This is a genomic window from Herbaspirillum sp. SJZ106 (assembly GCF_006715495.1).
Classification (GTDB): domain Bacteria; phylum Pseudomonadota; class Gammaproteobacteria; order Burkholderiales; family Burkholderiaceae_D; genus Herbaspirillum.
In genome coordinates this window covers 1-54,758 of the sequence record NZ_VFNI01000010.1, presented here as the reverse complement: position 1 = coordinate 54,758, position 54,758 = coordinate 1, and the positions used below count along the sequence as shown (strand labels likewise).

47 protein-coding genes and 1 tRNA gene are annotated in these 54,758 nt (G+C 62.2%); 21 read left to right on the top strand and 27 right to left on the bottom strand.

Translation table 11 applies throughout. From position 1 onward, the window contains the following. Positions 1 to 51: 51 nt before the first annotated feature. The 4 genes from FB598_RS20520 to FB598_RS20505 all read right to left on the bottom strand — a co-directional run bounded on the left by FB598_RS20520 (position 52) and on the right by FB598_RS20505 (position 4,339). A complete protein-coding gene (locus FB598_RS20520) occupies positions 52 to 666 on the bottom strand; it encodes a hypothetical protein (RefSeq protein WP_141911284.1) in 615 nt (204 codons plus the stop codon). Between the two features lie 109 nt (positions 667 to 775). Beyond that, positions 776 to 2,548, bottom strand: coding sequence for an ATP-binding protein (locus FB598_RS20515; protein ID WP_141911282.1), 1,773 nt, complete (start codon positions 2,546 to 2,548; stop codon positions 776 to 778). Next, entirely contained in the window at positions 2,545 to 3,699 is a 1,155-nt protein-coding gene (locus FB598_RS20510) for a hypothetical protein (protein WP_141911279.1), read from the bottom strand. Before FB598_RS20510 ends, FB598_RS20515 begins: the two co-directional genes overlap by 4 nt. Positions 3,700 to 3,862: 163 nt before the next feature. Further along, complete coding sequence (locus FB598_RS20505; protein ID WP_141911277.1) at positions 3,863 to 4,339, bottom strand: 3'-5' exoribonuclease domain-containing protein; 477 nt, start codon at positions 4,337 to 4,339, stop codon at positions 3,863 to 3,865. Between the two features lie 449 nt (positions 4,340 to 4,788). Between FB598_RS20505 and FB598_RS20500 the strand changes: the two genes are divergently transcribed. Then, on the top strand, positions 4,789 to 5,679 hold the full coding sequence (locus FB598_RS20500) for a GNAT family N-acetyltransferase (RefSeq protein WP_255515820.1): 891 nt from the start codon (positions 4,789 to 4,791) through the stop codon (positions 5,677 to 5,679). A gap of 65 nt (positions 5,680 to 5,744) precedes the next feature. On the opposite strand, the gene FB598_RS20495 is transcribed toward FB598_RS20500, so the two are convergent. Together FB598_RS20495 and FB598_RS20490 are read right to left on the bottom strand one after the other, a co-directional pair. After that, a complete protein-coding gene (locus FB598_RS20495) occupies positions 5,745 to 6,779 on the bottom strand; it encodes an extracellular solute-binding protein (RefSeq protein WP_141911275.1) in 1,035 nt (344 codons plus the stop codon). A gap of 310 nt (positions 6,780 to 7,089) precedes the next feature. Next, a complete protein-coding gene (locus tag FB598_RS20490) occupies positions 7,090 to 8,547 on the bottom strand; it encodes a Ppx/GppA phosphatase family protein (RefSeq protein ID WP_141911272.1) in 1,458 nt (485 codons plus the stop codon). A 268-nt stretch (positions 8,548 to 8,815) separates the two neighbouring features. On the opposite strand from FB598_RS20490, the gene FB598_RS20485 reads away from it, so the two are divergent. Continuing rightward, positions 8,816 to 9,583 carry an SAM-dependent methyltransferase gene (locus FB598_RS20485; protein ID WP_141911270.1) on the top strand — a complete coding sequence of 256 codons (768 nt, stop codon included), beginning with the start codon at positions 8,816 to 8,818 and terminating at the stop codon, positions 9,581 to 9,583. Positions 9,584 to 9,675: 92 nt separating this feature from the next. Here the strand turns inward: FB598_RS20485 and FB598_RS20480 are convergent, their stop codons facing one another. The 4 genes from FB598_RS20480 to rluC all read right to left on the bottom strand — a co-directional run bounded on the left by FB598_RS20480 (position 9,676) and on the right by rluC (position 13,064). After that, complete coding sequence (locus FB598_RS20480; protein WP_141911268.1) at positions 9,676 to 10,716, bottom strand: S49 family peptidase; 1,041 nt, start codon at positions 10,714 to 10,716, stop codon at positions 9,676 to 9,678. Between the two features lie 56 nt (positions 10,717 to 10,772). Further along, positions 10,773 to 11,147: a Rieske (2Fe-2S) protein gene (locus FB598_RS20475; RefSeq protein WP_141911265.1), complete on the bottom strand. Its 375-nt coding sequence runs from the start codon at positions 11,145 to 11,147 to the stop codon at positions 10,773 to 10,775. 74 nt (positions 11,148 to 11,221) lie between these two features. Next, positions 11,222 to 11,881: an HAD-IA family hydrolase gene (locus FB598_RS20470; protein ID WP_141911263.1), complete on the bottom strand. Its 660-nt coding sequence runs from the start codon at positions 11,879 to 11,881 to the stop codon at positions 11,222 to 11,224. Positions 11,882 to 11,996: 115 nt separating this feature from the next. Continuing rightward, positions 11,997 to 13,064: a 23S rRNA pseudouridine(955/2504/2580) synthase RluC gene (rluC, locus tag FB598_RS20465; RefSeq protein ID WP_141911262.1), complete on the bottom strand. Its 1,068-nt coding sequence runs from the start codon at positions 13,062 to 13,064 to the stop codon at positions 11,997 to 11,999. Positions 13,065 to 13,882: 818 nt separating this feature from the next. Between rluC and FB598_RS20460 the strand changes: the two genes are divergently transcribed. The 4 genes from FB598_RS20460 to glp all read left to right on the top strand — a co-directional run bounded on the left by FB598_RS20460 (position 13,883) and on the right by glp (position 20,346). Continuing rightward, positions 13,883 to 17,008 (top strand): Rne/Rng family ribonuclease, encoded by a 3,126-nt coding sequence (locus FB598_RS20460; RefSeq protein ID WP_141911260.1) that lies wholly within the window; start codon positions 13,883 to 13,885, stop codon positions 17,006 to 17,008. A gap of 283 nt (positions 17,009 to 17,291) precedes the next feature. After that, positions 17,292 to 18,410: a GTP 3',8-cyclase MoaA gene (gene moaA / locus FB598_RS20455; protein ID WP_141911258.1), complete on the top strand. Its 1,119-nt coding sequence runs from the start codon at positions 17,292 to 17,294 to the stop codon at positions 18,408 to 18,410. 29 nt (positions 18,411 to 18,439) lie between these two features. Then, positions 18,440 to 19,054: a molybdenum cofactor guanylyltransferase MobA gene (gene mobA / locus FB598_RS20450; RefSeq protein ID WP_141911256.1), complete on the top strand. Its 615-nt coding sequence runs from the start codon at positions 18,440 to 18,442 to the stop codon at positions 19,052 to 19,054. Further along, positions 19,051 to 20,346 carry a gephyrin-like molybdotransferase Glp gene (glp, locus tag FB598_RS20445; RefSeq protein ID WP_141911254.1) on the top strand — a complete coding sequence of 432 codons (1,296 nt, stop codon included), beginning with the start codon at positions 19,051 to 19,053 and terminating at the stop codon, positions 20,344 to 20,346. The genes mobA and glp overlap by 4 nt, the downstream gene beginning before the upstream one ends. Before the next feature lie 468 nt (positions 20,347 to 20,814). Here glp and rmuC read toward each other — a convergent pair whose 3' ends face one another. The 5 genes from rmuC to FB598_RS20420 form a co-directional block, all read right to left on the bottom strand. After that, entirely contained in the window at positions 20,815 to 22,290 is a 1,476-nt protein-coding gene (gene rmuC / locus FB598_RS20440) for a DNA recombination protein RmuC (protein ID WP_183405737.1), read from the bottom strand. A gap of 101 nt (positions 22,291 to 22,391) precedes the next feature. After that, positions 22,392 to 22,793 carry a group II truncated hemoglobin gene (locus tag FB598_RS20435; protein WP_141911252.1) on the bottom strand — a complete coding sequence of 134 codons (402 nt, stop codon included), beginning with the start codon at positions 22,791 to 22,793 and terminating at the stop codon, positions 22,392 to 22,394. Positions 22,794 to 22,895: 102 nt separating this feature from the next. Beyond that, positions 22,896 to 25,394 carry an ABC transporter permease gene (locus FB598_RS20430; protein ID WP_141911250.1) on the bottom strand — a complete coding sequence of 833 codons (2,499 nt, stop codon included), beginning with the start codon at positions 25,392 to 25,394 and terminating at the stop codon, positions 22,896 to 22,898. Between the two features lie 106 nt (positions 25,395 to 25,500). Next, entirely contained in the window at positions 25,501 to 26,553 is a 1,053-nt protein-coding gene (locus FB598_RS20425; RefSeq protein ID WP_141911248.1) for an NAD(P)-dependent alcohol dehydrogenase, read from the bottom strand. Between the two features lie 217 nt (positions 26,554 to 26,770). After that, positions 26,771 to 27,124, bottom strand: coding sequence for a hypothetical protein (locus FB598_RS20420; protein WP_141911246.1), 354 nt, complete (start codon positions 27,122 to 27,124; stop codon positions 26,771 to 26,773). 251 nt (positions 27,125 to 27,375) lie between these two features. On the opposite strand from FB598_RS20420, the gene FB598_RS20415 reads away from it, so the two are divergent. Both FB598_RS20415 and FB598_RS20410 read left to right on the top strand, forming a co-directional pair. Next, the gene (locus FB598_RS20415; RefSeq protein ID WP_141911244.1) at positions 27,376 to 27,777 is read left to right on the top strand and encodes a lysozyme inhibitor LprI family protein; all 402 of its coding nucleotides are present in this window, start codon (positions 27,376 to 27,378) and stop codon (positions 27,775 to 27,777) included. A gap of 175 nt (positions 27,778 to 27,952) precedes the next feature. Further along, on the top strand, positions 27,953 to 28,246 hold the full coding sequence (locus FB598_RS20410) for a PsiF family protein (protein WP_141911242.1): 294 nt from the start codon (positions 27,953 to 27,955) through the stop codon (positions 28,244 to 28,246). Positions 28,247 to 28,392: 146 nt separating this feature from the next. Here the strand turns inward: FB598_RS20410 and FB598_RS20405 are convergent, their stop codons facing one another. Continuing rightward, positions 28,393 to 29,055 (bottom strand): LysE family transporter, encoded by a 663-nt coding sequence (locus FB598_RS20405; protein ID WP_141911240.1) that lies wholly within the window; start codon positions 29,053 to 29,055, stop codon positions 28,393 to 28,395. Positions 29,056 to 29,324: 269 nt separating this feature from the next. Here FB598_RS20405 and FB598_RS20830 point away from each other — a divergent pair, with 269 nt between their 5' ends. Next, positions 29,325 to 29,627, top strand: a complete 303-nt coding sequence (locus tag FB598_RS20830) for a hypothetical protein (protein ID WP_183405738.1) — start codon at positions 29,325 to 29,327, stop codon at positions 29,625 to 29,627. Positions 29,628 to 29,750: 123 nt separating this feature from the next. Continuing rightward, positions 29,751 to 30,014, top strand: coding sequence for a hypothetical protein (locus FB598_RS20395; protein WP_141911238.1), 264 nt, complete (start codon positions 29,751 to 29,753; stop codon positions 30,012 to 30,014). Between the two features lie 137 nt (positions 30,015 to 30,151). Here the strand turns inward: FB598_RS20395 and tilS are convergent, their stop codons facing one another. The 4 genes from tilS to cysS form a co-directional block, all read right to left on the bottom strand. Next, entirely contained in the window at positions 30,152 to 31,513 is a 1,362-nt protein-coding gene (tilS, locus tag FB598_RS20390) for a tRNA lysidine(34) synthetase TilS (RefSeq protein ID WP_183405739.1), read from the bottom strand. Between the two features lie 186 nt (positions 31,514 to 31,699). Beyond that, positions 31,700 to 32,680, bottom strand: a complete 981-nt coding sequence (locus FB598_RS20385) for an acetyl-CoA carboxylase carboxyltransferase subunit alpha (protein ID WP_141911236.1) — start codon at positions 32,678 to 32,680, stop codon at positions 31,700 to 31,702. 144 nt (positions 32,681 to 32,824) lie between these two features. Next, positions 32,825 to 33,484 (bottom strand): DNA-3-methyladenine glycosylase, encoded by a 660-nt coding sequence (locus tag FB598_RS20380; RefSeq protein WP_141911234.1) that lies wholly within the window; start codon positions 33,482 to 33,484, stop codon positions 32,825 to 32,827. Position 33,485: 1 nt separating this feature from the next. Then, on the bottom strand, positions 33,486 to 34,880 hold the full coding sequence (gene cysS / locus FB598_RS20375; RefSeq protein WP_141911231.1) for a cysteine--tRNA ligase: 1,395 nt from the start codon (positions 34,878 to 34,880) through the stop codon (positions 33,486 to 33,488). Positions 34,881 to 35,104: 224 nt separating this feature from the next. On the opposite strand from cysS, the gene FB598_RS20370 reads away from it, so the two are divergent. The 5 genes from FB598_RS20370 (at position 35,105) to FB598_RS20350 (ending at position 39,760) form a co-directional block, all read left to right on the top strand. Beyond that, complete coding sequence (locus FB598_RS20370) at positions 35,105 to 36,535, top strand: tetratricopeptide repeat protein (protein WP_141911229.1); 1,431 nt, start codon at positions 35,105 to 35,107, stop codon at positions 36,533 to 36,535. Between the two features lie 36 nt (positions 36,536 to 36,571). Continuing rightward, entirely contained in the window at positions 36,572 to 37,783 is a 1,212-nt protein-coding gene (locus FB598_RS20365; RefSeq protein ID WP_141911287.1) for a murein L,D-transpeptidase family protein, read from the top strand. Beyond that, positions 37,780 to 38,349, top strand: coding sequence for a peptidylprolyl isomerase (locus FB598_RS20360; protein WP_141911227.1), 570 nt, complete (start codon positions 37,780 to 37,782; stop codon positions 38,347 to 38,349). The genes FB598_RS20365 and FB598_RS20360 overlap by 4 nt, the downstream gene beginning before the upstream one ends. 108 nt (positions 38,350 to 38,457) lie before the next feature. Then, complete coding sequence (locus FB598_RS20355) at positions 38,458 to 38,946, top strand: peptidylprolyl isomerase (protein WP_141911224.1); 489 nt, start codon at positions 38,458 to 38,460, stop codon at positions 38,944 to 38,946. Positions 38,947 to 38,965: 19 nt separating this feature from the next. Continuing rightward, the gene (locus tag FB598_RS20350; protein WP_141911222.1) at positions 38,966 to 39,760 is read left to right on the top strand and encodes a UDP-2,3-diacylglucosamine diphosphatase; all 795 of its coding nucleotides are present in this window, start codon (positions 38,966 to 38,968) and stop codon (positions 39,758 to 39,760) included. Positions 39,761 to 39,891: 131 nt separating this feature from the next. On the opposite strand, the gene cysE is transcribed toward FB598_RS20350, so the two are convergent. The 3 genes from cysE to rnr form a co-directional block, all read right to left on the bottom strand. Further along, positions 39,892 to 40,644 carry a serine O-acetyltransferase gene (gene cysE / locus FB598_RS20345; protein WP_141911219.1) on the bottom strand — a complete coding sequence of 251 codons (753 nt, stop codon included), beginning with the start codon at positions 40,642 to 40,644 and terminating at the stop codon, positions 39,892 to 39,894. Between the two features lie 91 nt (positions 40,645 to 40,735). Then, complete coding sequence (gene rlmB, locus FB598_RS20340) at positions 40,736 to 41,470, bottom strand: 23S rRNA (guanosine(2251)-2'-O)-methyltransferase RlmB (RefSeq protein ID WP_141911217.1); 735 nt, start codon at positions 41,468 to 41,470, stop codon at positions 40,736 to 40,738. Between the two features lie 79 nt (positions 41,471 to 41,549). After that, positions 41,550 to 44,042 carry a ribonuclease R gene (rnr, locus tag FB598_RS20335; RefSeq protein ID WP_141911215.1) on the bottom strand — a complete coding sequence of 831 codons (2,493 nt, stop codon included), beginning with the start codon at positions 44,040 to 44,042 and terminating at the stop codon, positions 41,550 to 41,552. Positions 44,043 to 44,261: 219 nt separating this feature from the next. Between rnr and FB598_RS20330 the strand changes: the two genes are divergently transcribed. Next, positions 44,262 to 44,346, top strand: a tRNA-Leu gene (locus tag FB598_RS20330). A 149-nt stretch (positions 44,347 to 44,495) separates the two neighbouring features. Here FB598_RS20330 and FB598_RS20325 read toward each other — a convergent pair. The 3 genes from FB598_RS20325 to pmbA all read right to left on the bottom strand — a co-directional run bounded on the left by FB598_RS20325 (position 44,496) and on the right by pmbA (position 48,291). Then, positions 44,496 to 46,094: an MDR family MFS transporter gene (locus FB598_RS20325; protein ID WP_141911213.1), complete on the bottom strand. Its 1,599-nt coding sequence runs from the start codon at positions 46,092 to 46,094 to the stop codon at positions 44,496 to 44,498. 249 nt (positions 46,095 to 46,343) lie between these two features. Next, on the bottom strand, positions 46,344 to 46,835 hold the full coding sequence (locus FB598_RS20320) for a GNAT family N-acetyltransferase (protein ID WP_141911210.1): 492 nt from the start codon (positions 46,833 to 46,835) through the stop codon (positions 46,344 to 46,346). Positions 46,836 to 46,926: 91 nt separating this feature from the next. Further along, entirely contained in the window at positions 46,927 to 48,291 is a 1,365-nt protein-coding gene (pmbA, locus tag FB598_RS20315; RefSeq protein ID WP_141911207.1) for a metalloprotease PmbA, read from the bottom strand. Between the two features lie 75 nt (positions 48,292 to 48,366). On the opposite strand from pmbA, the gene yjgA reads away from it, so the two are divergent. Next, positions 48,367 to 48,972: a ribosome biogenesis factor YjgA gene (yjgA, locus tag FB598_RS20310; RefSeq protein WP_141911205.1), complete on the top strand. Its 606-nt coding sequence runs from the start codon at positions 48,367 to 48,369 to the stop codon at positions 48,970 to 48,972. Next, positions 48,962 to 49,573 carry a molybdopterin adenylyltransferase gene (gene mog / locus FB598_RS20305; RefSeq protein ID WP_370454975.1) on the top strand — a complete coding sequence of 204 codons (612 nt, stop codon included), beginning with the start codon at positions 48,962 to 48,964 and terminating at the stop codon, positions 49,571 to 49,573. Before yjgA ends, mog begins: the two co-directional genes overlap by 11 nt. A 54-nt stretch (positions 49,574 to 49,627) precedes the next feature. Here the strand turns inward: mog and FB598_RS20300 are convergent, their stop codons facing one another. After that, positions 49,628 to 50,293 carry a hypothetical protein gene (locus tag FB598_RS20300; RefSeq protein WP_141911200.1) on the bottom strand — a complete coding sequence of 222 codons (666 nt, stop codon included), beginning with the start codon at positions 50,291 to 50,293 and terminating at the stop codon, positions 49,628 to 49,630. Positions 50,294 to 50,462: 169 nt separating this feature from the next. Here FB598_RS20300 and FB598_RS20295 point away from each other — a divergent pair, with 169 nt between their 5' ends. The 3 genes from FB598_RS20295 to FB598_RS20285 all read left to right on the top strand — a co-directional run bounded on the left by FB598_RS20295 (position 50,463) and on the right by FB598_RS20285 (position 54,593). Further along, positions 50,463 to 51,131 (top strand): alpha/beta hydrolase, encoded by a 669-nt coding sequence (locus FB598_RS20295; protein WP_141911198.1) that lies wholly within the window; start codon positions 50,463 to 50,465, stop codon positions 51,129 to 51,131. A 356-nt stretch (positions 51,132 to 51,487) separates the two neighbouring features. Further along, entirely contained in the window at positions 51,488 to 53,581 is a 2,094-nt protein-coding gene (locus FB598_RS20290; RefSeq protein WP_141911196.1) for a TonB-dependent siderophore receptor, read from the top strand. Between the two features lie 97 nt (positions 53,582 to 53,678). Next, a complete protein-coding gene (locus tag FB598_RS20285) occupies positions 53,679 to 54,593 on the top strand; it encodes a ketopantoate reductase family protein (RefSeq protein WP_141911194.1) in 915 nt (304 codons plus the stop codon). The last annotated feature ends 165 nt before the right edge of the window (positions 54,594 to 54,758 follow it).

Below are 54,758 nucleotides of genomic sequence, written 5' to 3'. Positions count from 1 at the left end.
ACCGCAGGCTACGCTGCCGGCAACAACCCCAGCACCACTGCGGCTTGCCGCTTAGACTAACTTTAAGTCTGGACCAGTTGTTTCAGGCCGGTCAATGTCTTGTCGGGTGCTGAAAGACAGATCAACGCTGTACAGCTCCAGATATAGTTGGAGTGTCGCGGAATCCTCATTATCACTAAATGGAAGAAGTTTTTTTATCTCCGCGCGCGCTCGTTCAATATCGCCGAGTGCCAAAGAAACTGACAGTGCTTGGAAATATGTAATTTTCCGCTGCCATCTCTCATCCTCGATGTTGCCCCTTAACCGCTCTAATACGGTCGCAAAATCTTCCAGCATCGACGTCGCATTGTATGCCGCCATTAACCCGTCCACAAAGTCAGACATGGCTGCGAGATCGAGTTGCAGCAGCTTTTCACCTGCATCAGGATCACGTTGTATGAGTAGACGCGTATGCTGCCGATGCCAGATTGAATATCGGGTCAGCAGGGCTCGCTTCTTTGCCAGTAACTCTGCTGGGGACAACGAATCAACCCGCCTGCTATCAACATGGGCGATATTCTCCCTACAACACTTACCAAACTCGATTCCTGAACCGCAAAGACAGGAAGCTTCAGGGCGTGGAATTTGCCGCAGCAAGAATTCTTTAATGGACGATTTATCTATCACGATATCCTTTCCAATCAACTGTCTTTGCAGCCAGTAGTCTCTGACCACTGCTTACCAATTCCATTTTGGCATTTAGGCATCTCATGCATAGGTATGCCAGTTTGATGTGCTATTGGTCGTTTGCCCAAATTCGCTGAAGATCCACGTCTTCACTGTCCGGCTGGCGCTCGCGTTCAAGCATATTTATCTGCAATACCATAGGGATATCAAAGGCAGTACCCGTAACCACGCAAGCGCCTCTCCCCAATGTCGGTATCATGCCCTTGGAGACGTTGTCTAATGTGCTGATGGTGTTATTGATCAAGAATAGATCCCGATCATTTACCAGACGATGAATAAAAAAATTGTGGAGCTGAGAGATCACTGTGGGGGAAATATCTGCGGGGCGCTGGCTTGAAACAGTTAGAAAGACGCCGAACTTACGGCCTTCTTTAATTATTTCTTCAAATAGATCCAATCGATAATCACGCCAGCTCTCGTGCTCTCTCGCAGATTGCTGCGAGAGGATATTGTGAGCCTCATCGATTACCAAGTGGATAGTTCGTGTAGGGGGATTTTCCGCGTCACGCTTGTGTGCGTTATAGAAGTGTTTAGCTATAAGCAAAGGCAGAATTTTCTTTACATCACTGTGACATCGCCGCATAGAAATAACCGTGAGAAGTCGCTCTTCAGCGGGTGCGTTTTCTACAGTCAGTACTTTACGAAGATTTGTTAGCGACGCCTCAATACGCTTCAGCAGTGGCTGAATATATTCGAACTGAACGTATCCAGCAATAAGGTCTCGACAAAGCTGAAGATGGGCTCTCAAAATCAATTCATCGAAAGAATCCAACTGGCCGAGATCGATTGCGTTAACTAACGGCAGCAGATGCTCGTCATACGTTGCCCCATCAGCACCGAAGTAGGATCTTGGAGCAATGAAGAAACTCGCCGTCTGTCGATTATAGTTAACTGTTGAAAGCAAAGCTGCTAACGGTTGAGAGCCAATCAACGCTGCGATTCTTAGGGCTAGCTCCAATGTTTCTGCCTTTGGTGAAGCCGCGCTAAAGATCTTTCGAAAGATTGATTTAACGTAGTTGTGAAGGGAATTAGGACGATCCAAAAATCTCCTTCGTCCAGTAACCAGGCGCGAAAGAAAAGGTTTTTGCGTATTCGGCGTGGCTTGGAAAAGGATACTAAAAGTGTCGGCGTCCCAAAACTCCGAATCACTCAGCGGAAATTGATCAACTGGGTCATTCAAAGAGACTAAATTCATGATGGTCTTTTGCGCGGCATCAACAAATTGATTCCCTGTGTACTCACCATTGAAGTCGAGAAAAATAAACTTACTTTTTCCCACCATCACTGCGCTTTTCTTTTCGAAAAGGACAGTGAATATCTTCGTTAAGGTGTTCGACTTTCCACTTCCTGTGTTTCCAAAAATACCCATATGGCTATTAAATAGCTTATGCCAGGGAAGAGAAATGGGAATATCTTCTTTCAACATCTTCCCGATCACGAAATCGCTCTGCACCCCCCGAGAAAAAATAGCGACGATATCGCCTTCCGGCAGCAACGCAGCAGGATCTTTAATCATCGGTAAGAATTTGATTCCTTCAAAGAACTTGTTATTTTCGAAGTAACCAATCGGGCGCGCATCAACTTTCCGTATATAACTCACTTTCCCATCGACGGTATCGACGCGACTTTCATCGAGATATTCCCCTTCAACGATGCAAACAATATTTCTAAATCCGCGCTGAATAGATAGGAACTCTCGGATTGATACTCCTTTGTATTTCTCTCCATTAAAAAACATTGTCTCTCGACTGGAGTCCTCATCAATTCTTAGCGTTACTTTTATTCCAGAAACCGAAATGACTTCCCCAACTTTAATAGTCATGTCTCTGCTCCCATGGCATTTTCCGGTTGGACGTCACGCTCTGGCTGCAGAGTCAGTACTGTACGATTGAATGTCGTGAAGTCTAGGAAATGTCCATCGTCTAGAGCTACGCATTGGACATTTGGAAAGGTGCCGAAGAAACCATTCATCTTGTCTCGTTCTAACGCATCAAAGCAACAGACAAAAACCTGCAATGAGGAGTTGGCTAGCGAGCGTTGAATCAAGTTTCGAATATGCTCATCGGCGAACGAAAATCCAAAGGTAACTAGAACAGAATTTGGCTTCTCGAGCTCATAACTGAGCAGTCGGAGCATTTGGTAATAGTGTTCGTCGAATACTGTTTCGTGGAACTTCCATTTTGTCGGATTAACTATCGGCAGAGTATTGTAGTTTGACCAGAATTGCTGCATGCGCTCTGCGCTCAATGCGGGGTTCGGTAGGTCGGCAGTGATTTTCGCAGGATCATTTAAACACTCTGAAAATGGCGCGAGATATGCCATATCAGCCTCTTCTAATAGACCATCGCCACCACCCGTTCGATAGTCGATACGAATGCGGGAATTTTCTTTTCTCCAATAGACGGAGCCGTGTAGATGCACCACATTAATCTGGGGAATTCCGATCGTTTGACGCTCGAAAACTCCGGTTTGACATAAATAGCTATTGAAATTTTTTGCGTGTAAGTAGCGACGGTGAAACCCTCGCCCACCATCGTTGATAACAAAATCTAAATTTGCACTCCGAAGCATTTCGTCAGCAATGTGCACGATGCAACCGTCGTAGTTCGTAGTAAAGACATTGCAGCGCTTATCAAGCGGCCGACGCCTCGAAAGAAGTTGAAGAATCGTTTCCAGGAAGCTGCGATAGTTTGCGATCACAGGTTGTCGCTGTGGGTCATTCGACGCTGCAGCGAAATCAAAATCGATGACGGGTTTAATGCAGGACTGGTAGTAATGCATGAAAACCAAAGTTTGCATTACATCATCTTCCGAAAAATGCGTCGCCAACGTCTCAATTGAATGAGCCTCGCCGCCGGCAGCCTCCTTGATCTTCAGCGCTAGCGTGGGAAAGATCCCGTACGAAGCTCCCGATCCCAGCAGAAAATTAAGATTTTTATCGTAGATGTCTTCTGGCTTGACTATTGATGGCATTGTTAATTTCCCCCGAATCCGTCTTCATGGGCTTCACCTTGAGGCTTCGCCCGCCGCAATTCTTATTTCTTTCCGAGAGCACTTACCCCCTGGCTCCCAGAAAATTTCTGATCAGGCTTATCTTAATGTTGTTCGCTTGCGTACTTAAAAACGGTGCAATACCTCATGTAGTCACTGGTCGCCGCTCTCGAAAGGCGTAACGATTTGCTCTTGCATCGTAGAGCGCGTGATGCTCAGGTAACTTGCTTTCCTTATGAAATTTGTAGCGCAACAACTCATTGATATTTCGACTAACATGACGCGGGCGGCACCAAGACGGCGCGCGATTATCCAATGCGTTGGAAAACAGATCCCAGTCAGATTGATAGTCAAAACAGATTTCTATTTCTTCCTCGCCCGGTCGCACTATTTTCAGCCATGAAGTTATTCGGATGTATAGATCTTCAACCGAGCAATGTGCGCCCTCTATTTGGCCAAGCAGTGGAATCACAGTCTCACGCACAAAATCACTACAGCTAAGCTCGGGAAAAGATACCTCGGCATAGAATTCCTCCCCGGACTGAGCGACCATGCCGATGCTTATGAGGTGAATATCAACAAAGTCCGTAAATTCAGTGTCGATGAAAATTTTAAAAGGCATTTTTACCTTCCGCGTACACTACAGTCAGAGGTGAAAAGATATAAGTGTCGTCTCAATGATCTGACTCAAATCAAAAGAGATTTATGGCGGCCGAGCTGCTAAGGGATACGTTTCATCATTACACAACTCTAATTGTCCATGCATCAACCTTTTTATAAAGCAACATTCTTTTTGCCGTCGCTATTCACATTCTATTTTTCAGATTGCTGCCGACATTCAAATGCTAATGCAAATCCTAAACGGACAGCGCCTATCGACGCGTCCGTCCATGAATGCTAATTCGCTTCGTGCAAAGACGAATTCAAATTGCTCAGCACATATTTCATACCTTAGTCATGCATTTGCCTTCGGCCTGCAGAACTCCCAATCAACATGCTTTTTTTGACAAGCCAAATTTCCAAATTGACAATACTTGCACAAATAATCGGATTATTCGCTTGACCACATAAGTGTTCGACTGGGCCTGGGCCGAGGCCTACCAACGCCACGGCCTGGCGTACTACCCCAAGCTGCTGTCGGCCATTCCGTTCACGCCGGTACGCGGCAGCCGCCTGCTGGCATGCGACGAACCGGCGCGCTCGGCGCTGCTGACGGCGCTGCAAGCCTTGCAACAGGACGGGGCGCACTCCTCCACCCATATCCTCTATCCGCCGCCGGAGCAGGCCCAGGCGCTGGCCGATGCCGGCTTCCTGCTGCGCAGCGGCGTGCAGTTCCACTGGCATAACGAGGGCTACGCCAGCTTTGACGAATTCGCCGCCACGCTGGACCGCAAGAAACGCAAGAACATCCTGGCCGAACGGCGCAAGGTGGCCGAGCAAGGCGTGCGCTTTCTCACCCTGCGCGGCAAGGAAATCGAGGAAGCCCACTGGCGCTTCTTCCACCGCTGCTACCGCCATACCTACGCCGCGCATTACTCCACGCCCTATCTCAATCTCGATTTCTTCCTGCGCATCGGCCAGGCCATGCCGGACAACCTGCTCCTGACCGTGGCCCAGCGCGACGGCAAACCCATCGCCTCTTCGCTCACGGTGTACGACCGCAGCACGCTGTACGGCCGCTACTGGGGCGCGCTGGAGCATGTGCCCTGCCTGCATTTCGAAACGGCCTACTACCAGCCTCTGGAATTTTGCATCGCCGAGAAGATCGCCTGGTTCGAAGGCGGCGCCCAGGGCGAGCACAAGATGGCGCGCGGCTTCCTGCCGCAAAAAACCTGGTCGGCGCACTGGCTGGCGCACCCCGGCTTCTACGATGCGGTGGAGCACTTCCTGCAGCGCGAAAGCGGCGGCATCGACGACTACATGAGCGAACTCAACGAGCGCAATCCGTTTCGCACCGCGTAAGGTTCATCCCAAAAGAAGGCCGGCAAATGCCGGCCTTCTGTCATAACCTCAGACGTTGTCAGGAGTTACTTGTAACCGACCCGATCCAGCATCTGCAACACCTTCTGCTGGTTGGCGCCGACCGCGCCGACGTTGATCACTTCGGCCTTGAACGGCCCCATCTTCAGCAATGCCGGGTTATCGGTCTTGACGCTCTTGACCGCCGGCCATTCGTTGTTGCCTTCGGCGAAATAGCGCTGCGCATTGTCGCTGGCCAGGTATTCCAGGAACTGCACCGCCTCGGCCTTGTGCGGCGCATGCTTGGCCACGCCGGCGCCGGCGATGTTCACGTGGGCGCCATAGCTTTTCTGGTTGGGCCAGACGATGCCGACCTTCTCCATCAGCGCCACGTCTTCAGGCTTGGTCGAGCGCAGCAGGCGCGCCACGTAATAGGAGTTGGAAATGGCCACGCCGCACTCGCCCGAACCGACTGCCTTGATCTGGTCGGTATCGCCGCCCACCGGCTGGCGCGCCTGGTTGGCGACCATGCCCTTGAGGATTTCCTCGGTCTTGGCGGCGCCATTATGCTCCAGCAGGGAACCGAACAACGAGACGTTGTATGGGTGCGCGCCGCTGCGGGTACACAGCTTGCCCTTGTTCTTCGGATCGGCCAGCGATTCGTAGGTGTCCACATCTTCCGGCTTGACGCTGGCCTTGTTGTAGACGATCACGCGGGCGCGGGTCGAGAAGCCGAACCACTGGGCGCCGTCGCTGCCTTCCTTGCTGTGCAGGTTGGCCGGGATGCGTTCATCGAGCACCTTGGACTTGACCGGCTGGAACAATCCTTCGCTTTGCGCTTTCCACAGGCGCGCGGCATCTACCAGCAGGATCACGTCGGCCGGGCTGGACGCGCCTTCGCTCTTGAGGCGGGCGACGATGCCGGCGTCGTCGCCGTCGATGCGGTTGATCTTGATGCCGGTGGTCTTGGTGAAATCGGCATAGAGCGCTTCGTCAGTCTGATAGTGGCGTGCCGAATAGAGGTTGATCACCTTCTCCTGGGCGACGGAAGACAGTGCGGTACCGGCCAGCAAAGCGCCGACCACGAGTTGACGAGAGAACATGGACCATCCTTTTCCAAAAAATTGATCGAATGCCGCGGCGTATCCGGGCTTCATTTTGGCGTGGGAGGCAATCCGCGAAATGGCATCGTGCGATGCCTCGTTATTGGTATATGGGCATTGATGCGGCGCTTGCGCCGGCCCGCATCGGAAACCGACGGCGACTATAACACAAATAAGAACCATTACCATTCAAATCGGAATGCCTGCGCAATGTTCCAAAACATTCGATCGCTCTTCCCAAAACGAAATCCCCCTGCCGTCGTGGACCGGCAGGGGGATTGTATTCACAGCAGAAAACCGCGCTCTCAGCTCAGGCCAATACCTTCAGCGCGAAATCGACGCCGATGCCGGCCCACCACTCCTGTTCCTTCTGGATCCAGAAGGAAATGCTGGGATGCTCCTTGACATAGTCGCGCCGGATTTCCAGCTCGATCTTGCTCTTGAACTTGACCTTCACCTTATCCAGGTCAAGCGTGATATGCGAATGCCGGAACATCACCGCCAGCCGCAGCGCCAGCACCGATTTGGCGAAATCGACATCGGCCAGCATCTCGCTGATCTTCTTCAGGTTGCCCTTCTGCCCCAGGATCAGCGTGCTCATCAGCCGTTGCTCGCGGGTGGTGAAACCCGGCAGGTCGGCATTGGCGATCAGGTAAGACGAATGCTTGTGGTAACCGGTGGGCGACACCACCAGCCCCGCCTCGTGCAGCAAGGCGCTCCAGTGCAGGTAACGCGCATAGGAATCGGTGGCCGGCTTGAGCAGCTGGAAAAACCCCTGCGCCGTGTCTGCCACGCCATGGGCGCGCGCCGCGTCGACATGGAAGCGGCGGCAGAAATCGTCCACCGACATGTCGCGCCGGTCCGCCTTGGTGGCGCGCAACTGGAGATCCCACATCACGCCCATGCGCAATCCGGCCTCCACCGGCGTGACGACCTCGATGCCGAATTCCTGCATGAAACCGATCAATACCGCCAGCCCGCCCATGATGACGCCGGCGCGGTCGGGCTTCATGCCATCCAGCTCGATCTGGCTCACATGGCCGAAATCGATCAGGCGCTGCATCAGGTCTTCCAGGCCGGGCAAGGTGACGCGGCCATCGCCCATGCCGTTGCGGGCGATCGTGTCGGCGATGGCGCGTATGGTGCCGGACGAGCCATAGATGTTGACGCCGCCATCGAAACTGAACAGGTGTACCGCATCCTCCACATACGAGCGCGCCGACAGGATCGCGCGTTCGAACGCGACCGCGGTGATCGCGCCATCCGGGAAAAACGCCAGGCTCTGGTTGACGGTGCCGATGCCGAAGGATTCGACATGGCGGATATGCCCGCCCAGGCCGCGGACGACCTCGGTCGAGCCGCCGCCGATGTCGATCACCATGCGCTCTTCGTTGGGCTCGGCCAGCACGCCGGCCACGCCCATGTAGATCAGGCGCCCTTCCTCCTCGCCGGAGATGATCTCGACCGGATAACCGATGGCGCGCTCCAGCTCGGGCAGCAGCTCGTGCGCGTTCCTGGCCACGCGCAGGGTATTGGTCGCCACCACGCGCACCGCGTCCAGCGAGTAGTCGCGCAAAATGGCGCGGAAACGGGTCAGCGAGTCGAGCGCGCTCTTGCAGGCCTGCTCGGTGAGGTAACCGTTCTTGTCGATGCCGGCCGCCAGGCGGATAGGATCGCGCGCGCTCTTGATGACGCGGATGCCTTCATTTTCATATTTTCCGATATGCAAACGAAAGCTGTTGGAACCGAGATCTACCGCTGCAAACATTCATTCCCTTCCGAGCAGGCGCGATCGCCCGACGATGCTTAAAAATACTTAAAACGATTTGACCGGCCCTGACCGAGCAGACAAGATAATCGGCTTACGTGACAGTTTAATGACACTTTGGCGCGCCGCAGGCGCCATACGGCGCATCGTCCGCGCCCTCTTTCCATGGCCGCCGCCCGCAAAGCCGCGCGTGGCCTGTAAAATGACGATGCCGCATGCAGCATTGCGGTGCAAATATTATTTTATACAATTTATTCAATTTCCTCCGATGCCGGGCATTCTTTATCTGATTCCCAACACTCTCGGCCCTGTCGACATGCCTTCCGGGGATGATGGCGCGCCGCATCCGCTGGACGCCATCATCCCGCGCGAAGTGCAAGCCGCGGCCGCGCGGCTGGATTATTTCGTCGCCGAAAACGCCAAGACGACGCGCGCCTTCCTCAAACTGCTGGGAAGCCGCCACGCGCTGTCCAAGCCGATCCAGGAAATCGACATTGCCGAACTGCACGTCAACACCGACGCCTCGGCCTTGCCGGCCTTGCTGGCGCCGCTGCTTGAAGGGCGCGACGGCGGCCTGATTTCCGAAGCCGGGGTGCCGGCAGTGGCCGACCCCGGCGCCAACCTGGTGCGCCTGGCCCACCGGCACGGCATCCAGGTGCGTCCGCTGGTCGGCCCGTCGTCGTTGCTGCTGGCGGTGATGGCCAGCGGGCTCAACGGCCAAAGCTTCGCCTTCAATGGCTACCTGCCCACCGATGCCGATGCGCGCGGCAAACGCATCCGCCAGTTGGAAGATCGCTCGCGCAAGGAAAAGCAGACCCAGTTGCTGATCGAAACGCCTTACCGCAATGCCGCCATGCTGGAGGCATTAGCCAGTCATTGCCAGGGCAACACGCTGGTGTGCGTGGCGACCGACTTGAGCTTGCCGACGGAGTCGGTGCGCACGCAGACGGCAGGACAATGGAAAGCCGCGCTGGCGGCTGGCCAGGGACCGGATTTTCATAAGAAACCGACGGTGTTCTTGTTATTGGCCGATTGAGATATCCGGGATTGCGGGATGTTTGAGTAAAAAAACAGAGGCCGGCTGGAATATCAGCCGGCCTTCCGTTTTCCGCTCTCGGCGCTCAGCGCTCAACGCAACGCAGGCGGCGATGCAGACATCAGGGTCTTGGCAACACCTGCCCCGAAAGCCACACCGAACTTCTTCAGCACACGCTCGGAAAGCTTCTCGGCCTGGGTGTAGTCGACCACGTCCTCAGCCTTGATCTCGTCGCGCGCCACGCTGTCGACCGTGCCGTAACCATCGGCCAGGCCCAGTTCGACCGCCTTGGAACCGGTCCACACCAGGCCGGAGAAGGTTTCGGGAGTTTCCTTCAGCCGCGCGCCGCGGCCCTGGCGCACGACGTCGATGAACTGCTGGTGGATCTCGTCCAGCATGGCCTGGGCATATTCGCGCTGCTTGGCGCTTTGCGGGCTGAACGGGTCGAGGAAGCTCTTGTTCTCGCCGGCCGTCAGCAGGCGGCGCTCGACGCCCAGCTTGTCCATCAGCCCGGTGAAGCCGAACCCGTCCATCAGCACGCCGACCGAACCGATCAGGCTGGCCTTGTTGACGTAAATGCGGTCGGCCGCGGCAGCGATGTAATAGCCGCCGGAGGCGCACATTTCCTCGACCACCACGTAGATCGGCTTCTTCGGATATTCCTTGCGCAGGCGGGTGATCTCGTCGTTGATCATGCCGGCCTGCACCGGGCTGCCGCCGGGGCTGTTGATCTTGAGGATCACGCCGACCGAATCGGTCGCGGCGAAGGCCTTGTCCAGCGCCGGGATCACCACCCCGGCCGAGCCCTGGCCTTCGGATTCGATGGTGCCCTTGATTTCCACCAGCGCGGTGTGCCTGCCCAGCGGTTCGCTCTCGGTCTTGCCGAAGGTGAAGGCCATCCAGATGCCGAACACGATGGCCATCAGGATCACAATGCGGAAGAAAATGCTCCAGCGGCGCCGCGCCTGCTGTTCCTTGACCGCGAACAGCGCCAGCTTTTCCAGCACGTCGCGTTCCCAGCCGATATGTTTCTTGTCGTCGCGACCGGGCTTGGGCGTGGCTGCCGCTTCCGGGGCCGGCGTAGCGCCGGCCGGCGGCGGCGATTGGTGATTTTCGAATTCGTTATTGCTCATATGCTCACTCAAAACGAAAGGCGCTTCTCATGCGCCTTCGCGGATTGCCCCGGGGCTCATGCCCCGGCAGCCTTGACCAGTTCGTCCGGACGCCAGTAAATCCGGCCATCCCGCTCCACCGTCATGATCTTACGCAAATGCGCGCCGGTACAAGGGCCGCCTTCACATTTTCCGGTATCGGGCGCGTAAACCGCGCCATGTGTTGCGCACATGAGATACAGGCCGCTGGATTCAAAGAATTCGCCTTCGGCCCAGTCCAGCTCCACCGGCACATGCGCGCAGCGGTTCAGGTAGCCATACACCTGGCCGCCATAGCGCACCACGAAGCCGCTGGCGTCGTCGCCGCGCACCAGCACCGGAAAGCGCTTGCCGCGGCCGCCCTCCTCGATCTCGGAAGAAGCGCAAATGTCGATTTCTGTATGGCTGCTCATGGCGTCGGCAATGGTCTGGCAGTGGCGGAAGGCGATGGCACGGTGCCGCCGCCCGATCGGAAGTGCATGCGGCCTCAGGCGTTGTCAGTGAGCCATTGGTGCAGCTCGCGGATCGATTTTGCGGAAAACAGCGGATTGAGCGCCGCCAGTTGGGCCACCGGATGCGCGCCGAACTCCACCGCAACGCCTTTGGCACTGGCGTTGATGGCCATCTGCAGGTCGTGGGTGGTATCGCCGATCATCAGCGTGCGACCCATGTCCTGCCCCAGTTCACGCGTGAGCTCCTGCAGCATGGCCGGATGCGGCTTGGAGAAGGTCTCATCGGCGCAACGGGTGGCGTCGAACACCGACAACAGGCCGGTGGTATTCATCGCGCGGTTCAGCCCGACCCGGCTCTTGCCGGTGGCCACGGCCAGGAAATAGCCTTGTTGCGACAGGTCGGCCAGCATTTCGGGCACGCCGTCGAACAGCGTGAGATCCTTGTCCTGCCCCAGGTAATGGTGGCGGTAGCGCTCGACGATGCGCGGGTAGTATTTCGGGTCGACGTCGGGGATGGCCGCCTGCATGGCGTCCTGCAGGCCCAGGCCGATCACGTAGGAGGCGGCGCTCTTGTCGGGAATCGGCAGCCCCAGATCCCGCGCCGCCGCCTGGATGCAGCGCACGATGGTCGAAGTGCTGTCCATCAGGGTACCGTCCCAGTCGAAGACGATCAGGTCGAATTGCTTTCTAGCCATGTTTTCCGTTCATTCTGGGCAAGCCCGCCGGCATCGTGACGATCACCGGACAGACATGCATCATTGCCAATGCCGGCCAGAAAGTATCATATCCGGCGCGCCACGGCACCGCTCTTCAGTCGCCTACGGCTCCGACAGACTGTCCGGACCATACCGGATCGCTGCCGACATCCTGCAGGCTGCGCAGGAAATTCTCGCATTCGGCCGGCAAGGCCGCTTTCAGCGTCACGGTCTGGCCGCTGTCGGGATGGGTAAAACTGATCTGCCAGGCATGCAGGAACATGCGCTTCAAGGCGATGCGCTTGCCATCTGCCTTCTGCAGCGCCTTGTTCAGCGCGAAATCGCCGTACTTGTCATCCCCCACGATCGGGAAGCCGCTGGACGACAGGTGAACCCGGATCTGGTGCGTGCGGCCGGTCTTGAGCTCGGCCTCCAGCAGGGCAAATTCGCCGAAACGTTGCAACAGGGAAAATACCGTATGCGACGCCTGGCCGTCGGCCTGCACCCGCACTCGCCGCTCGCCGTCGGGCGTACTGTATTTGAATAAGGGCAACTTGATGTGCTGGCGCGCATTCTTCCAATCGCCCCGCACCAGGGTCAGGTAGCGCTTGTCGGTCACGCCGTCGCGCATCTGGTCGTGCAGGTTGGTCAGGGCTGAGCGCTTCTTGGCAATCAGCAATACGCCGGAGGTATCGCGGTCGAGTCGGTGCACCAGCTCCAGGAACTTGGCCTGCGGACGCGCCGCGCGCAACTGCTCGATCACGCCGTAGCTCACGCCCGAGCCGCCGTGCACCGCCACGCCGGCCGGCTTGTCGATCACCAGCATATGGCTGTCTTCGAGCAAGATCCGGAATTCGGCGCCAGGCACGGCAACTTCTTGCTTTTCTGCAACTCGTATTGGCGGAACGCGCACCACATCGCCATCGGCCAGGCGGTAGGTCTGGTCGATGCGGCCTTTGTTGACGCGCACCTCCCCCGACCGCAGGACACGATAGATATGGCTCTTGGGAACGCCTTTGCAGATCCGCAGCAGGAAATTGTCGATCCGCTGTCCGGCGTCTTCTTCGGAAATGGTCAGCAACTGCACTTGAGGGACGCTGTGCGAGCCTGCTGCGTTCCGGGGAGCCGCCGCCGCTTTGGCGGATTCAGAAGCCCCCCTAGAAAATCTCGCTAAGTCCTTCATTTTGAATATATAATCGTTCGACGCTGGTCAAAAAACCGCGTCAGTAGAATAAAAAGGAACATTCTACACAAGAGGAGACTTCGTCAGCCTCGCGAATTGCAAAATTGACGAAGGGGGCCCCGAAAATGACGACGTGCGGCACTGCAGACGCCCAAAACGGCGCTGCGACGGCTCGATCAAGCCAGATCAAGCAGCCGTAAATGCCGCTCGACAGATTAACAAGGCCTCGAAACGAGTACGCATCTTCCCTGCGCGAGTCCAGTTTGCACCGCAGTTGCAATCGGATAACGCACTTGGAAGTGGAACAGAATTGTTTGGATCATCAGGATAAAAGTCTGGCAAGACTCGCATCCGGTGCCCCGGATTCTGGATCGCAGCGCACAGCCCGCTGGCAGCAAGCAGCGCAACAAGCGGTTGGCCCACATGGCCGGCCGCGATTTGCAGCGCTTTGCCCGGGCCGGGCCGCGAACCAAAACCGGATCGCCGCGAAGCTTGCCGGTTGATGCGTTGAACCCGATCGCCGTCGCCAACCCATATAAACATGAATCGTTTGGCTCCACAGACCAGCTTACCGTCCGCAGCAGACCGTGCGACCGCTTATTGCGGAACGCCGGGCGCGGATACGGCGCTGCCCGGCGTTCCCGTCCAGCGCATCCGCGCCCCGTTGTGCTTGAGTGCTTTATAAACTGCACTCCACACAGTAAGGCAATTCCCTCTCCCGATCACTTCCGTTCTCGCGTACATCCCCTGTACTTTTGGCGCCGACTCCGCAACCGGACGGCGCCATTTGAAGGATCTTCGGATCCCGGAGTGAAAACATGAAACGTATGTTGTTCAACGCTACGCAGCAGGAAGAGCTGCGCGTAGCCATCGTTGACGGTCAGAAACTGATCGATATCGATATCGAAACGACCGGACGCGAACAGCGCAAGTCCAACATCTACAAGGGTGTCATTACCCGCATCGAACCCTCGCTGGAAGCCTGCTTCGTCAACTACGGCGAAGAACGCCATGGTTTCCTGCCTTTCAAGGAAGTGGCCCGCACCTACTTCAAGGAAGGCGTCGATGTGCGCAACGCCACCATCAAGGAAGCGCTGCGCGAAGGCCAGGAAATCATCGTCCAGGTCGAAAAGGAAGAGCGCGGCAACAAGGGCGCGGCCCTGACCTCGTTCATCTCCCTGGCCGGCCGCTACCTGGTGCTCATGCCCAACAATCCGCGCGGCGGCGGCGTCTCGCGCCGGGTCGAAGGCGAAGACCGCCAGGAACTGCGCGAAACCATGGACAAGCTGGACCTGCCCGGCGGCATGTCCGTCATCGCCCGCACCGCAGGCATCGGCCGCAACGTCGACGAACTGCAGTGGGACCTGAACTACCTGATGCAACTGTGGCGCGCCATCGAAGGCGCCGGCCAATCGACATCGGGCGCCTTCCTGATCTACCAGGAATCCTCGCTGGTCATCCGCGCCATCCGCGACTACTTCCAGCCCGACATCGGCGAAATCCTGATCGACACCGACGACATCCACGACCAGGCCCAGCAGTTCATGGCCCACGTGATGCCGGACATGATCCACCGCGTCAAGCGCTACCGCGACGACGTGCCGCTGTTCTCGCGCTTCCAGATCGAACACCAGATCGAAACCGCCTACTCGCGCACCGTGCCACTGCCTTCCGGCGGCGCCATCGTGATCGACCACACCGAAGCCCTGGTCTCGGTGGACGTCAACTCGGCGCGCGCCACCCGCGGCAGCGACATCGAGACCACCGCGTTCAACACCAACCTTGAAGCGGCCGACGAAGTGGCCCGCCAGTTGCGCCTGCGCGACCTGGGCGGCCTGATCGTGATCGACTTCATCGACATGGAGAACAGCAAGAACCAGCGCGAAGTCGAAGGCCGCCTCAAAGACGCCCTGCACCATGACCGCGCCCGCGTCCAGATGGGCAAGATCTCGCGCTTCGGCCTGATGGAACTGTCGCGCCAGCGCCTGCGCCCGTCGCTGTCCGAAGGCAGCCACGTGACCTGCCCGCGCTGCAACGGCACCGGCCACATCCGCGATACCGAATCCTCTGCCCTGCAAGTCCTGCGCATCATCCAGGAAGAGGCGATGAAGGAAAACTCCGCCGCCATCCACGTGCAGGCGCCGGTCGACGTGGCCGCCTTCCTGTTGAACGAGAAGCGCGGCGAAATCCTGAAGATCGAAACGCGCCACCGCGTGACGGTCATCATGATCCCCAACAAGCACCTGGAAACCCCGCACTACAAGATGGAACGGATCAAGCACGACGATCCGCGCCTGGACGACGCCCAAGCCAGCTACGCCATGGCCGAGCAGGCCGACACCGACATCGGCTACAGCAAGCGCCAGAAGGAAGACCTCAAGCCGCGCCAGGAAGCCGTGGTCAAGGGCATCACCCCGGACCAGCCGGCCCCGATCGTCGAACGCAAGGCTCCCGAACCCGCGCCCGTGCCGCCGCCGACACTGGCGCCGGAAGCAGGCCTGCTGGGCAAGATCTTCAGCTTCTTCCGCAAGAAGCCTGTCGCCCCGGTCGCCGCTCCGGCCCCGGTCGAAGCCAAGGCGCCAGCCAAGCGCGAAGGCGATCGCAACAACCGCGACCGCAACGGCCGTAACCGCAACCGCAGCGAACGCGGCAATGAACGCGGCGGCGAGCGCAATGCGCGCAACCGCGACGGCAACCAGGCTACTCCGGAGCTCAAGACCGGCGACGCCATCGAAGGCAAGCAGCAACGTTCGCCGCGTCCGCCGCGCGAAGGCCGTGAACCGCGCGAGCCGCGTGAGGCCCTGGCCCGTGAAGGCCTGGAAAACAAGGAAGGCCGCCGCGAGCCGCGCGAAGCTCGTGAACCGCGTGAAGGCCGCGAAGGCCGTGAAGGTCGTGAGCAACGCGAACCGCGCCAGCCGCGTGAACCGCGCGCCCCGCGTGGCGAACGCAACAAGGAGGCCAAGTCCGAAGATGGCCTGCCGCTGGAAGCCGCACTGGCAGCCGGCGCCGCCACCGCGGGAGTGGCAGTCGCCGCCACAACGGCAGCGATCGCATCCGACGAGCAAGCCGTCCAGGTTGAAGGCGCACAGGTCGAAGCCGGCGAAGGCGCGGAAGCCTCCGAAGGCGGCGCCGAACCGCGCCGTCGCCGCCGTCGTGGCGGCCGCAACCGTCATCGCCGCGAACGCGACGAAAACGGCAACGTGATTGAAGAAGGTTCGGAAGCAGGCAATGCCGACGCCGTTGAGAGCGCCGACAACGTCTCTGCCGCAGCAGTGATCGGCCAAGCCGACATCGCCGCTGGCGAAGCGGCCGATGTCGCCATCGCGCAAGCCTCCTTTGCCGCATCGCCGGTTCCGCCAGCGCCGCCGGTTGCAACGCCTGCCGTTGCCGTTGAAACACCTGCGGTTGCGGCACCTGCTGAAAGCGCAGCCACGGTTGAAAGCGGCGTGAATTCGGTGGAAGCCGTCGCCGCGGCAGCAGCCGAAGCGACCGAAGCGGTATTCGCACACAGCGAACCGATCGAGCCGCCGGCGCAGTCCATCGACGCCAGCTTCGCTCCGGCGCCGGCTTTCGAACCGGTCCAGGCTCCCGCTGCCGTCCCGGCCGCATCGGAAGCGCCGCTGGAATTGGTGCAAGCCGCCGAACCCGCCAGCGCCCAACCGGCGCCGCAGCCGATCAGCTTGCCGGATGCAGCCGTGGCAAGCGTGGCCGCACCGGTCCAGAAAGCCCCGGCGCAAGCCGCAGGCAATCCGGCACAGTGGGATTCGCTGAACCAGATGCTGTCCCAGGCCGGCCTGACCCTGGCCACGACCGACCCGGTCAAGCTGCAAGCCGCACAGGCAGCCGCGGCCAACTTCGTGACGCCACCCCGTGTGCCGCGCGAACGCAAGCCGCTGCCGCCCCAGTCGACCGAACCTTTGGTCCAGGTTGAGACGCGCCGCTGATTGGCTTGAGCAGTGATGAAAAAGGGAGCTTCGGCTCCCTTTTTCTTTTATCGGATACAGCGGGTTACAGTTGAGCCCCCGACAGGCAAATACAGTGGCGCCGGCGCCATGCTGCCAGGCAAGCGCCAGCATGCCGCCACGGCCGGCAAAGTCCCTTGCCGCATGGAAGCGCTGCCGCCCCATGTCTGCCCATGCCTGCGGGAAATAGCGAATATGCACAATTGTGCATCTACTCGGTGTTGCCAGCCGTGCTATCGTTACACATCTGTATCAGCCAGCCCGTATGAACAAGCGCGTCATTCCCATCGTTGATTATCGGCAAGCCGTGCCATTGAGCCTGGGGGCGGCCCTGTTGCCGGTTCCCGCGGAGCCCGTCGGCCTGCTGGCCGATGCATTGGGGCGGCCACTGCACGATCTGCGCATCTCCGTGACGGATCGCTGCAACTTCCGTTGCGTCTATTGCATGCCCAAGGACGTATTCGACAAGCAATACCAGTTCCTGCCGCATTCCGCCCTGCTCACCTTCGAGGAAATCACCCGTGTGGCGCGCCAGTTCGTGGCGCATGGCGTGCACAAGATCCGCCTGACCGGCGGCGAGCCGCTGCTGCGCAAGAACATCGAGCGCCTGGTCGAGATGCTGGCCGCGCTGCGCACGCCCGAGGGACGCGAGATCGACCTCACGCTGACCACCAACGGCACCTTGCTCAAGCAGAAGGCCCAGGCTTTGAAGGATGCCGGCCTGAAGCGCGTGACCGTCTCGCTCGATTCGCTGGACGATGAAAACTTCCGCCGCATGAACGACGTCGACTTCCCGGTGGCGCGCGTGCTGGAAGGCATCGAGGCCGCGCACGCCGCCGGCCTGGGCCCGCTCAAGATCAACATGGTGGTCAAGAAAGGCCTGAACGACCACGAGATCCTGCCGATGGCGCGCCGTTTCAAGGGCACGTCCGCCATCCTGCGCTTCATCGAATACATGGACGTGGGCAGTTCCAACGGCTGGCGCATGGACCAGGTGGTGCCATCCGACGAGGTGGTGCGCCGCATCGCCGCCGAATTGCCGCTGGTCGAAGCCGATCCCAACTACACCGGCGAAACCGCCGAACGCTGGCGCTATGCCGACGGCAGCGGCGAAATCGGCGTCATCTCCAGCGTTACCCACGCCTTCTGCCAGGATTGCTCGCGCGCCCGGCTGTCCACCGAAGGCCGCGTCTACACCTGCCTGTTTGCCAGCGAAGGCCACGACCTGCGCGGCATCGTGCGCAACGGCGGCAGCGATGCCGAGCTCGCCGGCGCCATTGCCCGGCTGTGGCATCGGCGCGGCGACCGCTATTCCGAATTGCGCAGCGAGCAGCAAGACGCGCGCGCGCGGCGCAAGGTCGAAATGTCGTACATCGGCGGCTAAGTCTCGCCCCCCTTTCAACCAACCGCATCATGTCCGCCGTACCTGCCATCGTTGCCAGCCATATCACCGGCCTCGTCCTGGCCGGCGGGCGCGGCACGCGCATGGGCGGCGTCGACAAGGGCCTGCAAGAGCTGCACGGCAAACCGCTCGCCCAGCATGTGCTGGAACGACTGGCGCCGCAGGTCTGCACCCTGGCGGTCAACGCCAACCGCTCCCAGCAGCGCTATGCCGCCTTCGGTTATCCGATCTGGCACGACCTCGCCCCCGATTTCCCTGGTCCCCTGGCCGGCCTGCAATGCGGTCTCTCGCACTGTGCCACGCCGTTCCTGGCGACCGCCCCTTGCGATACTCCGCTCATCCCCTATGACCTGGTGGCGCGGCTGGCCGATGAACTGATCGCCAGCGGCGCCGATGCCGCCTTCGTCGTCACCGGAAAAGACGGCAGCAGGCAAGCCCATCCGGTATGCTCGCTGCTGAGGAAGTCGACCCTGCCCTCGCTCAACGCCTACCTCGCCGCCGGCGAACGCAAGATGGAATTCTGGTTCGCCACGCTGCAATGCGTGGAAGTCGATTTCCCCGACGAACGCGCCTTCTGCAATATCAACACCGGGCTGGAACTGCAGCGGCTCGAACAAGAACGATGACCCAGACTTCCCCGCACTCCCTCGACGACATCATCAGTTGCATCAGCGGCTACGATCCCAATGCCATGACGGTGACGCAAGCGCAAAGCGTCATCCATGATTTCATCCGCCCCATCGACGCGGTAGAAAAAGTCGCCATCCGCAGCGCCCTTGGCCGCGTGCTGGGGCAAGATATCGTCTCCCGCATCGACGTGCCCGCCCACGACAATTCGGCCATGGACGGCTACGCCATGCGCGGCGAAGATATCGCCGCGGGCAATGAGGTGCGCCTGGAGATCGCCGGCGCGGTGCATGCCGGCGCCAGCTTCGATGGCGAAGTGCTGCGCGGCCAATGCGTGCGCATCATGACCGGGGCGCCCATGCCTGCCGGTTGCGATACCGTGATCCCGCAGGAATTGACCGCCGATGCCGACCGGCACGGCGTCACCATCCCCGCCGGCCGCGTGCGCCCCGGCGACAACCGCCGCCTGCGCGGCGAAGACCTGGCCATCGGCACCGTGGCGCTGCCGCGCGGCCGGCAATTGCGCCCGTCCGACATTGGCCTGTTGGCCTCGCTCGGGATTGCCGAAGTGCCGGTGCAGCGCCGCCTGCGCGTGGCCTTTTTTTCCACCGGCGATGAATTGCGCTCGGTGGGCGAGCCGCTCGACCCGGGCTGCGTCTACGACTCCAACCGCTACACCCTGCACGGCATGCTCACGCGCCTGGGCTGCGACATCCTCGACCTGGGCGTGGTGGGCGACGACCCGGCCGCGCTGGAAGCCTCCTTCCGCAGCGCCTGCGAAGAAGCCGACGCGGTCATCACCTCCGGCGGCGTCTCGGTCGGCGCCGCGGACTACACCAAGCAGACCATGGCCAGCCTGGGCGCCATGCTGTTCTGGAAAATCGGCATGCGTCCCGGCCGCCCGCTGGCCTTCGGCCGTATCGCCTCCAACGGCCGCGACGCCTACCTGTTCGGCCTGCCTGGCAATCCGGTGGCGGTGACGGTGAGTTTCTATTTCTTCGTGCGCGACGCCCTGCTGCGCCTGGCCGGCGCCGAAGCATCGCCGCTGCCGCGCCTGCGCGTGAGATCGGCCGGCGCCATCCGCAAGAAGGCCGGCCGCACCGAATACCAGCGCGGCATTCTCGCGCCCGATGCGCAAGGCGTATGGTCGGTCCGGCTCACCGGCACCCAGGGCTCGGGCATCCTGCGCTCGATGTCGGATGCCAATTGCATCATCGCGCTGGAACATGAGCGCGGCGATGTCGCGGCGGGAGAAGAAGTGTCGGTGGTAGTGTTTGACGGCCTGGTTTGATGCGCCTATGCAGTGCCAAGAATAGAAAAGGGACAGCAAACCGTAATGCCGTTCAGTTAAGGCCAATTCACAGAGTCCGTTCGGGCTGAGTAGGCCCGCCAGGGCCGTATCGAAGCCAGCGCGCCAGCATCAGCGGCCTCGCCTGCCCTTCGATACGCTGCTGCGCAGCTACTCAGGGCGAACGGGGTCTGGAGTGCACAAACACAAATGCCGTTCCGTTAAGGCTAATTCTGAAGCACTCACCACAGAATCCGTTCGGGCTGAGTAGACCCGTCAGGGTCGTATCGAAGCCAGCGCGCCAGCATCAGCGGCCTTGCCTGCCCTTCGATACGCTGCTGCGCAGCTACTCAGGGCGAACGGAGTCTGGACTCCACAAACCTCCACAAACAAAAATGCCGTTCAGCGCTTAACTGAACGGCATTAGACGGCAAGCCGTCCCTTCTTCCCATCCGTTTTGCCATCCAGGCCTCAAACGCCTTCGGCGTCGTCCCCCAGATCCAGCTCTTCGGTTCCCAGCAATTTCTGCGCGCTCTCCGACGGCAAGGCTTCGACCGACTTGAGCTTGCGCGTCATCTGGCGCGTGCGGGTTTCGGCCTGGTCGATGTTCCTGGCCGCGCGTTCCAGCGCAAGTTTGGTCGAGGCCAGCACATCGCCGAACTTGCCGAACTCGGTCTTGACCGCCCCCAGCACCTGCCACACTTCCGACGAGCGCTTCTCCAGCGCCAGCGTGCGGAAGCCCATCTGCAGGCTGTTGAGCAACGCCAACAAGGTCGATGGCCCGGCGATGGTGACGCGGTGCGTGCGCTGCAGGTCATCCGACAGGCCCGGACGGCGCATCACTTCCGCATACAGGCCTTCGGTCGGCAGGAACAGGATGGCGAAGTCGGTGGTCAGCGGCGGCGACAGGTATTTCTCGGCGATGGTCTTGGCTTCGCCGCGCACGGCGCGCTCCAGCTCCTTGCCGGCGGTCGCCACGCCATCGGCATCGGCGCGCTCGGCCGCGTCCACCAGGCGCTCGTACTGCTCCTTCGGGAACTTGGCATCGATCGGCATCCATACCGGCGTCGCATCGTCCTTGGCGCCCGGCAGGCGGATGGCGAACTCCACCCGCTCCCCGCTGCCCGGCACGGTCTCGACGTTCTTGGCGTACTGGTCGGGGGTGAGCATCTGCTCCAGCAAAATCTCCAGCTGCACTTCGCCCCAGGTGCCGCGCGTCTTGACGTTGGTCAGCACGCGCTTCAGGTCGCCCACGCCGGTGGCCAGCTGCTGCATCTCGCCCAGGCCCTGGTGCACCTTGTCCAGGCGGTCGGACACCAGCTTGAACGACTCGCCCAGGCGCTGCTCCAGCGTGGCATGCAGTTTCTCGTCCACGGTCTTGCGCATCTCTTCCAGCTTTTGCGCGTTGTCGTTCTGCAGATCCTTGATCTTGGACTCCAGCGTGGCGCGCACCTCGGCCATGCGCTGGGAGTTGGATTCGGTCAGCGCAGACAATTGCTGGTTCAGGGTATCGCCGAAGCGCTTCAAGGACAGCGCCTGCTCCTCGCGGTTGACCTGTGCTTGCTGCGTCAGCGACTGGCGCATGCCGTCGAGCTGCTGGGCATTGGTTTCGTTGAGCTTGACCAGTTGCTGGGCGAAGCCGTCGATCTGGTTGTTCTGCAGCGTCGCCACGCTGGAGATCTGCGTGGCCAGCGTCTGCTGTAACTGGGCGAAATTGGCGCCCAGCTCCTGCCGCGTGCTTTGCGCGCTGGCCTGCACCTGGCTACGCAGTTCGCGTTCGATGCGCTCGCCGGTGTCTTGCTGATGGCGCTGCAAATCCTGCTTGAGCTGCTGCAAGGCGGCTTCGGCGCCGTTGTCGTCCTTGCGGCCGGAACGCAGCAGCACCAGGATTTGCAGCACGATGCCGACCGCCACCAGGCCGGCGAGTATCAGTTCAAAGGATGTCATGGAGCAAAAGAAATGGCGGCCCGCGCATCGCTGCCACAGGCCTTGGAAGAAAGATATGCCATGGTGCGCGATTGCGGCGCGCGGCGCAAGCGCAAGACGTTTTACTCCGCCTTGTTGCGCATCCAGTCGGCGGTCTGGTAAAAGGCCGCCAGCAGGCGCTTTTGCAATTCCTCCGGCAAGCCGACATCCTGCATCGCCCACGCCATGCAGCGCAGCCACTGGTCGCGCTCCGAGACGCCGATAGGAAAGGGCAAATGGCGCGCGCGCAGGCGCGGATGGCCGAACTGCTCGATATACAGGTTGGGGCCGCCGGTCCAGCCGGACAGGAACATATAGGTCTTTTCGCGCGAGCCGTCCAACGAAGGCGGATGCAGCGCGCGGATACCGGCGAACTCCGGCTCCAGGTCCATCAGGTCGTAGAAACGGTCGACCATCTCGCGCAGTTTCCCTGCGCCGCCGATCAGGTCGAAAGTGGTCGGCTGATTGGGATCTTCGATTTGCATAAGACCGCCATGATACCGCAGCGCGCCCGCCACCGCTGCCCATATAGCCCTCTCAAAGCGGCGTGGCGGCGGCTTTCCGGCGCTATCTTGACCTGGATCGGGTCACGCCTCCCTCAGCGTCTGCAGCGGCGGGCGGCCCAGTACATGGCGCAGCCCGGCCCAGCCGCCGATGGCCGAACACCCGGCGCCGATGGCCATGCCGGCGATCCATACCAGCGGGCTGAACGTCCAGTCGAAATTGAAGACGTAATGCGCCAGCGCCCAACCGATGGCGGCCGCGCCGCTGGCCGCCAGCAAACCCGCCACCGAACCCACCAGCAACACCTCGATGCGTTGCGCCCGGGAAAGCTCGGCCCGCGTCGCGCCCAGCGCCCGCAGCAAGCCCGCCTCGCGCACCCGCTCGTCCTGCGAGCCGGCCAGCGCCGCGTACAGCACCAGCACACCGGAGCACAGCGTGAACAGGAACAGGAATTCGACCGCCGAAATCACCTGCCCCACCACCTCCTGGATCTGGCGCAGCACGTTGCCGATATCGACCACGGTCAGGTTCGGGAAATCGCGCGTGAGCGTATTGCCCAGCGCTTCCTGCGACGGCGCCAGATGGAAGGCGGTGATCCAGCTTTGCGGCGCATCGCGCATCGCTTGCGGGTTGATGATCACAAAGAAGTTCACCCGCAGCGAGCCCCATTCCAGCTTGCGCAGGCTGGTCACCGGCGCTTCCACCAGCTGGCCGGCGATATCGAACTGCAGCCGGTCCCCCAGCTGGATCCCCAAGGTCTGCGCCAGGCCGCGCTCGACCGAGGCTTCCGGCTTGCTGTCGTCGTACCAGTTGCCGGCCACGATGCTGTTGCCGGGCGGGATGTCCTTCATGGTCGAGAGGTTGAATTCGCGGTCGACCAGGCGCTTGGCGCGGTCTTCCTTGTAATCGGCCGCGCTGATCTGGCGGCCGTTGATCTGCACCAGGCGGCCGCGGATCATCGGATACAGCTGCGGCTGGGCGACTCCGCCCTGCTCCAGTGCGCCGGTCACCGCCGCGCGCTGGTCGGGCTGGATGTTGATCACGAAACGGTTGGGCGCATCCGGCGGCGTCGCTTGTTGCCAGGCGCCGACCAGGTCGCCGCGAATCACCGTCAACAGCAGCAAGGCCATCAAACCCAGTCCCAGCGCCACCACCTGCATCACGGCCGCCGCCGGGCGGCGCTGCAAGCCGTCGATGGCGAAGCGCCAGCTCTGGCTGTCGAACCAGCCGCGCAACCCACGCAAGGCGCGCAGGCACAGCCACGCCACCAGCGCAAACAGGCCGAAACCGCCGAGGAAACCGGCCACCGTCAACAAGCCCAGCTTGAGGTCGCCGGCCTGCCACAGCAGCAACCCGGAAAACACCAGCGTGCCCAGCACATAGGTCAGCACCGTCAGCGTCTGCGGCGTGCCCTGCTCGCGCCGGATCACGCGGTTGTGCGGCACGTTGCGCAGTTGCAGGATGGGCGGCAGCGCAAAGCCCACCAGCAACAGCAAGCCGGTGGCCATGCCCTGCAGCGCCGGCTGCCAGCCGGCCGGCGGCAATGCGGTCGGCATGAAGCGGCCCAGCCATTGCAACAGCGCCAGATGCGCCGCATAGCCAAGCGCCACGCCAATGGCGCTGGCGGCCAGGCCGACCAGCACGAACTCGATCAGGTACAGCGCCGTGACTTCGTTCTGCGTCATGCCGAAACAGCGCAGCATGGCGCAGGCATCCAGATGGCGCATCATGAAACGGCGCGCCGCCATGGCCACCGCCAGCGCTGCCAGCATGGCCGACAACAATCCCACCAGCGACAGGAACTGCTCGGCGCGATCCAGCGTGGCGCGCATTTCAGGGCGGCCGTTCTCCAGCGATTCGATGCGCACGGCGCGCATCTTCTGCGCCTCGATCTGCCGCTCCACTTCCTGCTGGAAGGCCTTGACCGGCTCCGGCGCGCCCGCCAGCAGCAAGCGGTAGGTCACGCGCGACCCCACCTGCACCAGGTTGGTGGCTGCCAGGTCGCTGTCGGCCAGCATCACGCGCGGCGCGAAATTGACAAACGCGCTGCCGCGGTCGGGTTCCACCGAAATGATGCCGGCGATGCGGAAATCCTTGTCGCCCAGCCTCAGCATGCCGCCCTCGCGCACATCCAGCGCGGACAATATCTGCGGATCGACCCAGACGGTGCCGGCCTGTGGAATGCCGGCGGCAACCCGGTCGGCGCCGTCCGCGCCGTGCAGCTTCAACTGCCCGCGCAACGGATAACCCGGCGTGACCGCCTTGATCGACGACAGTACCGAGCGCGCCTGCTCGCCGTTCCCGGCTTGCGCCATGCTGGGGAACACGACCGTCTGGGCCTGCGCCAGGCCACGCTCTTGCGCCTGCTGCAGCCATTGCGCCGGCATCGGCTGGTCGGCCGCGACCAGCAGGTCGGCGCCCAGCAACTGATGGGCGTCGCGCGTCATGCCCGCGCGCATGCGGTCGACAAAGAAGCCGACGGAAGACAGCGCCGCCACCGCGACGATCAATGCGATCAGCAGGAAGCGCAACTCGCCGGTGCGCCAGTCGCGCCGGGTCATGCGCAATGCTTGTTCAAACATGCCGTGGTCAATTCCAAGTCGAAGTAAGGTCGATGAGACCCAAAACAATAAGGAAGCGGCCTGCCGCCACAAGGCCGGCAGGCCGCCGCTCCTTGGCTTGCGTCGTTCAGGCTGCCAGCGACGACATGTCGATCACGAAGCGGTACTTCACATCGCTCTTGAGCATGCGCTCGTAAGCCTGGTTGATGTCCTGGATCTTGATGATCTCGATGTCGGAGTGAATACCGTGCTCGGCGCAGAAATCCAGCATTTCCTGGGTTTCCTGGATGCCGCCGATGAGCGAACCGGCCAGGTGGCGGCGCTTGAAGATGAAGTTGGCCACCGAGGGCGACGGGTGCGGATGCTCCGGCAGGCCGACCAGCGTCATTGTGCCTTCGCGCTTCAACAGCACCATGAAGGCATCCAGATTGTGCGGCGCGGCCACGGTATTGAGGATGAAGTCGAAGCTGTTGGCATGCGCGGCCATCTGCGCCGCGTCCTTGGACACCACCACTTCATCGGCGCCCAGGCGCAGCGCGTCTTCCCGCTTGTCCGGCGAAGTGGTGAACAGCACCACGCGCGCGCCCATCGCATGCGCCAGCTTGACGCCCATATGCCCCAGGCCGCCCAGGCCGACGATGCCGACCTTCTGGCCGGGGCCGACCTTCCAGTGGCGCAGCGGCGACCAGGTGGTGATGCCCGCGCACAAGAGCGGCGCGGCGCCGGCCGGGTCCAGCTTGTCGGAAACCGACAGCACGAACTTCTCGTTGACCACGATGTTGTTGGAGTAGCCGCCGTAGGTATAGCCGCCGCTGACCTTGTCCGGCGCGCTGTAGGTGCCGGTGAAGCCGTTCTCGCAATATTGCTCCAGGCCTTCGCCGCAGCTTGCGCAAGTCTGGCAGGAATCCACCATACAGCCGACGCCGGCGATCTGGCCGACCTTGAACCTGGTGACATGCGCGCCGACCTTGGCGACGCGGCCGACGATCTCGTGGCCCGGCACTACCGGGAAGGCAGTCCCCTTCCATTCGTCGCGCGCCATGTGCAGGTCGGAATGGCAAACGCCGCAGAACAGGATGTCGATCTGCACGTCGTGCGCCCCGACCTCGCGCCGCTCGAAGCTGAACGGCGCCAATGGGGAAGTTGCATTGTGTGCAGCGTAACCTTGCGATTTCAGCATGGGAAAGTCCTTTCGGAAACAGGAGGGAGGAAAATAGCCGTCCGCCGCAACCAGCGAAAACGGACAGGCCTGGCGTTCTGGTTTTCAGCGGCAAAACCGAAACGGCATTGCGCCGCCAGCCTGGGCCAAGAACAGGCCGTTGAACAGGCCGTTGAAAACCTCGCTATGGTAATACGATGCCGCCGATCTTGCTGGCGGCGGGACAAGCGTGCGGCAATCAGCGCAGCCACAAGGCCGCCAGCCCCACGGCCAGCAATACGCAACCAGCCATCAGCGCCCGCGTGCGCCGCCGTACCGCATCGAGGGTGGCGACCAGTTGGGCGTTCTGTTCGGCCAGCGTGTTGATCAGCCGGCTCGCCTCCAGTTGTTCAGCTTCCAGTTGTTCGATGCGCGCGGCCAGTTGCGCGGTGTCGCCTGGCGCCAGCGGCGTGCCGTCGTGCGCGTCGGATTCCGACTTGGCGCGGCGCGTGCGCGACCAGAGATCGCGGGCGCCGCGCACAATCCCGGGCGTGGCTTGCACCACGTCTCCCCAGGGAATCAGTTTGAGGGCGGACATCCAGCTCAGTCCCATTGGCGGCACTCCTTTCAGCAATCAGAAACGGCTTGTTGCAATTGGCCGAGAACCTCGGCCCGGCCTGCTCTTCTAAGAACCAGTTTGCGCAGCGCACAGAAGAGCGCGGACAACAACTCACTAACACAAGCTAAGACAAGCAAAACCCGATTTTATCCCGTTGGACGCACATGCCCCCAACCGATGCCGTTCATTTCCTGCATGAACATGCCGGCCGTCCCCTGTGCGCCAGCCTTTCCGGAGAAATATTCATGACACCATCCATCCGCTTCGCCCTGCTGCTGGCCCTGCTGCCCTTGTGCGGCGCCAGCGCCGGCGCTTACGCACTGGATTGCAACAAGGCCGCCACCCAGGCCGACATGAACGGCTGTGCCGGCCAGGATCTCAGCCAGGCCGACGCCGAACTCAATGCAACCTATCTCGCCTACCGCGCCAAACTGCGCCCGGCGCAGCAAAACCAGATCCGCGATGTGCAGTTGGCCTGGCTCAAGTATCGAGACCTTTCCTGCCGGTTCGAAAGTTCAAACGCGGCGGGCGGTTCCGCCGGCGGCATGGTGCTGCAGAATTGCCTGGCCGACAAGACACGCCAGCGCACCAGGGAACTCCAGGCCTTGTCCGGCTGCCCGGAAGGCGATCTTGCCTGCGTGCGTTGAGCGATACTGCCGCTAGGCAGGCGCAAGCTTTCATGCTGTAATGCCTTCGTCTGCGGACCGCTGGTCCATGCGGGCATCCCAAGGGCCGTTACCATTGGATCCATGAGCGCAAGCAGCCAGCCTCTCAGGTTCCGACGGGAACAGGCCCGAATCCACACTGTTCAGGGAGATTCCAATGAAAAAAATGCTGATCGCTATTACCTCTTTCGCACTGGCCACCCCGCTGCTGCTGGCTACCCCCGCCATGGCGGAGAATGCGCAACAAAGCAAGATGGCTGCCTGTAACAAGGACGCCACCGGCAAGAAAGGCGACGAACGCAAGGCCTTCATGAAGGATTGCCTGTCCAGCAAGCCCGCCCAACCCATGACGCAGCAAGACAAGATGAAGCAGTGCAATGCCGATGCCGCCGGCAAGAAGGGCGACGAGCGCAAGGCATTCATGTCTTCCTGCCTGAAAAAAGGCAAGTAAGCCCCCGCCGACTGCCGTCGGCAATGCTGCAAACGACAAGCCCCGGCATGCGGGGGCTTGTCGTTTAGGCCGCCACAAAATGCCGCTGTCCGCGTTGCAACTCCTTGCCTGCGGCGTTTGCAAGCGACGCTTAGGACGGCATGCGCTCAGTGCGCCGTACGCTTGAAGAAAAACAGGCCGGCGCCGACCAGCATCAGCACTCCGCCGAAAAAGCGGTTCTGCGCCTTCATCGCCTTGGGGTTGCGGAAAAAGCGTTGCAAGCGGCTGGCGGCAAACGCATAGCCGTGCATCACCACCAGGTCCACCGCCACCATGGTCACCGCCAGCACCAGCAGTTGCAGCCACAGCGGACGGTCGTGGTCGATGAATTGCGGCAGCACCGCCACCATGAAGACGATGCCCTTGGGGTTGGTGGCATTGGTCAGGAAACCGGTCATGCAACGCTGCCACCAGGCCTGGCCACGCACGGCCACCGCACTGGCATTGGCCGCATCCAGCGCTTCACCCTCCGGCTTTTCCGCCGCCACCGGCGCGCGCCATTGCGAAAAGCCCAGATAGATCAGGTAGGCAGCGCCCAGCACCTTGATCGTATTGAAGGCGGCTTCGGATGCCACCAACAGCGAACCCACGCCGGCGCCGGCGATGACCAGGATCACCACCAGCGCGATCTCCAGCCCAAGGATGGTGGCGCTGGTGCGGCGCACGCCGTAGTTCAGGCCGTGACTCATCGACAATACCGCGCCCGATCCGGGCGAGACGGCGATCACGCAAGCGGCGACAAAGAATGCGAACCAGGTTTGATAGGCCATATGAGAAATTCCGATGAGGCGGTAAGGGAGTCCGTCATTATAAAGATTCCCCGAATTCCTGTTCGCCGCCGGCAAGCGGCGCTACGAAAACGCAGCGCGGCGGCGAAAAATACGCAGCAACGATTGCTTACACTTCCGCGATGAAATGAACACTTTCATGTCGTCTTCCGGATCGGCAGTTCGTTATTGGGAGTAAGGCGCCGCGATCATCACGGCAAACGCGAAATCAGACGCCGAGCGTAAAACCTCCACATTCAAAAGGAACTGCCATGAAAACCAAATCCGTCATCGTCGCCTCCCTGCTGACCGCCCTGGCCCTGCCGGTGTTCGCACAGACCGGCACCGCCGCCGCTCCGGCCGCTCCGGCCGCTCCGGCCGCTCCGGCCGCAGCGCCCGCAGCGCCCGCAGCCCCTGCGGCTGCCGCGACCGATGCCGCGCCCAAGGCAAAGACCTCGCACGCCAAGCACAAGGTTGCGAAGAAGGCTGGAAAGAAGGCCGAGAAGAAAGATGAAAAGAAGGCAGCCGCAGGCGCCGAAGCCAAGCCGGCAACCGACGCCGCCAAGGCCAAGTAATTTCGCAGCATCGCCGGAGCGCGGCGCAACGCACGGAAGACGCGCCGCGACGGCAACACCGCAGCACCTATCCATTATTGACGCATCACGGATGACATATCCGGATCTTGAAAGGACTACACCATGAAAACCAAAGCCATCATCGTCGCTTCCCTGCTGTCGGCCCTGACCCTGCCGGTATTCGCCCAGACCGGCGCGCCGGCCGCTGCGGCTGCAACCCCTGCCGCTGCCGCCCCGGCTGCCGCACCTGCGACCAAGGCTGAAACCGTCGCCAAGGCCAAGGCGCATCACGTGAAGAAGGCTGGCAAGAAGAGCGCCAAGAAGGCAACCGAAAAGGTTGGCGGCGCCACCGACGTCAAGCCGGCTGCCGACAGCGCCAAGAAGTAAGCGGTAACGCAAAGAGCATCACCGGAGCGCCGTCGCGCGCTCCATCCATGTCAGGGATGACTGGGGTGCCGCATCATCGCCGCAAGGCATGATGCGGCATTTTTTCGCCTGGGATTTTTCTCTTTGGCGCGCGCCGTTCAGTCGGCCTGCCAGCCGATGATGATGCGCTCGCCGCCGGCGGAGAAATGCGCGCAATCCATGCCGATGCCGGCGGCAAACACCAGTTCATCGCCGGCAAACAGCAACGGCAGGTAAGGCCGTTCCCAGGCCGGCACGTCGGCGCTCTGGAAGTGTTGCTTGAGGCTGCGCGCCGGACGGTTGGCGGCCAGCTTCACGCGCTCGCCGCCATCGCGGCCGCGCACCGCCAACGGCTGCCGCGCCAGCCATGCCGCATCGATGCCGGGGCGCGCATCGCCGGCCCCGATGCGTTCGAATCGCAGCCAGCCGTAGTAGGCATCGACGCGCAATTGCGCCTGTCCGCTCCATGCCAGGCGAATCACCTCGCCTTCGGCCGGCGGCGTACGGCGCGGCGCCAGGAATACGCGGTCGCGATAGCGATGCACCTCGCCGTCCGGATGCGACACGCACAGTTGCGCCTCCTCGCCCGCCTGCAGCAGTTGCGCGCGCATCTCCTGCATCCATGCCGCCGACGGCATGCGCATGCCGCGCAAGGCGAACCAGTGGCGCATCAGGTTGAAGAAGCGCTGCTGGCTCAACTGGCGCAGGGCCGGCAGCAGCAGGTGTTCGCCATGGCGGCATCGCGCCAGGTCCTGCGCCGCGACCTCGTGCAGCAACTCCTGCGCGCCCTGCGCGTGTCCGGCGGCACGCGCCAGGCGTTGCTGGAATCCCGGAAAGGCGCTGGCCAGTGCCGGCATCACGCCATGCCGCAAGGCGTTGCGCGCATAGCGCACATCGGCGTTGGATTCGTCCTCGATATGCGCGATCCTGTGCGCCGCGGCGTATTGTTCCAGTTGCGCGCGCGTCATGCCCAGCAACGGGCGGGCGATCAGGGTGACGTCGTCGCCCAGCAACGCCGCAGCGGCATTGCAGGCATCCATGCCCGACATGCCGGCCAGGCCGCTGCCGCGCAGCAGTTGCAGCAATACCGTTTCCGCCTGGTCGTCCAGATGGTGCGCCGTCAACAGGATGCCGGCGCCATGTTCGCGGCACATACGGCCCAGCGCGGCATAGCGCGCCACGCGTGCGGCCTCTTCCACGCCGCTGTCGGCAACGCCGGCCAGGCTGACGCGCTCGGCGAAAAACGGCACCCCAAGTTCATCGCAGCGCGTCTGGCAATGCTGCTGCCATTGGTCGGCATTCGGGCTCAATCCATGATGCACGTGCAGCGCCAGCAAGCGCAGGCCATGCGCGGCGCAGAACGCCGCGGCGGCGTCCAGCAGCACCGAGGAATCGAGGCCGCCGCTGTACGCCACGGCCAATGCCGCCGGACGCTCGCCGGCCGGCAGCGCCGCCAGCAACGCGCCTAGCGCCTGCTGCATGGCCTGCGCCGCTTTGGGCGCAGAACGCAAAGGGTCGGGTGGGTTGGCGAAATCGGACATGGCCTTGGAAATGGGAGGATCGGTAATCAAGCGGGGCGGCCGAAAAACCGTCCGCAGAAACGACAAACGCCAGCGACCGGGATCGCTGGCGCTCGGTAGCAGAGCCTGTGCAAGGCCTGGCCGGAATTATTCGGCCGAGTTCAGTTCCTTGAACTTGCCGTAGGCCATCAGCTTTTCGTGGCGGGCGGCCAGCAGTTCCTTGGTCTTCATCCCCTGGAACTGGCGCAGCGTATCCGACAACGCGCGCTTCAATAGCGAAGCCATCTGCTTGGGGTCGCGGTGGGCGCCGCCCAGCGGTTCGTTGACGATCTTGTCAATCAGGCCGATCGCCTTGAGGCGATGCGCGGTCAGGCCCAGCGCTTCGGCGGCGTCGGCGGCGCGGTCGGCGGTCTTCCACAGGATGGAAGCGCAGCCTTCCGGCGAGATCACCGAATAGGTCGCGTATTGCAGCATCAGCACCGAATCGCCCACGGCAATCGCCAGCGCGCCGCCGGAACCGCCTTCACCGATGATGGTGGCAATCAGCGGCACCTTCAGCTCGGCCATCACATACAGATTGTGGCCGATCGCTTCGGACTGGCCGCGCTCTTCGGCATCGATGCCGGGAAACGCGCCCGGGGTGTCGACGAAGGTAAAAATCGGCAAATTGAATTTTTCGGCGACCTTCATCAGGCGCATCGCCTTGCGATAGCCTTCCGGCTTGGGCATGCCGAAGTTGCGCATGGCGCGTTCCTTGGTGTCGCGCCCCTTCTGGTGGCCGATCACCATGCAAGCCTGGCCATTGAAACGGGCCAGGCCGCCGACGATGGACTGGTCGTCCGCGAAGGTGCGGTCGCCATGCAGTTCGTGGAAGTCGGTGAAGATTTCGCGCACGTAGTCCATGGTGTACGGACGTTGCGGGTGGCGCGCGATCTGGGAAACCTGCCAGGGCGTGAGCTTGGCGTAGATGTCCTTGGTCAGTTGCTGGCTCTTCTTGACCAGGCGCTCGATCTCTTCGGAGATGTCGACGGCCGAGTCGTCTTGCACAAAACGCAACTCTTCGATCTTGGCATCCAGCTCGGCGATGGCCTGCTCGAAGCCCAGAAAAGTCGTTGTCGATTTACTCATTGTGTTCCTTTGTTCAACAAGTCCGATGGTATGCCGCGATGCCCGCGCCATGCGGGGTACGGCTTCGTCATCGGTTTGCCTTCAATCTTGCGAGGAGCGGAGTATACACCAGCGGCCACTCCTGCCCTCGCGGCCTTGTATCGTTCAGTAGTCCGACGGCAGCGGATCGAGGCTGCGCCAGAGGTACCATGTGGCAACGGTGCGCCACGGTTCCCAGTTCGCGGCGACTTCCCTGGCATCGCTGCGCGAGACCGGCTCGCCCGAGAAATAACTGATGCTGATGCCCTTGAGCAAGCCGAAGTCGTCCAGCGGCAGCACGTTGGGGCGCAGCAGATTAAATATCAAAAACATCTCCGCTGTCCAGCGGCCGATCCCGCGGATCTGGATCATTTCGGCAATGACGGCCTCGTCCTCCATCTCGATCCATTTGTCGGGATGGACGGTCTTGGCCTTGAAATGGTTGGCCAGGTCGAGGATGTATTCGGCCTTGCGCTTGGACAAGCCGCAGGCAGCCAGGCCGTCCAGGCCGGTACGAATCACCTGGGCCGGCGTACATTTGGGGCAGGCTTCCAAAAAGCGTTGCCACACGGCATTAGCCGCCTTGGTCGAGATCTGCTGGCCGATCACCGAACGCGCCAGCGTGGTGAAGGCGTCGCCGCGCACCGTCAGTTGCAGATCGCCGAACTGGGGAATGATCTTGCGCATGATGCGGTCGCGCTTCATCAGCTCGGCCTTGGCTTCTTCCCAATAGCCGGGGACGATCAGCGTCGGATCGACCGGGCTTGTTTTTCTGATGGTATTCAAATCAAGCTCTCCGCCATTCGGTCAGCCCGCCCGGTTTGTCTTCCAGAATGATGCCGGCAGCAGTAAGCTCCGCACGGATGCGGTCTGCCTCGGCAAAGTTTTTGCCCTGCTTGGCCGCCTTGCGGGCGGCGATCAATGCTTCGATCTGCGCTTCGTCCAGGCCGTCTTCCTGCGCGCCGCTGCGGCCTTTCAGGAATTCGTCCGGCGCGCGTTCCAGCAATCCGAGTACGCCGGCCAGCGCCTTCAACTGGCGCGCATGCTGCGGCGAGCGGCTGCGGTTGACTTCATTGGCCAGCTCGAACAGCACCGAAACCGCCACCGGGGTGTTGAAGTCGTCGTTGAGCGCCTCGGCGAAGCGCAGCGCATGCGCCTCGTCCGGAGCCAGCGCGCCTTCCTGCGGCGGCACGTCTTTGAGCGCGGTGTACAGGCGCGTCAATGCCTGGCGGGCATCGTCGAGGTGGGCATCGGAATAGTTCAGCGGGCTGCGGTAATGCGCGCGCAGGATGAAGAAGCGCACCACTTCCGGGTCGTACTTTTGCAGCACTTCGCGGATGGTGAAGAAGTTGCCGAGCGACTTCGACATCTTCTCGTTGTCGATGCGCACGAAACCGTTGTGCATCCAGTAGTTGACGAAGGTGTGGCGATGCGCCCCTTCGGACTGGGCGATCTCGTTCTCGTGATGCGGGAACTGCAAATCCTGGCCGCCGCCGTGGATGTCGAAATGGTCGCCCAGCAGGTCGCTGGACATGGCCGAGCATTCGATATGCCAGCCGGGCCGGCCACAGCCCCATTGCGAATCCCATTTGGCTTCGTCCGGCTCGCCTTCCTTGGCGGCCTTCCACAGCACGAAATCGAGCGGATCGCGCTTGCCGGTGTTGACATCCACCCGCTCGCCGGCGCGCAGGTCGTCGATCGACTTGCCGGAAAGCTTGCCGTAGCCGGGGAAGTCGCGCACGGAATAATTGACGTCGCCGTCGGTCGCCTTGTAGGCCAGGCCGTTGCGCTCCAGCTTGCCGATCAGTTCCAGCATCTGCGGCACGTAGTCGGTGGCGCGCGGCTCATGGTCGGGGCGCTGCACGCCCAGGGCGTCGGCATCCTCGTTCATCGCCGTGATGAAACGCTCGGTCAGCTGGTAGATCGATTCCCCGTTTTCCTGCGCGCGCTTGATGATCTTGTCTTCGATATCGGTGATGTTGCGTACATAAGTCACGTCGTAACCGGACTTGCGCAGCCAGCGCTGCACCATGTCGAACACCACCATCACGCGCGCATGGCCGAGGTGGCAATAGTCATACACGGTCATGCCGCACACGTACAAGCGCACCTTGCCGGGTTCGATCGGGGAAAAGGTCTGCTTATCACGCGCCAGCGTGTTGTAAATTTTGAGCTCGCTCATGGGACGGGAATTCTCGGTTCGGCTGCACTGGAGACAGTGCCGTGGTCATGCTTCGCGCTTCGGGCTGCGCGCCGGGAAGAGTGCTTCCGGACGGGCGCTCGCCCCCTCGATCATTGTTCTAGCAGCGCTTTCGACATGAACGCGACACGATAGCCAAACCTCTTTTTGTGGTGCTTGTTTGATATAAAATGCCTGCTTTCGTCCGAGTATAGCATTGATAAACCATGCCCCCAGAATCACAAGAACAGACATCTATTCATGGTTTGCGCGGTTTGATCAATAGAACTGCCCACAAGACGGCACTGCTGTCCGGCCTGGTCGCCGCCCTCTTCGCCATTCCCGCGCATGCCAGCGAGATGTCCGACATCAACAAGCTGATGCGGTCGGGCCAGTATGCCGAGGCGCTCACGAAAACCGACGCCATACTCGCGAAACACCCGCGCGACGCACAGATGCGTTTCACGAAAGGCCTGATCTTAGCAGAACAGAATCGTTCTGCGGAGGCCATCGCGGTGTTCGTCAAACTGACGGAAGACTTCCCCGACCTGCCCGAACCGTACAACAACCTGGCCGTGCTGTATGCCGCCAACGGGCAATACGACAAGGCGCGCGCGGCGCTGGACATGGCCATGCGCACCAACCCGACCTATGCCACCGCGCTGGAAAATCTCGGCGACGTCTACGCCAAGCTGGCCAGCCAGGCCTACGACAAGGCCTTGCAGATCGATCCGGGCAACAACGTCCCGCAGCCCAAACTGACGCTCTTGCGCTCGCTCAACGGCAATGCCACCGGCGGCACCGTGCCGCGCCTGGCCAGCGCCGCTCCCGGCCAGGCCGCGCAGGCGCAACGGGACGCCAAGGCCAAGGCCGATGCCGCCGCCGCCGAACAACAGGAACGGGTGAAGGCGCTGGCCGCCGAGAAGGCCGCGCAGCAAGCCGCAGCCGACAAGGCGGCGGCGGAAAAGACCGCCATCGCCAAGGCTTCGGCCGACAAGGCATCCTCCGACAAGGCGGCCGCAGAGAAAGCGGCGGCGGACAAGGCGGCAGCGGAGAAAGCCGCCGCCGACAAGGCCGCCGAAGCAAAGGCGGCCCAGGACAAAGCCGCAGCCGACAGGAAAAAGGCCGACAAGGCGGCGGCCGAGCAGAAGCAGAAGGAACAGGCCGAACGCCTGGAGAAAGAAAAGGCGGCCCGGGCCGAGAAGGAAAAAGCCGCCCAGGCCGAGAAGCTGGCAGCCGCCGAAAAGGCCGCCCAGGCCAAGGCCGCGGCAGACAAAGCCCGGGCCGACAAGGCCAAGGCATCCGCCGACGCCGACCAAGACAAGAACGCCGTGCTGGCCTCGCTCAACAGCTGGGCCAAGGCCTGGAGCGACAAGGACGTCAAGGGCTACCTGGCCCACTACGCCAGCGATTTCGAAACGCCCAAGGGCGCGACCCGCAAGGAATGGGCCGAGGAACGCCGCGCCCGCATCGAGGACAAGGGCCATATTACCGTGAAGGTAAGCAACGCCCAGATCGCCATCAAGGGCAATACCGCCACCGTGCGCTATCGCCAGATATATAATTCCAACCGGCTGACGGTGGACAGCCGCAAGACCCTGGTCTTCATCAAACAGGGCAACAGATGGCTGATCAAACAGGAACGATCGGGAGGATAATCGGTGGCTCAAGTTTTACAAGGGCGTCCGGCGCGCATGCTGGGGCGCCTGCTGATGTTATTTCTGGCCGGCCTGCCGACAACCGGCAGCGTTGCCTCCTCCTCTTCCATCCCACCGCAAAGCGCCAGTCCGGCCGCGCCCGGCAAGCCCGATCCCGAGGCCTTGCTGATCGACGTCTACAAGGACCTCGGCGCCAACCGCCTGCGCGAAGCCCTGGACAAGGCCAATGCCCTGGTGGCGGCCTATCCGACCTTCCGGCTCGGCCATCTGGTGCAAGGCGACCTGCTGCTGATGCATGCGCGCCCGGTGCGCAATTTCGGCGCCATGGCCGACGCCCCGCAGGACAAGCTCAAGGAATTGCGCGACGAAGCCATGGTGCGCATCCGCTCGCTGCAGGAAAAACCCGATCCCAACCTGATCCCCAAAGCCGTGCTGCAGATGGGCGAAGACCAGAAGAATGTCCTGGTGGTCGATACCTCGCGCTCGCGCCTGTACGTCTACGAGAACCAGGACGGCCAATTGAAGTACCAGAGCGACTACTACATCTCGCAGGGCCGCTTCGGCGCCAACAAGACCAAGGAAGGCGACCAGCGCACCCCGATCGGCGTGTACTACGTCAACAACCGCATCCCCGGCCCCAAGCTGCCTGACTTCTACGGCACCGGCGCGCTGCCGCTGTCCTATCCCAATGAATGGGACAAGCGCAACGGCCGCAGCGGCTACGGCATCTGGCTGCACGGCACGCCGTCCGACAATTTCAGCCGTCCGCCGCTGTCTTCCGACGGTTGCGTGGTGCTGGCCAATCCGGACCTGCAAAGCCTGTACTCCACGGCCGAGGTCGGCAAGACCGTGGTGGTGATCAGCCAGGGCGTGCAATTCGTCAACAAGGGCGAATGGGACAGGCAGCGCCAGGCCGCGACCGCCATGCTGGAACAATGGCAACAGTCGCTGGAGAGCGCCGACAGCGAGAAGACCCTGTCGTATTATTCGCGCGATTTCCGCTCGGCCCTGGGCGAAAGCCTGCCGACCTGGTTCTCGCGCCAGCAAAAGAGCATGAACGGCGCGCGCTTCACCAGTGTCAAACTGCGCGATGTCAGCCTGTTCCGCTATCCGGGCCCGGAAGACATGATCGTCAGCACTTTTATCCAAGAAAGCGCCGTCGGCAAGAGTAAAAACGCGATCCGCAAACGCCAGTACTGGGTCAAGGAAGGATCGGAATGGAAAATTATTTACGAAGGTAATGCATGATGATTTCTCGTCGTAGCCTGCTGCGCGGCCTGGCCGCCCTCTCCCTCTCGGCCGCCCTGTCGGCGCCGGCCCTGGCCGCCGATGCGCCGCGCGTGCTGCTCAAGACCAGCATGGGCGACATCGTGGTCGAGCTCAATCCCGAGAAGGCCCCCGTCACCGTCGACAACTTCCTCAACTACGTCAAGAAGGGCCAGTACAACGGTACCCTGTTCCACCGCGTGATCAACGGCTTCATGATCCAGGGCGGCGGCTACGACCGGAACATGCGCGAAAAGGCCACCGACGCGCCGATCAGGAACGAGGCCAAGAACGGTTTGAAGAACGAGGTTTATACTATCGCCATGGCGCGCACCTCGGCCCCGCACTCGGCCACGGCCCAGTTCTTCATCAACGTGGCCAACAACGCCCCGCTGGATTACCCGAGCCGCGATGGCTGGGGTTACGCGGTCTTCGGCAAGGTGGTCCAGGGCGCCGATGTGGTCGACAAGATCAAGCAGGTGCCCACCGGCGCCGGCGACGTGCCGGCGACACCGGTCGTGATCGAATCGGCAACGCTGGTCAAATAAACGTCGCGCAACACCAGACCCAGGGCAGGCGGGCCATCGGATGCCCGCCTCGTTTTTTTGTTTTCACCCTTGTTTTTACCACTTTCACTGTTCAGCAAAGGATTCAACATGGCAGTTCTGCTCACCACCAACCACGGCAACATCAAGATCGAACTGGATGCCGAAAAAGCGCCGAAGACCGTCGAGAACTTCCTGGCTTACGTGAACTCCGGCCACTACAACGGCACCATTTTCCACCGCGTGATCGACGGCTTCATGATCCAGGGCGGCGGTTTCGAACCCGGCATGAAGCAGAAGGAAACCAACGAACCGATCGAGAACGAAGCCAAGAACGGCCTCAAGAACGAGCCCTACACGCTGGCCATGGCCCGCACCGCCGCGCCGCACTCGGCCTCGGCGCAGTTCTTCATCAACGTCAAGAACAACAGCTTCCTCGACTTCCCGGGCCAGGACGGCTGGGGCTACTGCGTGTTCGGCAAGGTGGTCGAAGGCACTGAAGTGGTCGACAAGATCAAGGGCGTCAAGACTTCCCGCACCGGCATGTTCGCCGACGTGCCGACCGAAGATGTCGTGATCGAAAAGGCGGAAGTGGTCTGACGCCGCTTCCCACCAGACGATGACGATTTTCGCGTCCTCACAACAAGCGCAGCCGACGGTTGCGCTTTTTGTTTCCGACCTCCACCTGCAGGCTTCGCTGCCGCGCACCACGGCGGCTTTCCTCGAATTCCTGCAAACCCATGCGACGCAAACGCAGCAGCTCTACCTGCTGGGCGACATCTTCGAATACTGGGCCGGCGACGACGATCTGGCCACGCCCTACAACCGGGACATCGCCGATGCCTTGAAGGCGCTGCAGCCGCATGGCGTGCAGGTCTTCTGGATCGCCGGCAACCGCGACTTCCTGGTCGGCGCCGGGTTCGCGCAAGCCGCCGGACTGACGCTGCTGGACGACCCGCACGTGATCCGCCTGGCCGGACGCGAGATCGCGCTGGCCCACGGCGATGCGCAATGCACCGACGACGACGCCTACATGGCCTTCCGCGCCCAGGTGCGCCAGCCGGCCTACCAGCAACAGTTCCTCGCCATGCCGCTGGCGCAGCGCAAGGCCATCATCGAGGGCATGCGCAAGAACAGCCAGGACTCCAACCAGAACAAGTCCTACGAGATCATGGACGTCAATGCCGGCGCCATCGGCCAGCTGTTCGAACAGACCGGCGCCAGCGTGCTGATCCACGGCCATACGCACCGCCCCGCCCTGCATGTGCTGGGCAGCGGTCAAGGCCAGCGCCTGCGCTATGTGCTGCCGGATTGGGAATACGATATCGCAACGCCGCGCGGCGGCTGGATCAGCCTGACGGCGGATGGCGTGCTGCATCGTCATGATGCGCATGGCGACGAAATTACTGCCTGACGGCGCGCCTTCGATACGCGCCTGCGGCGCTACTCAGTCCGAACGGCTTTCAATGTTGCGCCTCCGTTCGTCCTGAGTAGCCGCATCGCGGCGTATCGAAGGACTCCCCCCACATACCCTGCTGGGAGCCCTCAATCGACCAGCTTGTTCAGCTGCTCGGCATCGAAGCGGCTCAATTCCTCGAAGCGTTGACATCCTATCCCCGCGCCCTTCAACGCCGCCAGCATCACCTCGATCTGCTGCTCCTGCGCCGCCACCTGGTTGATCAGCCCGTGCAAGGCCTTTGACAGCGGATCGTCGCCGTTGGGCATAACGCCGTAGGCGGCGAAGATGCGCGCCGCGGCCGGCTCGCGCGGATCCTGGGGCGCTGCGCGTTGCACGATGCGCGCCGGATTGCCGACCGCCGTGGCGCCGGCTGGCACCTCCTTGGTCACCACCGCATTGGAGCCGACCTTGGCGCCATCGCCCACCGTGAATCCGCCCAGCACCTTGGCCCCGGCGCCGATGATCGCGCCGCGCCCCAGCGTGGGATGGCGCTTGGCGCCCTTGGCCAGCGAGGTGCCGCCCAGCGTCACTCCCTGGTAGATAGTACAGTCGTCGCCGATCACCGCGGTCTCGCCGATCACCACGCCGAAACCGTGGTCGATGAATACGCGGCGGCCGATGGTCGCGCCCGGATGGATCTCGATACCGGTCAAGCCGCGCGCGATGTGCGAGATGAAACGGCCCAGCCATTTGAAGTCCGCTAGCCAGCAGGCATTGGCCCAACGGTGCATCACCACTGCATGCAGGCCGGGATAACAGGTCAGCACTTCCCAAGTGTTGCGCGCGGCGGGATCGCGCTCGCGGATGCTGGCGATGTCTTCACGGAGTCGGCTGAACATGGTGGATTTCCTGAAACAGGTAATGCTGATCTACAAAAAAATCGCCGGACATATAGTCCGGCGATGTTGTCATGCACGGACTTAGAGCGTGTTAGGGCAGACGCTGACGTCGCGCTTCGTAAAGACAGACGCCGGAAGCAACCGACACGTTCAGGCTCTCGACCGAGCCGAACATCGGGATATTGACCAGCACGTCGCAGGTCTCGCGCGTGAGGCGGCGCATGCCCTCGCCTTCCGACCCCATCACCAGCGCGGTAGGTCCGGTGAAGTCGCCCTCGTACAACCCCTTCTCGGCATCGTCGGTGGTGCCGATGATCCACACGCCGCGCTCCTTCAGGTCGCGCATGGTGCGCGCCAGGTTGGTGACGGTGATGTAGGGCACGGTATCGGAAGCGCCGCTGGAAACCTTCATGGCGGTGGCATTCAGGCCCACCGCGCGATCCTTGGGGGCGATCACCGCGTGCGCACCGGCGCCGTCGGCCACGCGCAGGCAGGCGCCCAGGTTGTGCGGATCGGTAATGCCGTCCAGGATCAGCAGCAACGGCGGGCCTTGCACCGCATCCAGCAATTCGTCCAGCGTGCGCGCCAGCGACAGTGCGGCGGCCTTGGCCACCACGCCCTGGTGGCGGCGCGTGCCGACCATCGCCGACAAGCGCTGGTCGTCGGCCTGGATGATGCGCACATTGGCTTCCTTGGCCGCGTGCAGCATGTCCAGCATGCGGCGGTCGCGGCGGTCGGCGTCCACATAGATTTCATCCACCGACGAGGCCTCGTGGCGGATGCGGGACGTGACGGCATGGAAGCCGAAAATCATTTTGCTCTTCATAAAACCTGCTTGTTTCTTCTCTTTATTACTACGATGACGATGGCTTGCTACGGATCAAGGGCAAACCTCCAGCGCCGCTTCAGCGCTTCTTCTTGCCCTTGGAAAATCCCTTGGCTGCCGCCCGCTTGCGGTCGGTTTCGCCGGCACGCGCCTGCGCCGCGCCACCCTTGACCTTGCTTGACTTGGCGGCCTTGGTTGCATTGGCCGGCTTGGGCGCGGCCGCCTTCCGGCCTTGTGCCGCCGGCTTGGCCGCCCCGTTGGGCTTGCCGCGGGCAGCGCTTTCGGCGCGCTTGGCCTCGTTCTTGATCAGCGTGCGGATGCCCGGCTCGTTGACCAGCGACAGGTCGATCTTGCGCGCATCCAGGTCGACCCGGCTGACCTGCACGGTCACGCGGTCGGTCAGCTGATAACGAATGCCGGTGCGCTCGCCGCGCAGCTCGTGGCGCGCCTCGTCGTATTGAAAGTAATCGGCGCCCAGTTCGGTGACATGCACCAGGCCTTCGATATACAGCGCATCGAGCTGCACGAAGATGCCGAAGGTGGCCACGCCGGAAATGGTGCCGGTGAACTCTTCGCCCAGCTTGTCGCGGATGAAATAGCACTTGAGCCATGCCTCGACATCGCGCGAAGCCTCATCGGCGCGGCGCTCGTTGGCCGAACAGTGCAGGCCCAGCGCTTCCCAGATGGCCAGGCTGCCTTGCTTGCCGTCGCCGCGCGGCTTTTTGCCGGCAGCCAGGTCGGCCGCGCGCTGTTGCTGCTGCATCTTGCGCGCCGCCGGCGAGATCGAGGTGTTCAGCGCGCTGCTGTCGATGCCCTTGGGTTCATAGCGCTTGCCCTGCAGCACGGCCTTGATGGCGCGGTGCGTGAGCAGATCGGGATAACGGCGGATCGGACTGGTGAAGTGCGCGTAGGACTCGTAGGACAGGCCGAAGTGGCCAATGTTGTCCGGGCTGTAGACCGCCTGCTGCATCGAGCGCAGCAGCATGGTCTGGATCAGCACCGCATCCGGGCGCGCCTTGATCTTGGGCATCAGCTCGGCATAGTCGGAGGCGCTGGGCGTGTCGCCGCCGCCCAGGGAGAGACCGGTTTGCTTGAGGAAGTTGCGCAGCTGCGTCAGCTTTTCCTTGGTGGGGCCGGCGTGGATGCGGTACAGGGCCGGATGTTCATGGCGCTTGAGCAAATCGGCGGCGCAGACGTTGGCCGCCAGCATGCACTCCTCGATCAGGCGGTGCGCATCGTTGCGGGTGCGCGGCAGGATCTTCTCGATCTTGCCGGCGGCGTTGCAGACGATGTAGGTCTCGGTGGTCTCGAAGTCGATCGCGCCGCGCGCCTGGCGCGCCTGCAGCAGCGCCTGGAACACTTCATACAAGTGCGTCAGGTGCGGCACTAGGCCGATGCGGCGCGCCGCCTCCGGGCCCTTGGTGTTAGTCAGGATGGACGCCACTTCGGTATAGGTCAGGCGCGCGGCCGAATGGATCACGGCCGGGTAGAACTGGTAAGCCTTGATCTCGCCCTTGGCGGTGATCACGGCGTCGCACACCAGCGTCAGGCGGTCGACATCCGGATTGAGCGAACACAGGCCGTTGGACAGCTTTTCCGGCAGCATCGGGATCACCCGGCGCGGGAAGTAGACCGAGGTGCTGCGCTCCAGCGCATCGACATCCAGCGCGTCGTTCGGCTTGACGTAATGGCTGACGTCGGCGATCGCCACGATCAGGCGGTAGCCGTTGGCGCGGCCGATCTTGACCGGCTCGCAGTAGACGGCATCGTCGAAGTCGCGCGCATCCTCGCCGTCGATGGTGACCAGCGGCACGTCGCGCAGGTCGACGCGGTCCTTGAGGTCGGCTGCGCGCACTTCGCTGGGCAGCTTGGCCGCCAGCTTCTTGGCCAGGTCCGAGAACTCGTGCGGCACGCCGTATTTGCGCACCGCGATTTCGATTTCCATGCCCGGGTCGTCGATATCGCCCAGGATCTCGACGATCTTGCCCACCGGCTGGGTATAGCGCGAAGGCTGCTCGGTCAGTTCGACGCTGACCACCTGCCCCGCCTTGGCCTTGCCGGGCGAACCGGCCAGCAGCACGTCGTGGCCGATGCGCTTGTCTTCCGGCGCCACCACCCATACGCCGTTTTCGTTGAGAAGACGGCCGATCACATGGGTATTGGCGCGCTCCACCACTTCCACGATGGTGCCTTCCGGCCGGCCGCGGCGGTCGGTGCCAACGATGCGCGCCTGGACGCGGTCGCCGTGCATGACCTTCTGCATTTCCTTCTCGGGCAGGAACAGATCGTCGCTGCCGTCGTCCGGCAGCAGGAAACCGAAACCGTCGCGGTGGCTGGACACGCGCCCTTCGATGAAATTGGGCGAATGGGTCAGCTTGTAGTTGCCGGCCCGGTCGGGCTTGATCTGGCCGTCGCGTTCCATGGCGTTGAGCCGGCGCGTCAGGCCATCCATTTCTTCAGGCTTGACGCCAAGCGCGGCCGCCAGACTGGGCGCGCCTTGCGGCGTGGGCGAAGTGCGCAGGATGCCGAGGATTTCTTCCCGGCTGGGAATGGAGTATGGAAATTGGCTCAAAAGTGTCGTTTGCGCAATTGTTATCGATGGAACCGGCGCGATCGCCCCGGTCAGGTTGGATAGCCCCTAGTGTAACGGAGTTGCGGCCATTTACCTAACCGCAATACCCTGCCCGCAGCACCGCTCGGCGGAACGGGCACGAAAAAATCGCACATTCCTCCTCACAAGAGCATTGACAAGATCCTTCTATCGTATATAATCACGTTCTTTCGCGTTATTGCCCACGTGGCGGAATTGGTAGACGCGCATGGTTCAGGTCCATGTGCCGCGAGGTGTGGGGGTTCGAGTCCCTCCGTGGGCACCAAAAACATAAAAGGCCGACTGATGAAAATCAGTCGGCCTTTTGCGTTTTGGAGTAATTTCCACGCTTGCGTCCCCTATCCCGCTCGCACATTGAAAAAGCCGGACTGCCATTGCAGCTCGGCTTTTTGCCTGAACAGTCCCGTATCCCCGCTATTCCGACATCACCGGCTCAACCTTGGCATCGCTGCCGAACTTGATCGGCGGCACCCGGCGCACCATCCACAAGCCGGCCAGCGCGGCCACGATGGCGATGGCAATGCCCATGTGGATCGCCCCGACCAGGGCATCGCGCGCGGCGTCGAGCAGCGCCGAACCGTTGTGACCGGCCTTCATCAGTTGCGCCAGCAGCACCGATTGGATGTCATGGTTGACCAGCACCTCGGGATCGCTGAATTCCTTGAGCCATTGCGCGGCATGGTCGCTCTCGAGCGCCTTTTGCACACCGCTGCCGTACATCTGGCTGACCAGCGTGCCGGTAATGGCGGTGCCCAGCATGCCGCCGATCATGCGCAGCGACTGCAGCAAGGCGGTGGCAATGCCCAAGTGCTCGCGGCTGGCGGCCTGCTGGGCGAACACGGTCAGGTTCGGCAAGACCAGGCCGAGGCCGAAACCGCCGGCCAGCATGGTCGCCAGCATGAAGCCGTTGCCGGTGCCGCGGTCGCACAGCACCACGCCCAGGCAAGCCGCCGAGATCAGCACGAAACCCACCGTCATCATCATATTGGGATTGGGAATGCGCGTGATGATGCGGCCATTGACGATGCTGGCCACGGTGATACAGGCCACCAGCGGCGTGATCAGCAAGCCGGCCTCGCGCGGCGTCATCCCGAAGCCGCCCTGGAACAGCAGCGGCGCATACATCAGCAGCGAGAACATGGCGAAACCCGCCAGCACCGACAGGATGAACAGGCTCGACAGCGCGCGGTCGCGCATCATCTCGAACGGCAGGATCGGCTGCGCCGCCCGCTGCTCCCACTTCCACAGCGCATAAAAGGCCGCCACCGCAAGCACCAGCAACGCCAGCATGCCGCCGGTGATGCCGCGCTTGGGCAGCATCTCCACCAGCAGTTGCAGGCTGCCCAGCGACAGCGAGATCAGCAGCGCGCCCGGCCAGTCCAGGCGCATCTTGCCCTGGTGCTGGATATGGCGGATATGCGGCACGAAACGCCAGACGAAGAACAGCGAGATCACGCCAATGGGCAGGTTGCAGTAGAACACCCAGCGCCAGCCCAGGCCCTGCGTCAGGAAACCGCCCAGCGACGGGCCGACGGCGGTGGCGATGCCAAACGAAGCCGAAAGGATGATCTGCCAGCGCAGGCGCACGCGCGGATCGGGAAACAGGTCGGCGATGGAAGCGAAACAGGTGCCCACCAGCATGCCGCCGCCGATGCCCTGCAGGCCGCGCGCCAGCACCAGGAACAGCATGTTGTCGGCCATGCCGCACAGCGCCGATGCGGCCACGAACACGATGATGGAAGCGATCACGAACGGCTTGCGGCCGAAATAATCGCCCAACCGTCCGAAGATCGGCACGGTGATTACCGAAGTCAGCAGGTACGAGGTCGCCACCCAGGCATACAGATCGAAGCCCTTGAGCTCGGCCACGATGGTGGGCAACGCGGTGCCGACGATGGTCTGGTCCAGCGCCACCAGCATGATGACGAAACAGATGCCCAGGGTGGCCAGCAGGGATTCGCGGAAAGGCAGGACTTGGCCGCTGGAGTGCGCGGCATCGGTATGGAGGGCCATGTTGCGTGGAAGACAATCCAGGAAGAGGCGCCGACGCGCCGATGCGGCATTTTAGCAATTGGCGGCGTTTGTTGCTCAAAGGCAGCGCATACGCCAACCCGCCGCCAACGTCCCGGGCCTAGGAGCCGCGAACAAAACGCCGCCGGCAAGGCGCGCCGACACAGACAGTACGAAGAGGTACGGCAAGGAGGCTCAACGCGGCCAGCTGCCTTTTGTTAGCGGCGTTTTTAGCGGCGTTTTTAGCCGCGGTTACAGTAACAGCTCATAGCGCTGCTCATTGAGCCTGACGCCCCAGCGCATGCCCTGCCGCTCCTCGGTGCGCACGAAGCCATGCTTGCGGTAGAGATGGTGGGCCGCCTGCAGGCCGTCGAAGGTCCACAGGTAGATCGAGGGGAAACCGTTGTCGCGGCAGAATTGCACCGCGTTGCCGATCAGGGCATCGCCCACGCCCTTGCCGCGCAGCTTTTCGGAAGCGATGAACCAGCGCAGGTAAGCGCCCTGCTGCTGCGCATGCTGGCCGTCGATGGCCAGCGAGCCTTCGATGCGGCCATGCACGGTGGCAGTCCAGAAGCCGTCGCGCGCCTCGTCGTAGCGGCTCAGGAAGGCCGACAGCTCGGTGGCGATCCTGGCTTCGAAATAGACGCCGAAGCTCCAGTTCTCGGTGTAGTAGGCCGCATGCAGCTCCGCGACCCTTCCGATGGCGCCGGGCGTGTAGCCCCGGTGGATATGGATATCGTCCATGGCTTGCCTCCTCGCTCCGCTCAGGTACGCGTCGCAGGGCTGCCGCCATGGCGCCGCGCCGGGCATGTGCCGGCGGCGCGGGCGTGGCGGGTCAGTCGCCGGCGACGGTCATGCTTTCCAGCAGGATGGAACCGGTCTCCTTGGTGCCGCGCACCAGCGTGTCGTTGCCGATGGCGACGATCTGGCGCAGCATGTCCTTCATGTTGCCGGCGATGGTGATCTCCTCCACCGGATACTGGATCACGCCGTTCTCGACCCAGTAACCCGACGCGCCGCGCGAATAGTCGCCGGTGACGTAGTTCACGCCCTGCCCCATCAGTTCGGTCACCAGGAGCCCGGTGCCCATCTTCTTGAGCATGCCCTTGAACGTATCGCCCTTGGCCGTCAAGGCCGACGTCAACGTCAGGTTGTGCGAGCCGCCCGAGTTGCCGGTGGTCTGCATGCCCAGCTTGCGCGCCGAATACGTCGACAGGAAATATCCCTGCACCACGCCGTCCTTGACCACTGCGCGCCTGGCGGTACGCACGCCCTCGTCGTCGAACGGCGACGAACCGACGCCGCCGATCACGTACGGATCTTCCAGGATCTGGATGTGCTCAGGGAACACCTGCTGCCCCAGCGAATCGAGCAAGAAGCTCGACTTGCGATACAGCGCGCCGCCCGACACCGCCTGCACGAAAGCGCCCAGCAGGCCTGCCGCCAGCGGCGCCTCGAACAGCACCGCGCACTTGCGGGTCGACAGCTTGCGCGCATTCAGGCGCGCCAGGGCGCGTTGCGCGGCATAGCGGCCGATGTCTTCGGGCTTGGCCAGCTTGTTGGGGTCGCGCTTGGACGAATACCAGTCGTCGCGCTGCATGCCGCTGCCCTTGCCGGCGATGGGCGCTACCGAAATGGTGTGGCGCGAGAAAGGATAGCCGCCCATGAAACCGCGCGAATTGGCCGCCACGAAATGCGAATGCTGGGCATACACGCTGGCGCCTTCGCTGTTGGAAATGCGCGGATCGGTCTCCAGCGCCGCCGCCTCGCAGCGCTGGGCGACGACGACGGCTTCCTCCGCGGAAATATTCCATTGGGAAAACAATTTCAGGTCGCGCGGCGCCATTTCCAGCATGTCGGCATCCGGCAGCCCCGCGCAGTCGTCGACCGAGGTAAAGCGTGCGATGTTGTAGGCGGCCTCGACCGTTTCCTTCAGCGCCTGCTGCGAGAAATCCGAGGTGCTGGCATTGCCCCGGCGCACCTGGCGGCCTTCGCCGAGGAACACGGTCACGCCGATACCCTTGTCCTTGTTCTGCTCGATCGTCTCGACCCGACCACGGCGCACCGCCACCGACAGGCCGCTGCCTTCGCTGATGTCGACCGCAGAATCCGAGGCCCCCTTCTCTTTCGCATAGCGCAACACATCCTGCGCCAATTGCTTCAACTGGTCTTGACTATAGCTAAATGGGGTATCGCTCATGAGCCTGTTTTCTCTGAAATGCGGGTAAAACGGGTATCATAGCAGCCGTTCAGCAATATTTCCCGAAGCTATACCATGCCTAATGCCAACCGCGGCGCTGTCGGATTCAAGTCCAACGAATTCGAACAGGAATACGACCGCCCCTCCAAGTCCCAGCTCAAGCGCGAAATGGAAGCCCTGCAAAAACTGGGTGAAGCGCTGGTCGCCGAACCGCGCGACCGCGTCAAGCGCGTGCCCATGCCCGAGGATGTGCGCGAGGCCATCCTCGAATGCCAGCAGATCAAGGACCATGAAGGCCGGCGCCGCCAGATGCAATACGTGGGCAAGAAAATGCGCACGCTGGAAGAAGACGAGCTGGCCATCATCCAGAAGACCATCGACAGCTGGCGCGGCGCCTCCAAGGCCGAAACCGCCGCCATGCATGCGCTCGAACGCCGCCGCGAAAAGCTGCTGGCCGACGACGCCGCGCTGACCAACCTGCTCAACGAACACCCCGAAGTCGACGTGCAGCACATGCGCACGCTGATCCGCAACGCCCGCAAGGAGCAGGCCGAGAACAAGCCGCCCAAGGCCTACCGCGAAATCTTCCAGATCCTCAAGCAATTGCAGATCACCGCCGCCAAGCGCCGCGGCGAAGAGATCGACGAAAAGGATTTCGGCGATGACGGCGATGAAACCTGAACGCGACCATCTGCTGATCGGCCTGGTATCGATTTCCGACCGCGCCTCCGGCGGCGTCTATGAAGACCGCGGCATCCCGGCCCTGCAGGAATGGTTCGGCGCCGCGCTGGCCAGCCCCTGGAAGATGGAAACCCGCCTGATCCCCGACGAACGCGCGGCGATCGAAAAAACCCTGATCGAACTGGTGGACGAAGCCGGCTGCGACCTGGTGCTGACCACCGGCGGCACCGGCCCTGCGCGCCGCGACGTCACCCCCGAAGCCACCTTGGCCATCGGCACCAAGGAGATGCCGGGTTTTGGCGAACAGATGCGCCAGATCAGCCTGCAGTTCGTGCCGACCGCGATCCTCTCGCGCCAGGTGGCGGTGATCCGCGAAACCGCCGGTCATGCCGCGCTGGTAATGAACCTGCCGGGCCAGCCGAAATCGATCAAGGAAACGCTGGAAGGCCTGAAGGACGAAAACGGCAAGCAGACAGTGCCGGGCATCTTCGCCGCCGTCCCCTACTGCATCGACCTGATCGGCGGTCCCTATATCGAAACCAATGAGGCGGTATGCAAAGCCTTCCGCCCCAAGTCGGCCATCCGGCCCGCCGCTAAATAATTTTCTCCCGCTACAACCCGGCGCTGGCGCCCCGGCCAGAACCCGGGCCTGCCGTCATTTCGGACAAGGCCCCTGGTCCGGCCCGCCGCACAGCGTCGCGCCATTGATCAGATCGAGATACTGCTGCAGCCTGGCCGGCGTGATGCGCCAGCCATACTCCTTGAGCTCGTTCTGGGTCGCCGGGCGCCAGCCGAACTGCACCACGAACAAGCGTTCGCGCCCCTGGAACACGGCCACCACGCTGCCCTCGCCATACGGAGCCGCAGCGCCTGCGCGGTCGCAAAAGCCGCCGCTGACCGAGGTCGGGATGCCGTTGGTCACGGTATTTTTCTGCCCCATCGGCTGGAAGCGTCCCGGGCAGTTGCGCTGCGCGCCCTGCATGATCTCCGTCATCGCCACCTGCGGCACGTTCAGGTTGCGCGCCTTGATATTGTCCAGCAGCGCACTGTCGGGAAAACTGCGGCGCTGCACGCCCATATACCCTTCGCGCCATGAATCATGCGCTTCGTTGGGCGGCAGGAAGTCGACCACATAATCGCCATCCGGCTGGCCATCCATATACGCCAGGCGCCATCCGGGCGGCGACGAAATCATCAGGTTTTCGCCCTGGGGCTGGAACACCGCCCCCGTGATCAGTTCCGCACCGGCGCGCATCGGCAGCGACGCCGCCAGCGCCACGCAGGCGGCAATGGCCGCGCCCGTCAGTTTTTTCAGCCCCATGGGTCCGCTCCTGCAGACGCCGGAGATTTTCCCCGGCGTTCATCGTATGATTGGCAACTTGCGCTTGTGCGCAATCGAAACCGTATTGTGCCTGCGCGCCACCGTGCGCACAAATCGCATCCCAGCAATCGCATACCTCACCAACGCATAACAGGATACCCAAACCGCCATGGCTACCCAGCTCGACACCATCCAGATCGAAACCGCTCCCAATCCCACTGCCGCCGTCATCTGGATGCACGGGCTGGGCGCCGATGGCTCCGACTTCGTTCCCATCGTGCGCGAGCTCGACCTGTCGAACTGCCCGGCCATCCGCTTCGTGTTCCCCACCGCCGGCACCATGCCGGTCACCATCAACGGCGGCTATGTGATGCGCGCCTGGTACGACATCTTCACGCCCGACCTGGTGCGCCGCGAAGACGAAGCCGGCCTGCGCAATTCGCAGGCGCTGGTGGAAGAACTGATTGAACAGGAAAAAGCGCGCGGCATTCCCGCCCAACGCATCGTGCTGGCAGGCTTCTCGCAAGGCTGCGCCATGGCACTGCAAACCGGGCTGCGCCATCCGGAAAAACTGGCCGGCCTGATGTGCCTGTCAGGCTACCTGCCGCTGGCCGCCAAGGCCGCCGAAGAACGCCATGCGGCCAACCAGGACACCGCCATCTTCATGGCCCACGGCCGGCTCGACCCGGTGGTGGTGATCGAACGCGCCGAGAAATCGCGCGACCTGTTGACCCAACTGGGCTACCAGGTCCAATGGCACGAATACCCGATGCAACATTCGGTGTGCGGCGAGGAAGTCGTGCATATCGGCCAGTGGCTGGCCAAAGTGCTGGCCTGAGAACAGACCAGGCGCCGATCATCCCCGCCGCCCCCTGTAGCGGGTTATCGGCCTTCACCTACCCCATCCCCTCATTTCCCCCTCATCCCCTCCCGCGCAGGCGACGACTTTCCATCGCCTGCGGGAGAGATTTCCCCACGCTTCCGCTGTAGCCCCTTCCCCTTCTGCATCCCCGCCGTTTTCAGTCGAACCGAGATTCGAAATCGGACCAATTCCGCTTGGGTTTAGATAGCTGCCCCTTTTTCCAAAAACAAGAATAGTTATCATTCCTGCCTTACCCCTTGCCAAGGCAAGGCTCCCTTGCGAAGCGCAACGCACCTGCGCTTGGCCCCATCACTTGACCAGCCATGAACCACATGACCTCCCGTCCCCAAGCCGGACGGCGTACCCGCTGCGCCGCCGCCATTTCCCTCGCCCTGATGTCCGTCCACGGCATCGCCTCGTCCCAGCAAGCCGCCGCCGGCAACACCGACCTGGAAACCATTCATGTCAGCGGCGACTGGCTCGGCAGCGGCCTTGAAAACAGCATCAAGACCTATCCCGGCGCACGTACTTCGATAAACAAGGATACGATCGAAAGCAGCGGCGCCATCAACGTCGGCGACATATTGCGCCAGATCCCCGGCGTGCAGGCATCCGACAACTCAGGCTCGGCAGGCAGCGCCATCGCCCTCAACATCGGCGTGCGCGGCCTGACCGGCCGCTATTCCCCGCGCTCAACCATCCTGCTGGACGGCATTCCGCTGGCGTCGGCTCCTTATGGCCAGCCACAACAGTCATTCTCCCCGGTGAACCTGAACAACATCGCCTCGGTGGATGTGATCCGCGGCGGCGGCGCGGTGCGCTACGGCCCCCAGAACGTCGGCGGCATCATCAATTTCAATACCCGCGCCATCCCGGCCACGGCCGGCGCATCCGGCGACGCGTCGGTACGCTACAACAGCTATGGACAGGGCGGCTCCAGCACCCAATACAGCGCCTTTGTCGGCGGCACCGCAGAAAACGGCCTGGGCATGGCATTGCTCTACTCGGGCATGGAAGGTTCGGGCTGGCGCGCCGACACCAACCAGCGCCTCAACGATGTCGCGCTCAAGCTGCGCTACGAACTCAGCCCTACCTCCGAAATCTACGGCAAGGTCAGCTACTACGACGTGCTCTCGCGAATCGCCGGCGGCCTGACGGCTGCGCAATACAACGCCGATCCGTTCCAGAACACGCGCAAGCGCGACTACTGGGCCGGCACCCGCAAGGGCTTCGACCTGGGCTACCTGAACACCATCTCGGAAGACAAAGAATTCGAGATCCGCACCTACTTCAACCAGAGCAACCGCCAAAGCGTGCTGATCAATTCCAGGGGTACCTCCCTGTCGCACCAGCCGCGCAACTACGAGACGTTCGCCATCGAACCGCGCTTCACCCAGCGCTTCACATTCGGCAAGACCACCAACGATGTGACGGCCGGCTACCGCTATCTCCGCGAGCGCGGGGACGACAACAGGTTCTCCGAGAATGCCGCCAGCGACGCGCTCGGCAGCGTAACCACCTTCAACAACGCCACCGATGCCCACTCCTTCTATATCGACGACAAGATCGCCATCGGCAAATGGCGCATTACTCCCGGCGTCCGCTATGAACACATCAGGTCAACCCGCTACCGCGCAAGCAACAACGCCCGCTTCGAAGTGAACAACAACAAACCGCTCCCTTCAATCAACGTGGCATACCTGGCGACCGGCAACCTGACCCTGTTCGCCAACTACAACACCTCGTTCGGCGTGGTACAAAATTCGCAGCTCAACAACATGTCGGCCGGCAACCCGCTGTCGCCGGAACTGGCCAAGACAGTCGAGGCCGGCACGCGCTGGAAAAGCGACCAGTTGTCGCTGGAAGCCACCTTGTTCAACATCCGCTTCGACAATCAGATTAATTCCAGCACGCTGGCCGATGGCACCACGATCTTCCGCAACATAGGCAAAACCGAACATCGAGGCATCGAGCTGGCGGCAGACTATGCTTTCGATCGTGCCGGCCCGCTCGGCGGCTGGAGCGTATTTGCCAGCTACGCCTATACCCGCGCGCAGCAGATATCGGGCGCCAACGAAGGCAAAGACGTCCCGTTCTATTCGCGCATGACGGACACTGTCGGCACGCGTTACCAACATGGCCCCTTGAGCTTTAACCTGTCCACCACGCACCAAAGCCGCCAGTTCGCCGACCCCGGCAATACCGTTGCCGAAAGCGCCGACGGCGGTATTGGCGAAATCCCCGGTTTTCGCCTGTGGAATGCGCAAGTGGCCTGGAAAGTCCCCAACGCCAAGGGCTTCGACATCTTTGCCGGCGTCAATAACCTGACCGACCGCCGTTACTTCACCCGCACCGACGACGGCAACTCCGGCCGCCTGGTAGGCGCCCCGCGCACCCTCTACGTCCAGGGCCGCTATTCGTTCTGAGGCTCTTTACCATCCCACCCTTGCCGATCACACGGCGCCGGTAAGCTCCCCGGCGCTGTGTTAGGCTTTCCGCTTTGGACAGGTGGGAGACTCGGCAATGAAAGTCGCAGTGATGGGCGCGGGCGCGGTAGGTTGTTATTACGGAGGCATGCTGGCGCGCGCCGGCCATGAGGTTGTCCTGATCGGCCGCGCGCAACACGTCGAGGCCTTCAACCGGGTCGGCCTGCGGCTGCAGGCGCAAAGCTTCGACCAAACCATTTCCGTGCAAGCCGGCACCGATGCCGCCATCGCCGCCGGCGCCGACCTGGTGCTGTTCTGCGTCAAATCCACCGATACCGAAACTGCCGGCGCGCAATTGCGCCAGCACCTGCGCCCCGACACGCTGGTGCTGACGCTGCAAAACGGCACCGACAACGCCGACCGCCTGCGCGGCGTGATCCCGCAACCGGTGGCAGCCGCCGTGGTGTACGTCGCCACGGAAATGGCCGGCCCCGGCCACGTCAGGCACCACGGCCGCGGCGAACTGGTGATCGAGCCGTCGGCGCGCAGCGAGGAAGTCGCCCAGGCCCTGGCCACCGCCGGCGTCCCGACCGAAATCTCCGGCAACGTGCGCGGCGCGCTATGGCTCAAGCTGATCCTCAACTGCGCCTACAACGCGCTGTCGGCCATCACGCAACTTCCCTACGGCAAGATCGTGCAAGGCCAGGGCGTGGCCGACGTGATCCGCAACCTGGTTGCCGAATGCCGCACCGTCGCCGCGGCCGAAGGCGTCACGCTGCCGGGCGACGTCGATGCCGCCGTGCGCCTGATCGCCGAAACCATGCCGACGCAATACTCCTCCACCGCGCAGGATCTGGCGCGCGGCAAAGCCAGCGAGATTGATCACTTGAACGGTTTCATCGTGCGGCGCGGGCAGGCGTTGGGGATTGCGACGCCGGTTAACCTGGCCATGCATGCGCTGGTCAAGCTGCTGGAGCAGAAAAAGAAACCTCGCCAGGTTTTGAATTCATGACAGGGCTCTTTCCTTGAAGGGGCTTTGGGTAGTCTGCTCTTGCTACGTGCAGATGTACTGGCTTTATTCTTTTCTTTCTTCGGTCGGAACGGAGCGCCGGGGGCGGCCCGGCAGCCGCTCACTTTTCTTGTCTCGCCAAGAAAAGTAAGCAAAAGAAGGCGACGC

Bases quoted from the DNA above. Each gene is read 5' to 3' on its own strand.
- FB598_RS20510 (WP_141911279.1), bottom strand. From the start codon at position 3,699: ATGCCATCAATAGTCAAGCCAGAAGACATCTACGATAAAAATCTTAAT.
- rlmB (WP_141911217.1), bottom strand. From the start codon at position 41,470: ATGAAGAGCAAAATGATTTTCGGCTTCCATGCCGTCACGTCCCGCATC.
- FB598_RS20515 (WP_141911282.1), bottom strand. From the start codon at position 2,548: ATGACTATTAAAGTTGGGGAAGTCATTTCGGTTTCTGGAATAAAAGTA.
- FB598_RS20410 (WP_141911242.1), top strand. From the start codon at position 27,953: ATGAAAAAAATGCTGATCGCTATTACCTCTTTCGCACTGGCCACCCCG.
- FB598_RS20350 (WP_141911222.1), top strand. From the start codon at position 38,966: ATGACGATTTTCGCGTCCTCACAACAAGCGCAGCCGACGGTTGCGCTT.
- FB598_RS20295 (WP_141911198.1), top strand. From the start codon at position 50,463: ATGGCTACCCAGCTCGACACCATCCAGATCGAAACCGCTCCCAATCCC.
- moaA (WP_141911258.1), top strand. From the start codon at position 17,292: ATGAACAAGCGCGTCATTCCCATCGTTGATTATCGGCAAGCCGTGCCA.
- FB598_RS20425 (WP_141911248.1), bottom strand. From the start codon at position 26,553: ATGCTGAAATCGCAAGGTTACGCTGCACACAATGCAACTTCCCCATTG.
- FB598_RS20405 (WP_141911240.1), bottom strand. From the start codon at position 29,055: ATGGCCTATCAAACCTGGTTCGCATTCTTTGTCGCCGCTTGCGTGATC.
- FB598_RS20490 (WP_141911272.1), bottom strand. From the start codon at position 8,547: ATGTTTGCAGCGGTAGATCTCGGTTCCAACAGCTTTCGTTTGCATATC.
- FB598_RS20365 (WP_141911287.1), top strand. From the start codon at position 36,572: ATGCTGGGGCGCCTGCTGATGTTATTTCTGGCCGGCCTGCCGACAACC.
- FB598_RS20505 (WP_141911277.1), bottom strand. From the start codon at position 4,339: ATGCCTTTTAAAATTTTCATCGACACTGAATTTACGGACTTTGTTGAT.
- cysE (WP_141911219.1), bottom strand. From the start codon at position 40,644: ATGTTCAGCCGACTCCGTGAAGACATCGCCAGCATCCGCGAGCGCGAT.
- FB598_RS20355 (WP_141911224.1), top strand. From the start codon at position 38,458: ATGGCAGTTCTGCTCACCACCAACCACGGCAACATCAAGATCGAACTG.
- FB598_RS20320 (WP_141911210.1), bottom strand. From the start codon at position 46,835: ATGGACGATATCCATATCCACCGGGGCTACACGCCCGGCGCCATCGGA.
- FB598_RS20830 (WP_183405738.1), top strand. From the start codon at position 29,325: ATGAAAACCAAATCCGTCATCGTCGCCTCCCTGCTGACCGCCCTGGCC.
- FB598_RS20485 (WP_141911270.1), top strand. From the start codon at position 8,816: ATGCCGGGCATTCTTTATCTGATTCCCAACACTCTCGGCCCTGTCGAC.
- FB598_RS20285 (WP_141911194.1), top strand. From the start codon at position 53,679: ATGAAAGTCGCAGTGATGGGCGCGGGCGCGGTAGGTTGTTATTACGGA.
- FB598_RS20435 (WP_141911252.1), bottom strand. From the start codon at position 22,793: ATGCAAATCGAAGATCCCAATCAGCCGACCACTTTCGACCTGATCGGC.
- FB598_RS20480 (WP_141911268.1), bottom strand. From the start codon at position 10,716: ATGAGCAATAACGAATTCGAAAATCACCAATCGCCGCCGCCGGCCGGC.
- cysS (WP_141911231.1), bottom strand. From the start codon at position 34,880: ATGAGCGAGCTCAAAATTTACAACACGCTGGCGCGTGATAAGCAGACC.
- FB598_RS20300 (WP_141911200.1), bottom strand. From the start codon at position 50,293: ATGGGGCTGAAAAAACTGACGGGCGCGGCCATTGCCGCCTGCGTGGCG.
- FB598_RS20370 (WP_141911229.1), top strand. From the start codon at position 35,105: ATGCCCCCAGAATCACAAGAACAGACATCTATTCATGGTTTGCGCGGT.
- mog (WP_370454975.1), top strand. From the start codon at position 48,962: ATGAAACCTGAACGCGACCATCTGCTGATCGGCCTGGTATCGATTTCC.
- FB598_RS20415 (WP_141911244.1), top strand. From the start codon at position 27,376: ATGACACCATCCATCCGCTTCGCCCTGCTGCTGGCCCTGCTGCCCTTG.
- FB598_RS20420 (WP_141911246.1), bottom strand. From the start codon at position 27,124: ATGGGACTGAGCTGGATGTCCGCCCTCAAACTGATTCCCTGGGGAGAC.
- rluC (WP_141911262.1), bottom strand. From the start codon at position 13,064: ATGAAGGACTTAGCGAGATTTTCTAGGGGGGCTTCTGAATCCGCCAAA.
- FB598_RS20360 (WP_141911227.1), top strand. From the start codon at position 37,780: ATGATGATTTCTCGTCGTAGCCTGCTGCGCGGCCTGGCCGCCCTCTCC.
- pmbA (WP_141911207.1), bottom strand. From the start codon at position 48,291: ATGAGCGATACCCCATTTAGCTATAGTCAAGACCAGTTGAAGCAATTG.
- FB598_RS20430 (WP_141911250.1), bottom strand. From the start codon at position 25,394: ATGTTTGAACAAGCATTGCGCATGACCCGGCGCGACTGGCGCACCGGC.
- FB598_RS20385 (WP_141911236.1), bottom strand. From the start codon at position 32,680: ATGAGTAAATCGACAACGACTTTTCTGGGCTTCGAGCAGGCCATCGCC.
- FB598_RS20495 (WP_141911275.1), bottom strand. From the start codon at position 6,779: ATGTTCTCTCGTCAACTCGTGGTCGGCGCTTTGCTGGCCGGTACCGCA.
- tilS (WP_183405739.1), bottom strand. From the start codon at position 31,513: ATGCAGCAGGCGCTAGGCGCGTTGCTGGCGGCGCTGCCGGCCGGCGAG.
- rmuC (WP_183405737.1), bottom strand. From the start codon at position 22,290: ATGACATCCTTTGAACTGATACTCGCCGGCCTGGTGGCGGTCGGCATC.
- FB598_RS20395 (WP_141911238.1), top strand. From the start codon at position 29,751: ATGAAAACCAAAGCCATCATCGTCGCTTCCCTGCTGTCGGCCCTGACC.
- glp (WP_141911254.1), top strand. From the start codon at position 19,051: ATGACCCAGACTTCCCCGCACTCCCTCGACGACATCATCAGTTGCATC.
- FB598_RS20475 (WP_141911265.1), bottom strand. From the start codon at position 11,147: ATGAGCAGCCATACAGAAATCGACATTTGCGCTTCTTCCGAGATCGAG.
- FB598_RS20325 (WP_141911213.1), bottom strand. From the start codon at position 46,094: ATGGCCCTCCATACCGATGCCGCGCACTCCAGCGGCCAAGTCCTGCCT.
- yjgA (WP_141911205.1), top strand. From the start codon at position 48,367: ATGCCTAATGCCAACCGCGGCGCTGTCGGATTCAAGTCCAACGAATTC.
- mobA (WP_141911256.1), top strand. From the start codon at position 18,440: ATGTCCGCCGTACCTGCCATCGTTGCCAGCCATATCACCGGCCTCGTC.
- FB598_RS20460 (WP_141911260.1), top strand. From the start codon at position 13,883: ATGAAACGTATGTTGTTCAACGCTACGCAGCAGGAAGAGCTGCGCGTA.
- FB598_RS20290 (WP_141911196.1), top strand. From the start codon at position 51,488: ATGACCTCCCGTCCCCAAGCCGGACGGCGTACCCGCTGCGCCGCCGCC.
- FB598_RS20470 (WP_141911263.1), bottom strand. From the start codon at position 11,881: ATGGCTAGAAAGCAATTCGACCTGATCGTCTTCGACTGGGACGGTACC.